Annotated in this window: 59 protein-coding genes and 2 other annotated features (2 of these 61 cut by a window edge); of the genes, 9 read left to right on the top strand and 50 right to left on the bottom strand. The window is 41.1% G+C overall.

Going from position 1 to position 57,671, the window contains the following annotated elements; genetic code table 11:
• The 3 genes from pheT to ABFG93_RS17785 all read right to left on the bottom strand — a co-directional run.
• Positions 1 to 2,229 carry the 5' portion of a phenylalanine--tRNA ligase subunit beta gene (gene pheT / locus ABFG93_RS17795; RefSeq protein ID WP_347549355.1) on the bottom strand. Its footprint begins 183 nt before the window's first position, so 2,229 of the gene's 2,412 nt are visible here — the first part of the coding sequence; its start codon is at positions 2,227 to 2,229; its stop codon lies beyond the left edge, outside the window.
• Positions 2,230 to 2,256: 27 nt separating this feature from the next.
• A complete protein-coding gene (gene pheS / locus ABFG93_RS17790) occupies positions 2,257 to 3,291 on the bottom strand; it encodes a phenylalanine--tRNA ligase subunit alpha (RefSeq protein ID WP_347549354.1) in 1,035 nt (344 codons plus the stop codon).
• 49 nt (positions 3,292 to 3,340) lie between these two features.
• Positions 3,341 to 3,561 (bottom strand) — a binding site (T-box leader).
• A 54-nt stretch (positions 3,562 to 3,615) separates the two neighbouring features.
• Positions 3,616 to 4,365: a TrmH family RNA methyltransferase gene (locus ABFG93_RS17785; protein WP_347549353.1), complete on the bottom strand. Its 750-nt coding sequence runs from the start codon at positions 4,363 to 4,365 to the stop codon at positions 3,616 to 3,618.
• Positions 4,366 to 4,506: 141 nt separating this feature from the next.
• On the opposite strand from ABFG93_RS17785, the gene sspI reads away from it, so the two are divergent.
• Positions 4,507 to 4,713 (top strand): small acid-soluble spore protein SspI, encoded by a 207-nt coding sequence (gene sspI, locus ABFG93_RS17780; RefSeq protein ID WP_347549352.1) that lies wholly within the window; start codon positions 4,507 to 4,509, stop codon positions 4,711 to 4,713.
• Positions 4,714 to 4,753: 40 nt separating this feature from the next.
• On the opposite strand, the gene ABFG93_RS17775 is transcribed toward sspI, so the two are convergent.
• Both ABFG93_RS17775 and ABFG93_RS17770 read right to left on the bottom strand, forming a co-directional pair.
• Entirely contained in the window at positions 4,754 to 5,839 is a 1,086-nt protein-coding gene (locus ABFG93_RS17775; RefSeq protein WP_347549351.1) for a M42 family metallopeptidase, read from the bottom strand.
• Positions 5,840 to 5,910: 71 nt separating this feature from the next.
• A complete protein-coding gene (locus ABFG93_RS17770; protein ID WP_431522018.1) occupies positions 5,911 to 6,399 on the bottom strand; it encodes a dUTP diphosphatase in 489 nt (162 codons plus the stop codon).
• Between the two features lie 116 nt (positions 6,400 to 6,515).
• Here ABFG93_RS17770 and ABFG93_RS17765 point away from each other — a divergent pair, with 116 nt between their 5' ends.
• Positions 6,516 to 6,911, top strand: a complete 396-nt coding sequence (locus ABFG93_RS17765; protein WP_347549349.1) for a sigma-w pathway protein ysdB — start codon at positions 6,516 to 6,518, stop codon at positions 6,909 to 6,911.
• A gap of 112 nt (positions 6,912 to 7,023) precedes the next feature.
• Here ABFG93_RS17765 and ABFG93_RS17760 read toward each other — a convergent pair whose 3' ends face one another.
• Positions 7,024 to 7,596 (bottom strand): TVP38/TMEM64 family protein, encoded by a 573-nt coding sequence (locus ABFG93_RS17760; protein ID WP_347549348.1) that lies wholly within the window; start codon positions 7,594 to 7,596, stop codon positions 7,024 to 7,026.
• Between the two features lie 139 nt (positions 7,597 to 7,735).
• Here ABFG93_RS17760 and ABFG93_RS17755 point away from each other — a divergent pair, with 139 nt between their 5' ends.
• Positions 7,736 to 9,058, top strand: coding sequence for a cytochrome ubiquinol oxidase subunit I (locus ABFG93_RS17755; RefSeq protein ID WP_347549347.1), 1,323 nt, complete (start codon positions 7,736 to 7,738; stop codon positions 9,056 to 9,058).
• A gap of 21 nt (positions 9,059 to 9,079) precedes the next feature.
• Positions 9,080 to 10,111 carry a cytochrome d ubiquinol oxidase subunit II gene (locus ABFG93_RS17750; protein WP_431522017.1) on the top strand — a complete coding sequence of 344 codons (1,032 nt, stop codon included), beginning with the start codon at positions 9,080 to 9,082 and terminating at the stop codon, positions 10,109 to 10,111.
• Here ABFG93_RS17750 and ABFG93_RS17745 read toward each other — a convergent pair.
• The 25 genes from ABFG93_RS17745 to ABFG93_RS17625 all read right to left on the bottom strand — a co-directional run bounded on the left by ABFG93_RS17745 (position 10,106) and on the right by ABFG93_RS17625 (position 34,699).
• Positions 10,106 to 10,390, bottom strand: coding sequence for a DUF1294 domain-containing protein (locus ABFG93_RS17745; RefSeq protein ID WP_347549345.1), 285 nt, complete (start codon positions 10,388 to 10,390; stop codon positions 10,106 to 10,108). The genes ABFG93_RS17750 and ABFG93_RS17745 overlap by 6 nt on opposite strands.
• Positions 10,391 to 10,445: 55 nt before the next feature.
• Positions 10,446 to 10,802: a 50S ribosomal protein L20 gene (gene rplT, locus ABFG93_RS17740; protein WP_347549344.1), complete on the bottom strand. Its 357-nt coding sequence runs from the start codon at positions 10,800 to 10,802 to the stop codon at positions 10,446 to 10,448.
• Positions 10,803 to 10,847: 45 nt separating this feature from the next.
• Positions 10,848 to 11,048, bottom strand: a complete 201-nt coding sequence (gene rpmI / locus ABFG93_RS17735; protein WP_347549343.1) for a 50S ribosomal protein L35 — start codon at positions 11,046 to 11,048, stop codon at positions 10,848 to 10,850.
• Positions 11,049 to 11,070: 22 nt separating this feature from the next.
• Positions 11,071 to 11,574 (bottom strand): translation initiation factor IF-3, encoded by a 504-nt coding sequence (gene infC, locus ABFG93_RS17730; RefSeq protein WP_347549342.1) that lies wholly within the window; start codon positions 11,572 to 11,574, stop codon positions 11,071 to 11,073.
• A 90-nt stretch (positions 11,575 to 11,664) separates the two neighbouring features.
• Positions 11,665 to 11,784, bottom strand: a sequence feature (ribosomal protein L20 leader region).
• 177 nt (positions 11,785 to 11,961) lie between these two features.
• Positions 11,962 to 13,899: a threonine--tRNA ligase gene (thrS, locus tag ABFG93_RS17725; RefSeq protein ID WP_347549341.1), complete on the bottom strand. Its 1,938-nt coding sequence runs from the start codon at positions 13,897 to 13,899 to the stop codon at positions 11,962 to 11,964.
• Positions 13,900 to 14,212: 313 nt separating this feature from the next.
• A complete protein-coding gene (gene ytxC / locus ABFG93_RS17720) occupies positions 14,213 to 15,055 on the bottom strand; it encodes a sporulation protein YtxC (RefSeq protein WP_347549340.1) in 843 nt (280 codons plus the stop codon).
• Positions 15,056 to 15,195: 140 nt separating this feature from the next.
• Positions 15,196 to 16,128, bottom strand: a complete 933-nt coding sequence (gene dnaI / locus ABFG93_RS17715; protein ID WP_347549339.1) for a primosomal protein DnaI — start codon at positions 16,126 to 16,128, stop codon at positions 15,196 to 15,198.
• Positions 16,129 to 16,153: 25 nt separating this feature from the next.
• On the bottom strand, positions 16,154 to 17,518 hold the full coding sequence (locus tag ABFG93_RS17710; RefSeq protein ID WP_347549338.1) for a replication initiation and membrane attachment family protein: 1,365 nt from the start codon (positions 17,516 to 17,518) through the stop codon (positions 16,154 to 16,156).
• A 140-nt stretch (positions 17,519 to 17,658) separates the two neighbouring features.
• Entirely contained in the window at positions 17,659 to 18,117 is a 459-nt protein-coding gene (gene nrdR / locus ABFG93_RS17705; protein WP_347549337.1) for a transcriptional regulator NrdR, read from the bottom strand.
• A gap of 74 nt (positions 18,118 to 18,191) precedes the next feature.
• Positions 18,192 to 18,581, bottom strand: coding sequence for a hypothetical protein (locus tag ABFG93_RS17700; protein WP_347549336.1), 390 nt, complete (start codon positions 18,579 to 18,581; stop codon positions 18,192 to 18,194).
• A 168-nt stretch (positions 18,582 to 18,749) separates the two neighbouring features.
• Positions 18,750 to 19,985: a group II intron reverse transcriptase/maturase gene (gene ltrA / locus ABFG93_RS17695; RefSeq protein ID WP_347548065.1), complete on the bottom strand. Its 1,236-nt coding sequence runs from the start codon at positions 19,983 to 19,985 to the stop codon at positions 18,750 to 18,752.
• Positions 19,952 to 20,143, bottom strand: coding sequence for a hypothetical protein (locus ABFG93_RS17690; RefSeq protein ID WP_347548066.1), 192 nt, complete (start codon positions 20,141 to 20,143; stop codon positions 19,952 to 19,954). Before ABFG93_RS17690 ends, ltrA begins: the two co-directional genes overlap by 34 nt.
• A gap of 433 nt (positions 20,144 to 20,576) precedes the next feature.
• Positions 20,577 to 20,966: an adenosylmethionine decarboxylase gene (gene speD, locus ABFG93_RS17685; protein WP_347549335.1), complete on the bottom strand. Its 390-nt coding sequence runs from the start codon at positions 20,964 to 20,966 to the stop codon at positions 20,577 to 20,579.
• Between the two features lie 255 nt (positions 20,967 to 21,221).
• Positions 21,222 to 22,250, bottom strand: a complete 1,029-nt coding sequence (locus ABFG93_RS17680; RefSeq protein WP_347549334.1) for a glyceraldehyde-3-phosphate dehydrogenase — start codon at positions 22,248 to 22,250, stop codon at positions 21,222 to 21,224.
• A gap of 219 nt (positions 22,251 to 22,469) precedes the next feature.
• Complete coding sequence (coaE, locus tag ABFG93_RS17675) at positions 22,470 to 23,063, bottom strand: dephospho-CoA kinase (RefSeq protein ID WP_431522016.1); 594 nt, start codon at positions 23,061 to 23,063, stop codon at positions 22,470 to 22,472.
• A gap of 18 nt (positions 23,064 to 23,081) precedes the next feature.
• Complete coding sequence (gene ytaF / locus ABFG93_RS17670) at positions 23,082 to 23,714, bottom strand: sporulation membrane protein YtaF (RefSeq protein WP_347549333.1); 633 nt, start codon at positions 23,712 to 23,714, stop codon at positions 23,082 to 23,084.
• Between the two features lie 65 nt (positions 23,715 to 23,779).
• On the bottom strand, positions 23,780 to 24,610 hold the full coding sequence (gene mutM, locus ABFG93_RS17665) for a DNA-formamidopyrimidine glycosylase (protein WP_347549332.1): 831 nt from the start codon (positions 24,608 to 24,610) through the stop codon (positions 23,780 to 23,782).
• Positions 24,611 to 24,629: 19 nt separating this feature from the next.
• Positions 24,630 to 27,257: a DNA polymerase I gene (gene polA / locus ABFG93_RS17660; protein WP_347549331.1), complete on the bottom strand. Its 2,628-nt coding sequence runs from the start codon at positions 27,255 to 27,257 to the stop codon at positions 24,630 to 24,632.
• 329 nt (positions 27,258 to 27,586) lie between these two features.
• A complete protein-coding gene (gene pnpS / locus ABFG93_RS17655) occupies positions 27,587 to 29,005 on the bottom strand; it encodes a two-component system histidine kinase PnpS (protein WP_347549330.1) in 1,419 nt (472 codons plus the stop codon).
• Positions 29,005 to 29,721 (bottom strand): response regulator transcription factor, encoded by a 717-nt coding sequence (locus ABFG93_RS17650; RefSeq protein ID WP_347549329.1) that lies wholly within the window; start codon positions 29,719 to 29,721, stop codon positions 29,005 to 29,007. Before ABFG93_RS17650 ends, pnpS begins: the two co-directional genes overlap by 1 nt.
• A 242-nt stretch (positions 29,722 to 29,963) precedes the next feature.
• Positions 29,964 to 30,443, bottom strand: coding sequence for a MaoC family dehydratase (locus ABFG93_RS17645; protein ID WP_347549328.1), 480 nt, complete (start codon positions 30,441 to 30,443; stop codon positions 29,964 to 29,966).
• 83 nt (positions 30,444 to 30,526) lie between these two features.
• A complete protein-coding gene (mdh, locus tag ABFG93_RS17640; protein WP_347549327.1) occupies positions 30,527 to 31,465 on the bottom strand; it encodes a malate dehydrogenase in 939 nt (312 codons plus the stop codon).
• 48 nt (positions 31,466 to 31,513) lie between these two features.
• The gene (gene icd, locus ABFG93_RS17635; protein WP_347549326.1) at positions 31,514 to 32,785 is read right to left on the bottom strand and encodes an NADP-dependent isocitrate dehydrogenase; all 1,272 of its coding nucleotides are present in this window, start codon (positions 32,783 to 32,785) and stop codon (positions 31,514 to 31,516) included.
• Positions 32,786 to 32,859: 74 nt separating this feature from the next.
• On the bottom strand, positions 32,860 to 33,975 hold the full coding sequence (gene citZ / locus ABFG93_RS17630; RefSeq protein ID WP_347549325.1) for a citrate synthase: 1,116 nt from the start codon (positions 33,973 to 33,975) through the stop codon (positions 32,860 to 32,862).
• Positions 33,976 to 34,231: 256 nt separating this feature from the next.
• On the bottom strand, positions 34,232 to 34,699 hold the full coding sequence (locus ABFG93_RS17625; RefSeq protein WP_431522015.1) for a DUF441 domain-containing protein: 468 nt from the start codon (positions 34,697 to 34,699) through the stop codon (positions 34,232 to 34,234).
• A 142-nt stretch (positions 34,700 to 34,841) separates the two neighbouring features.
• Here ABFG93_RS17625 and ytvI point away from each other — a divergent pair, with 142 nt between their 5' ends.
• Positions 34,842 to 35,951 (top strand): sporulation integral membrane protein YtvI, encoded by a 1,110-nt coding sequence (ytvI, locus tag ABFG93_RS17620; RefSeq protein WP_347549324.1) that lies wholly within the window; start codon positions 34,842 to 34,844, stop codon positions 35,949 to 35,951.
• 68 nt (positions 35,952 to 36,019) lie between these two features.
• On the opposite strand, the gene ABFG93_RS17615 is transcribed toward ytvI, so the two are convergent.
• The 8 genes from ABFG93_RS17615 to ABFG93_RS17580 all read right to left on the bottom strand — a co-directional run bounded on the left by ABFG93_RS17615 (position 36,020) and on the right by ABFG93_RS17580 (position 46,924).
• The gene (locus tag ABFG93_RS17615) at positions 36,020 to 36,412 is read right to left on the bottom strand and encodes an FxsA family protein (protein WP_347549323.1); all 393 of its coding nucleotides are present in this window, start codon (positions 36,410 to 36,412) and stop codon (positions 36,020 to 36,022) included.
• Between the two features lie 151 nt (positions 36,413 to 36,563).
• Entirely contained in the window at positions 36,564 to 38,318 is a 1,755-nt protein-coding gene (pyk, locus tag ABFG93_RS17610; RefSeq protein WP_347549322.1) for a pyruvate kinase, read from the bottom strand.
• Between the two features lie 123 nt (positions 38,319 to 38,441).
• Entirely contained in the window at positions 38,442 to 39,401 is a 960-nt protein-coding gene (gene pfkA / locus ABFG93_RS17605) for a 6-phosphofructokinase (RefSeq protein WP_347549321.1), read from the bottom strand.
• A 114-nt stretch (positions 39,402 to 39,515) separates the two neighbouring features.
• Entirely contained in the window at positions 39,516 to 40,493 is a 978-nt protein-coding gene (gene accA / locus ABFG93_RS17600) for an acetyl-CoA carboxylase carboxyl transferase subunit alpha (protein WP_347549320.1), read from the bottom strand.
• On the bottom strand, positions 40,493 to 41,350 hold the full coding sequence (gene accD / locus ABFG93_RS17595) for an acetyl-CoA carboxylase, carboxyltransferase subunit beta (RefSeq protein ID WP_347549319.1): 858 nt from the start codon (positions 41,348 to 41,350) through the stop codon (positions 40,493 to 40,495). The genes accA and accD overlap by 1 nt, the downstream gene beginning before the upstream one ends.
• A 36-nt stretch (positions 41,351 to 41,386) precedes the next feature.
• Positions 41,387 to 42,046, bottom strand: coding sequence for a FadR/GntR family transcriptional regulator (locus tag ABFG93_RS17590; RefSeq protein ID WP_347549318.1), 660 nt, complete (start codon positions 42,044 to 42,046; stop codon positions 41,387 to 41,389).
• A 147-nt stretch (positions 42,047 to 42,193) separates the two neighbouring features.
• Complete coding sequence (locus ABFG93_RS17585) at positions 42,194 to 43,432, bottom strand: NAD(P)-dependent malic enzyme (protein WP_431522099.1); 1,239 nt, start codon at positions 43,430 to 43,432, stop codon at positions 42,194 to 42,196.
• A 129-nt stretch (positions 43,433 to 43,561) separates the two neighbouring features.
• Positions 43,562 to 46,924: a DNA polymerase III subunit alpha gene (locus ABFG93_RS17580; RefSeq protein ID WP_347549316.1), complete on the bottom strand. Its 3,363-nt coding sequence runs from the start codon at positions 46,922 to 46,924 to the stop codon at positions 43,562 to 43,564.
• A gap of 142 nt (positions 46,925 to 47,066) precedes the next feature.
• Here ABFG93_RS17580 and ABFG93_RS17575 point away from each other — a divergent pair, with 142 nt between their 5' ends.
• From ABFG93_RS17575 to ABFG93_RS17565, 3 genes are all read left to right on the top strand, one after another.
• Entirely contained in the window at positions 47,067 to 47,402 is a 336-nt protein-coding gene (locus ABFG93_RS17575) for a YtrH family sporulation protein (RefSeq protein ID WP_347549315.1), read from the top strand.
• The gene (gene ytrI / locus ABFG93_RS17570) at positions 47,399 to 47,905 is read left to right on the top strand and encodes a sporulation membrane protein YtrI (RefSeq protein ID WP_347549314.1); all 507 of its coding nucleotides are present in this window, start codon (positions 47,399 to 47,401) and stop codon (positions 47,903 to 47,905) included. Before ABFG93_RS17575 ends, ytrI begins: the two co-directional genes overlap by 4 nt.
• A gap of 192 nt (positions 47,906 to 48,097) precedes the next feature.
• Positions 48,098 to 48,289 (top strand): hypothetical protein, encoded by a 192-nt coding sequence (locus ABFG93_RS17565; RefSeq protein ID WP_347549313.1) that lies wholly within the window; start codon positions 48,098 to 48,100, stop codon positions 48,287 to 48,289.
• Between the two features lie 92 nt (positions 48,290 to 48,381).
• Here the strand turns inward: ABFG93_RS17565 and ABFG93_RS17560 are convergent, their stop codons facing one another.
• Positions 48,382 to 49,317, bottom strand: coding sequence for a DHH family phosphoesterase (locus tag ABFG93_RS17560; protein ID WP_347549312.1), 936 nt, complete (start codon positions 49,315 to 49,317; stop codon positions 48,382 to 48,384).
• A 107-nt stretch (positions 49,318 to 49,424) separates the two neighbouring features.
• Between ABFG93_RS17560 and ABFG93_RS17555 the strand changes: the two genes are divergently transcribed.
• Entirely contained in the window at positions 49,425 to 49,730 is a 306-nt protein-coding gene (locus ABFG93_RS17555; protein WP_347549311.1) for a YtpI family protein, read from the top strand.
• A 42-nt stretch (positions 49,731 to 49,772) separates the two neighbouring features.
• Here ABFG93_RS17555 and ABFG93_RS17550 read toward each other — a convergent pair whose 3' ends face one another.
• The 10 genes from ABFG93_RS17550 to ald all read right to left on the bottom strand — a co-directional run.
• A complete protein-coding gene (locus tag ABFG93_RS17550) occupies positions 49,773 to 51,083 on the bottom strand; it encodes a DRTGG domain-containing protein (protein WP_347549310.1) in 1,311 nt (436 codons plus the stop codon).
• Positions 51,084 to 51,190: 107 nt separating this feature from the next.
• Entirely contained in the window at positions 51,191 to 51,445 is a 255-nt protein-coding gene (locus ABFG93_RS17545) for a hypothetical protein (RefSeq protein ID WP_347549309.1), read from the bottom strand.
• A gap of 138 nt (positions 51,446 to 51,583) precedes the next feature.
• The gene (locus ABFG93_RS17540) at positions 51,584 to 52,264 is read right to left on the bottom strand and encodes a metal-dependent hydrolase (protein WP_347549308.1); all 681 of its coding nucleotides are present in this window, start codon (positions 52,262 to 52,264) and stop codon (positions 51,584 to 51,586) included.
• Between the two features lie 120 nt (positions 52,265 to 52,384).
• Positions 52,385 to 53,929: a polyamine aminopropyltransferase gene (locus ABFG93_RS17535; protein WP_347549307.1), complete on the bottom strand. Its 1,545-nt coding sequence runs from the start codon at positions 53,927 to 53,929 to the stop codon at positions 52,385 to 52,387.
• 29 nt (positions 53,930 to 53,958) lie between these two features.
• Positions 53,959 to 54,354 carry a DUF350 domain-containing protein gene (locus ABFG93_RS17530; RefSeq protein ID WP_347549306.1) on the bottom strand — a complete coding sequence of 132 codons (396 nt, stop codon included), beginning with the start codon at positions 54,352 to 54,354 and terminating at the stop codon, positions 53,959 to 53,961.
• Positions 54,355 to 54,372: 18 nt separating this feature from the next.
• Positions 54,373 to 54,936: a DUF4247 domain-containing protein gene (locus tag ABFG93_RS17525; RefSeq protein WP_347549305.1), complete on the bottom strand. Its 564-nt coding sequence runs from the start codon at positions 54,934 to 54,936 to the stop codon at positions 54,373 to 54,375.
• Between the two features lie 27 nt (positions 54,937 to 54,963).
• A complete protein-coding gene (locus ABFG93_RS17520; RefSeq protein WP_347549304.1) occupies positions 54,964 to 55,629 on the bottom strand; it encodes a PspA/IM30 family protein in 666 nt (221 codons plus the stop codon).
• Between the two features lie 14 nt (positions 55,630 to 55,643).
• On the bottom strand, positions 55,644 to 56,150 hold the full coding sequence (locus ABFG93_RS17515; RefSeq protein WP_347549303.1) for a DUF4178 domain-containing protein: 507 nt from the start codon (positions 56,148 to 56,150) through the stop codon (positions 55,644 to 55,646).
• Between the two features lie 73 nt (positions 56,151 to 56,223).
• A complete protein-coding gene (locus ABFG93_RS17510) occupies positions 56,224 to 56,694 on the bottom strand; it encodes a DUF3939 domain-containing protein (protein WP_347549302.1) in 471 nt (156 codons plus the stop codon).
• Positions 56,695 to 56,857: 163 nt separating this feature from the next.
• On the bottom strand, positions 56,858 to 57,671 hold the 3' portion of the coding sequence (ald, locus tag ABFG93_RS17505) for an alanine dehydrogenase (protein WP_347549300.1). The gene runs 305 nt beyond the window's last position; only the last 814 of its 1,119 coding nucleotides appear in the window; the start codon falls outside the window, past its right edge; the stop codon is at positions 56,858 to 56,860.

The raw sequence follows: 57,671 nt of genomic DNA, 5'->3' as shown, positions 1-57,671 counted from the left end.
AAGCTTCGCTCCACCTGCATCTTTCAGAACACGTTTCACTTCTCCAGCTTCAAGTGACTCTTCTACGACGAGAGCAACGTCACGCGTCACAGAAGGGAACCGAGGGAGCTTTTTATATTGAAGATGAGCAACATCTGCTTTCAACAATTTCTCTAGATTAATTTCAAAGACGTACGTTTCACTTAGATCAAGTTCCTTTTCGACTTCAGGGTGCAGTTGGCCGATATAACCAAATAACTCCTGATCAAGGTAAACGGCTGCGGTTCTGCCAGGGTGAAGCTTAGGCTCTTCGGTACGGGCGAAGGTCAGACGATCTTCGACGCTAAACTCTACTGCAAGCTCTTCTAGAATACCTTTTACGACGAAGAAATCAGCCGGTTTCTTTTCCTTCTGCCAGAGATGCTCCTGCCAGAGGCCGGATACGACACCAGCAAGATGTTCCTGCTCTTCAGGAAGTTCTGAGCCATTAGGCAAGAAAACTGAAGCCGTTTCATAGAAAGCAAGGTTCTCAAGCTGGCGGTTTCGGTTATACTGTGCCACCTCAAGAAGATGTGGTACCAGGCTCGTTCTTAGTTCACTTCGATCTTCACTCATAGGCATTGCAAGACGAATCGCTTCAGCTGACTCGTCAGAAAAGAACATACGCTTAGATGGAGAAGTAAGTGAATAGGTAACTGTTTGATATAGGCCTGCTCCTTCTAGCGTGCGACGAACGCGGCGACGTTTCAACTGATAGTCGGAAAGCTGTCCAGGCGTACTTTCTGTAATCGGTAGTGTAGCAGGGACATTGTCATAGCCATATAGGCGGCCTACTTCTTCAATCAGATCTTCTGAAATCATAATGTCAGGACGACGAGGCGGAACCTGAACTGTAAATGTCCCACCAAAATTCTGATAAGAGAAGTGCAAGCGTTCAAAAATCGCAGCAACTTCTGTTTCAGAAATTTCTGTACCTAGCACTTGATTAATTCTTGTTACTTCAATGCTTACGTCTTTTGCTTCTACTGTTCGATCTCCCTGCTCAGCAATTCCTTTTAAAACTGTACCACCAGCAATTTCCTGTATAAGCTGTGCCGCACGTTCACTGGCGCTAACCACGCGATTTCGGTCAATTCCTTTTTCGAAACGTGCACTTGAATCACTACGCAGACCGAGATCCTTCGATGCTTTACGTACAAGCTTTCCATTAAAATAAGCAGCCTCAAGCAGAATTGTCGTAGTATCCTGTTGCACTTCAGAATCTGCTCCACCCATAACACCCGCAACAGCAACTGGTTTAGAACCATTCGTAATCACAAGGTGCTCACTTGAAAGTGTACGCTCTGTATCATCTAGCGTTACGATCTTCTCACCGTCTTCAGCGCGGCGAACAACAACCTCTTTCGATCCAAAACGGTCATAGTCAAAAGCGTGTAATGGCTGGCCGTATTCGAGTAGGACGTAGTTTGTAATGTCTACAACGTTGTTTATCGGGCGAATTCCTGCAGACACCAGTCTATTCACAAGCCACTGTGGAGATGATTGAATGGTAACGTCTTTAATAACAGTTGCCCCGTAATATGGATTATCTTCTTCATTTTCTACACGAACCGTCACATAGCTATCTGTATTTTCCTCTGAACGGACAAGTTCAGGAGATGGAAGTGCGATCGAACGATTTAGCACAGCTCCAACTTCATAAGCGACCCCGATCATGTTCATCGCATCTGCACGGTTAGGAGTTAAACCGAGTTCAAGAACTTCATCATTAAGATTAAGATAATCAAGTGCATCTTCCCCAGGGGTTACGGCATCACTAAATACGAAAATACCATCTGCAAATTCTTTCTGCACAAGCTTACTTTCGATACCAAGCTCCTGTAACGAGCAGATCATACCATGGGAAGCTTCACCACGAAGTTTCGCTTTCTTAATTTTGAAGTTTCCAGGAAGGACTGCTCCAACCTTCGCAACTGCCACGTACTGTCCCTGTGCGATGTTAGGGGCTCCACAGATAATCTGGACGGGTTCTTCTTCACCAATATCGACGCTACAAATATTAAGCTTATCTGCATCAGGGTGTTGGTTACATTCGTGTACATAGCCAACGACCACGCCACTAATTCCTTTATTTAGCTTTTCAACTGTTTCTACCTCAATACCGCCCTTTGTGATCAGGTCAGCAAGCTCATCAGCCGAATAACTATCTAGATCGACATACTGTTGAAGCCAGTTCATTGGTACAAGCATACTTTCTCCTCCTTACAATCAAATCGTTTATAGTGAATTAAATTGTTTTATGAATCGGCTGTCATTTGTATAGAAGTGGCGAATGTCGTCAATGCCGTATTTCAGCATAGCAATTCGTTCAGGGCCCATACCAAATGCAAAGCCTGTTACTTTTTCAGGATCGAATCCGGACATACGAAGCACGTTCGGATGCACCATTCCGCCACCTAGGATTTCAATCCAGCCGGTTCCTTTACATACAGAACAGCCGTTTCCACCGCAGTTAAAGCATGAAATATCCATTTCAACAGATGGCTCAGTAAAAGGGAAGAAGCTAGGGCGCAGACGAATTTCACGTTCTTCACCGAACATTTTCTTTGCAAATGATTGCAGCACGCCTTTCAAGTCACTCATACGAACATTTTCTCCGACCATTAAGCCTTCAATTTGCATAAACTGGTGCGAGTGTGTCGCATCATCTGTGTCGCGGCGATATACCTTACCTGGCACGATGATCTTAACCGGGCCTTCGCCATTTAATTTTTCCATCGTTCTTGCCTGCATCGGAGACGTATGTGTGCGAAGCAGCGTTTCATCTGTAATATAGAAGGAATCCTGCATATCACGAGCTGGATGATCCTTCGGAAGGTTCAAGGCTTCGAAATTGTAGTAATCCGTTTCCACTTCAGGTCCTTCCGCAATTGAAAAGCCCATTCCAAGAAAAAGATCTTCGATTTCTTCTATGACCCTTGTTAGTGGGTGATGATTTCCCCTCTTAACCGGACGGCCTGGAAGAGAGATATCAATCGTTTCTTTCTTTAGCCTTTCTTCTACTGCAGCTTTTTCTAAACCAGCCGTTTTTTCATCAATTTGCTCTGAAATTGCTGAACGAATTTCATTTACGAGCTGCCCCATCTTCGGACGCTCTTCAGGCGATAATTTACCCATTCCTTTAGAAATTTCAGTAATTGGCCCTTTTTTCCCTAAGTATGCAACCCGAATGTCCTGAACTTCTTTTATGGAAGAAGCTTGCTGAATCTGTACTAGTGCTTCTTCTTTCAACGTTTGCAATCGCTCCTGCATCGTTTCAACCTCCAAACTTTTTTGTGCAATAAAAAAATCCTCGCTCCCCATAAGGGGCGAAGATTTGATTTCGCGGTACCACCCTAATTCACTAATAGAAGAATTCCATCAGCCTTAAGCAAAGAATAACGGTTTGTAACCGATCCGCTTTTATAGGAAGCGGCAACTCCAGAGCGAATTCAGCGGCGTCCCTATAGAAATGCTTCCAGTCACGGCATTTCCTCCCTGCAAAGGCAGTGGCAACTTACTACTCTCTATCATTGTTTTTATCATATATAAGTTGATTCTAATTATAGAAAAAAATCGATCAATCTGCAAGCCCGATTATGAAGGCAGTAGACCGTACATGAGTATTCCTGCAGCAACGGCTACATTTAATGATTCAGCTTTACCGAAAATCGGGATGTATACATTCACATCGACTAAATTTTGAAGCTCTTCTGAAACACCGTTAGCCTCGTTCCCGAGAATAATGGCGAAGTGTGCGTGGCGTTCAAGTTCTTGATATGGGGTACCACCACTTACTTCTGTTGCATAAATGTACATGCCCGCTTCTTTTAACCTTTTCACTTCTTCGAATAAATTCGCTTTCTTCACAGGTAAATGAAAAATGGATCCCTGTGTGGAACGAAGTACTTTACTATTGTATGGATCAACGGTTCCGTGACCTAATAAGATCCCATCATATCCAGCACTATCGGCCGTACGAATAATCGTCCCCAGGTTCCCCGGGTCCTGAATCGCATCAAGCAATAGAAGTTTGCCATTCTGAGGAAAGACAGGCTCTTCCACCTGACAGACAGCCATAATTCCCTGCGGCGTTTCTGTATCTGTTAGTTCCTGCATAATTTTCTCAGTAACAGTATAGACAACAGGTCTTTCTTTAAACGGATAATCAGATAAGTCGGTACCTTCTGATTGAATCACTTCTAATATTGGGGTTTTTGCTTTTGCTGCCTCTTCAACAATATGAGGACCCTCAATTAAATAAGCGCCTGCCTTTTCTCTTCCTTTTCGTGTTTGAAGCTTTTTCCAGTCTTTCACTTTTTGATTCTTTATGGATTCTATAATCATTATGGTCTCCTTCAGTTTTCAATGTTTTCATTATAAAGGGTCCCACGGCAAGATTCCAACAAAACTCATGAAATTTAAACGATTCGCTCATACTAATGATGCTTGTTCTAACAAGCGAATCAGAAAGGCGAGGTGGAAAGCATGGACCTTAACTTACGGAAAGCGATTCTCGCAAACATTAATGGCAACAATGAGGAGCAGATTGAAGCTACGATCCTCGATGCTATGCAGAGCGGTGAAGAGAAAATGCTCCCAGGACTCGGTGTTCTTTTCGAAATTCTCTGGAAAGAAGCACCAGAAAATGAACGCGAGCAAATGCTCTCTTACATGGCGCAAGGCGTAAATTAACAAGCAAAATCCGGTGGCAGAAGCCACCGGATTTTGTGTTTTAATTAAAGATAATTTCTTTTACTGTATTAGCGTCAAGTTTCTTTATCACTTCTACAATTAAGTTAACCGCGTTTTCAAAGTCATCACGATGCAGGATAGCTGCATGTGTATGAATGTAACGTGTTGCTATTGTAATCGATAGTGCAGGTACACCGTTTGCTGTAAGGTGAATTTTACCTGAATCAGTACCACCACCTGCAATTGCATCAAACTGATAAGGAATGTTCTTCTCGTCAGCTGTATCTGTTACAAGATCACGTAGCCCTTTATGACCTACCATTGAAGCATCATACATGATGATTTGTGGACCTTTACCCATTTTCGATTGAGCATCTTTATCACTCACTCCAGGAGTATCACCAGCAATACCAACATCAACGGCAAAACCGATATCTGGCTTAATCATGTTTGCAGCCGTCGTAGCGCCACGAAGGCCAACTTCTTCTTGAACAGTACCAACGCCGTATACAGTGTTCGGATGATCCTCACCTTTCAACTTGCGAAGAACTTCAATCGCAATTGCACAGCCAATACGGTTATCCCAGGCTTTTGCCATAAGCATTTTCTCATTGTTCATAACTGTAAAATCACAAACTGGAACAACGGAATCGCCTGGTTTAACGCCCCACTCCAACGCTTCTTCTCTACTTGAAGCACCGATATCAATGAACATATCCTTCTTGTCCACTGATTTCTTACGCTGTTCTGCTGGAAGAATATGTGGAGGCTTTGATCCAATTACACCCATAATGTTGCCTTTCCGTGTCATCACGTTAACACGTTGCGCAAGCATTACCTGCTCCCACCATCCGCCAACAGTTTGGAACCAGAGGAATCCTTTATCGTCTATACGTGTAATCATAAAACCGATTTCATCGAGGTGGCCAGCTACCATAATTTTAGGGCCTTCTGCTTTACCTTTTTTAACTGCAATTAAGCTTCCAAGGTTGTCATACATCAACTCGTCAGAAAGAGGTTCGATGTGCTTTTTCATAACCTCACGAGGTTCACGTTCGTTGCCCGGTACACCATTAGCATCAGTTAATTCTTTAAGCATTTGCAATGTTTCATCAAGCTTCACCATATGTATTGCCTCCTTGATATGTATTCAATTTTATTATAACGGTTCCCGAATTTTTTCACAATTGAGAGCGCTTAATATCCCTGGTCCTGCCTATTATGATTCACTTCGTTTTTCTTCAAATAAGCTTCATAAATATCGTCTATATTTAATCCGATTTGCTTCCCAAGTAGGAGATAATGGTTAAGTAAATGGAGATAGGCCTCTTCATTTCTTATTTCAGCAACGTGATCAATGGCTTGATAGACGTGATGAAAACACTCTACTGTTGATAATTCATCCGCAACTTCAGATGGAACTTTCCTAGGAGTGATGCCGATTTCTAGTCCAAGTGATAGAATAAAGTGAATGCCATCAACATATTCCTCGAGAATCGTTTCGATTGGAGAAGGAGCTTTTTTGCTCCAGTATTTGAAACATCTTGTCTCATTTGCTAGTTCACCAACTTCTACTTTAAGTGCGAGAAGTTTATTTTGAAATAAATCCAAGCCTTCAAGCCCGTGTTCGTTTACAATGCGATCATCCAGTTGTTTTTGGAGCGCAAATAATTGGTTGAAATCCAACGTCATCTCCCTTTCTAAATTGACCAGCTAGTCTTAAAATTGTCATTTAAAATGAAACCTTTCTTTATCATAAACGTATAGAGAATAGAAGCATAGTGAAAATGAGGTGCTGACTAATGATTATTATTCTTTTTCGTCTTGTCATTCTTGCTGCCATGGTATTGATTGCTTATTCTGTTATTCGTTTTTTTATCGATCCGAAACGCAAGCTCGAAAAAGCCTATGACCATAAAAAGTACTATTTCCTTGATGACTCCTCCAATGTTCGAAAGAACTTTCTTGTTACTTATAAGGGTGCTCTATTTGAGGGCGAGAAATATCTTGGAACGACAGAAAATTCATTTGACATTGTTACGATCTCGGTTGGAGTTAAAAATGCATCAGAGCTTTATATGCTCGAAAAAGAAGATTTCTATTTCCTAGAAAAAGAAATGGACCTCCGTTATCCAAGTGCAAAAATCGAATGGAAAAGTCCCGTTAAAGAATTTTTACGTCACCGTGAAAACTCCTAAAGTGAAACTTCCATCAGTATGTTTGGCTTCCCCCTCTGATGGTTATTCGAACCAATCTGCCCTTAAGTATGGAATAGATAATAAACTCCCCCTGGCCCCCAGGGGGAGTTTATTATCTTACAGGTTGGAAAAAATCCTCCCACTTCATAATCCATTCTCTTCTCCGTAATAAATAGAAAAGAACCACAAGACCACAAAGCAATAAGACGATAAGCACTGGATCAAAACCTTTGATAGCTGTTCCAAAGAATGAATACATCAAGGCGAGCGGTAAGTTAGAAATGATTGATGACTTCAAGTAATCCTGAAAGTCTTTTGAGACTTCAATTAAGCAGAGTGAAATGAAATGGAAATGCACGAAAGGGACTAATCGCAAAATCGCTATTTGTCCCACTGACATCGGCATCCGTTTTCTCATCCATTTCTCCTTCATTCGGGTAATTTTCTTAAAAAATACCGGTGCTCGCTTTACGAATACATAGAAAACTGTGCTTACTACCGTAATCCCGATCACTGAATAAATGGTACCATAAATCGCTCCAAACATGACTCCTCCCGCTATGCAAACCACACTCACCGGAACAAAGACAAACTGCCGTATAAAATGAAGAACAATAAAATAGAACGGGGCGTAGATTCCACTGTTCGACACAACCTCGACAAACGGCAGGACGAGCTCATCCATGATGTTCCCCCCTTCTCCTAACGTGTATGACAGAAGACGAGCTGTTATGTCAAAACGCGCACCGGAGCAGAATATTTTCTGGTAAAAGGTGGACAATAAGTGGGGATTTAATAAGAACGGTAATAGGAGGAAACTTATTATGGATGAGCTGGTTCTTGCCCGCTCCCTGTTCGGTATGACGATGGGCGTTCATATTATCTACGCAACCCTTGGCGTAGGAGTGCCTCTAATGGTTCTTGTCGCTGAATTAATGTATCAAAAGACGAAAGACAGGGATTATGCTGTAATGGCGACAAGATGGACGAAAGGGTTTGCTGTACTACTTGGTGTCGCTATCCCCACTGGAACAATTGCTGGCGTTCAACTATCTCTTTTGTGGCCTGGGTTTATGGAGGTAGTTGGCAAAGTCATTGCCCTTCCTTTTCAAATTGAAATTTACGCTTTTTTCCTTGAAGCTCTCTTTATGTCCATTTATGTATATGCCGCTGATAGACTTTCCCCAATCATGCGTATTGTTAGTGTAACGCTTGTTGCAGTTGGCGCAAGTGCATCAGCTATTCTTATTACAAATGTTCATGCTTTTGAAGGGACACCTGCTGGTTTTGAAATCGTCGATGGCGAGTTTGTCAATGTTGATCCATGGGCTGCATTCTTTAACCCATCGTTCTTAGTGACAGCAGGTCACGTTACGGTTTCCGCCTTAATGACGGGAGCATTTGTGATTGCATCTATTGCCGCTTACAACATGCTCCGGAGAAGTAAGGTTAAAAGAGAATACCACTTTCATCAAAAGGCATTAATGATGGGGCTTGTCATTGGTGGGATCTTCTCCATTCTAACCGCTTTAAATGGCCATGAATCAGCTCAACTGCTGCATGTTTATCAACCAGAGAAACTCGCAGCAGCAGAAGGGTTGTTTGAAACGCAAACATTCGCACCACTCGCAATCGGAGGATACACAGATAAGGAGGAGCGTGAAGTAAAATGGGCAATTGAAGTGCCATGGGCACTCAGTTACCTCGCTGACGATTCTTTTGATACGAGAGTAATTGGATTGGAGGAATATCCTGAGGATGAGTGGCCACCGTTATTCGTTCATACCCTCTTCAATGCTATGGTCGGAATAGGCTCTCTCTTAATACTGCTTTCTGTAGTTGGGTTTGTCTGGCATCGACTCTTAAAACGAAAGGGATTTCCTCGATGGCTCATGTGGTTATTCATTATAGCTGGACCACTTGCAATCATGGCGATTGAGTTCGGATGGATTTTCGCATGTACAGGAAGACAGCCATGGGTTATTTACCACATGTTGAAAACAGAAGACGTTGTCACAACTTCAGGTAACATCGGGCTTCTATTTATCCTATTTTTAATTGTCTATGTTATTTTGATGATTTCAACCGTTCTCGTTCTTCGCTACTACTTTAATCGAAATCCAGTTTCAGAGGAACTTGACCAATAGACTAACTACGAGGTGAAGGAAATGACAGAAGCACTCTATGCTATTACATTAATATGGGGAATTGTGTTTATCTACGCAGTTATGGCTACCATCGACTTTGGAGCAGGATTCTGGTCGATGATCTATTTAAATAAAAACAATACAAAAGCAACAAGTATCGCAAACAGGTACCTCTCTCCTTCATGGGAAGTAACGAACGTGTTTATTGTAGCCATTGTTGTTGCTCTTTTCAGTTTCTTTCCTGGTGCGACGTTTACACTGGGGACCGTTCTACTCATTCCTGGCAGCCTGATTATTCTCCTACTGGCACTCCGAAGTGCTTTTCTCGTCTTTTCACATTCCGCATCTGAGAATTATAAACGAATTCTCACGATCATTTCTGGGATTACTGGTTTTTTAATACCAGCGCTTCTGATCTGTGTTCTCCCCATTACACAGGGGGGCTTTGTAGAATTTGTGGATGGAAAGGAACAGCTTTTACTTGGTGAGCTTTTCACCAGTCCTAGTGTTTATGCTTTTATGGCTTTTGCCGTTTCAAGCACGCTCTTTCTTTCCTCCCTTTTACTTGCTGATTATTCAAATGTAGCAGGAGACCAGGAAGCCTATACAATCTATCGCAGAGACGCTATCATGGTCGGACCTGTCTCACTTGTCATGGCTGGATTACTCGTTCTGACAATGCGGAATGAAGCGCTCTGGCTATATGAGAATCTTATGAACTATGTTCCCTGGCTAATAGGATCGGTAGCTACTTTCTTAATTGGGTATGTAGCACTATGGATCCCAAGGAAACGAGGAGCTGGGATCCCAAGACTCGCTATGATTAGCGTTGTCATTCAATATTTACTCGCAAGCTACGCTTATGGTTCAGCACATCTACCTTATATCGTATATCCCGAGGTAACGATTGAAACAGGGTTCACAAATCCTGCGACATTCAGAGCGCTTATCATTACCTATATTGTTGCCTTTTTCATTTTAACTCCTGGATTCATTTACTTCTGGCGGCTGTTCTTGAAGGACAAGCGCTATTTAAAACAAAACGAGTCATGAGCGATTTAAAATGTAAAATCCCCCTGCGAACAGAACGAGTTGGATCGTTACAAGCACAGGAATGCCTATTACAAATTGCCTGTGCTTTGTTTTATGTCTAAAATGCTTCATGCCTGCATATCCGCCAATGGATCCTCCTATAATAAACAACGTCCACAGATTTCTCTCTGCAATTCGATTTCCACGCTTTCTAGCTCTTCGTTTATCCCAACCCATTGCAGCATAACTCCAGATGTTAAGGAGAGCGATGTAAACAAAGAAAAGATAATAAATACTCATTTTTCATCTCCCTATCAAAAAAAGCCACTCTCAACCAGTGAGAATGGCTTCATACTTATTTCAAGTTTTCTTTAGCTTTAGATGCTAGTTCAGCGAACGCTTTTTCGTCGTTGATTGCAAGCTCTGCAAGCATTTTACGGTTGATGTCGATTCCAGCTGTTTTAAGACCGAACATCAAACGGCTGTAAGAAAGTCCGTTCATACGAGCTGCCGCGTTGATACGAGTAATCCAAAGCTTACGGAAGTCGCGTTTTTTCTGGCGACGGTCACGATAAGCATACATAAGTGATTTCATAACTTGCTGGTTAGCAACTTTGAAAAGCAAATGCTTAGATCCGTAATATCCTTTTGCGAGTTTTAACGTTCTTTTACGTCTACGACGTGTTACGTAGCCACCTTTTACTCTTGGCATACTAAACCCCTCCTAATTTCTGTGTCAAAATAGTATAAATGCCGATTACTTCTTGTTGTAGATTAGAGTCTTAATGCGCTTGAAGTCACCTGCGGAAACAAGAGAAGCTTTGCGAAGCTTACGCTTCTGCTTTTGAGACTTGTTACCAAACATATGGCTAGTGTAAGCACGGCTACGCTTAAGTTTACCTGATCCAGTTTTCTTAAAACGCTTTGAAGCTCCACTGTGAGATTTCATTTTTGGCATGAGTGAGTTCCTCCTTCAAGAATTACTTTTCTGCGATAGGTGCCAAGATTAGGAACATGCTGCGTCCTTCCATTTTTGGTTTGGACTCAACAGTTGCAATATCTTTACAATCTTCTGCCAGGTGCTCAAGCACCTTTTTACCGATGTCAGAGTGTGTGATCATACGACCGCGGAAACGGATCGATGCCTTCACTTTGTCGCCTTTTTCAAGAAACTTACGTGCATTACGAAGCTTCGTATTGAAATCATGCTCTTCAATATTCGGGCTCAAACGAACTTCTTTAACGGTAATAATCTTTTGTTTCTTACGCGCTTCTTTGTCTTTCTTCTGCTGCTCATAACGGAACTTTCCGTAGTCCATAATGCGACATACCGGCGGCTTCGCGTTTGGAGCGACCATAACAAGATCAAGATTTGCGTTTCGAGCCATATCTAATGCCTCATTTTTTGATTTCACACCAATTTGGTTTCCGTCTGCACCAACAAGACGTACTTCCCGGGCACGAATGCCCTCATTGACGTTCATATCTCTACTAATAATCAGCCACCTCCATGGTTATTGTTCGATGATGATCATCTAAACATGTTGTCCTTAATTGAATTATATTCGGTTCAAAGCATAAAAAAAGCGTCGGCGCATACGACACCCACACATTACACAATTATAAACAGTGTACCTGCAAACTACCAGTAACGGCGTCAATCAGGTGAGAAGCGGGCGCTTCTGCTTGCTTTGTTTCCGATATTTAATTACCTAAGAAAGTATACCATGCTGACCAAATTTATGTCAAGGTGATAAGATTCCTTCGAAGTGCACTTGATTATCATAACGAATCTTTCGCTTTGTGACAAGTGTTTTTTCATATTTCTTTTACATCATTAATAAAAAGCCGGCCTTCAAGCCGGCTTTCCATTAGTTCTTTTCTTTAATTTCTTGTTCGATTCTTGAAGTAAATTCACTGAGCGATACAGTCTCTGAATTCTGCTGGCTGTATCGACGAACGTTAACAGCTTCGCCTTCTACTTCTTTGTCACCTACCACAAGCATATAAGGGATTTTTTGCATTTGAGCTTCACGGATTTTGTACCCGATTTTTTCGTTACGCTCATCAACTTCTACACGAATTCCTGCACGTTGAAGTTTTTTCTGAACTTCCTTTGCATAATCCAGGTGAACTTCAGAAACCGGTATGATTTCAGCTTGTACTGGAGAAAGCCATGTAGGGAACGCACCTTTGTATTCTTCAATTAAGAAAGCAACAAATCGTTCCATTGTTGATACAACACCACGGTGAATAACAACCGGGCGGTGATGGTTGCCATCCTCCCCAATGTAAGAAAGATCGAATCGCTCTGGAAGAAGGAAATCCAATTGAACAGTGGAGAGCGTTTCCTCTTTACCAAGTGCTGTTTTCACCTGAACATCCAGTTTAGGACCGTAGAACGCCGCTTCACCTTCTGCTTCAACGTACTCAACGTTAAGATCGTCCATCGCTTCTTTAAGCATCCTCTGAGCTTTTTCCCACATCTCGTCATTGTCGATATATTTCTTCTTATCTGCCGGGTCGCGATACGAAAGACGGAAGGAGTAATCATCGATACTAAAGTCTTTATAAACTTCCTGGATGAGCTCAACAACTTCAATAAATTCTTGCTTGATTTGATCCGGCCGACAGAAGATATGCGCATCATTTAACGTCATCGAGCGTACCCGTTGAAGTCCTGCTAGTGCTCCTGACATTTCATATCGATGCATTGTTCCAAGCTCTGCAACACGATATGGAAGGCTACGATAGCTTTTCAGATCATTTTTGTAAATCATCATATGGTGCGGGCAGTTCATTGGACGAAGAACTAATTCTTCTGTTTCATCCATTTTCATTGGAGGATACATATCTTCTTGATAGTGCTCCCAGTGTCCGCTAGTTTTGTACAATTCAACGTTTGCAAGGTGAGGAGTATATACATGGTTGTAACCAAGACGCTCTTCGAGATCGACGATGTAGCGTTCAATCGTACGGCGTATCGTTGCCCCTCTTGGTAACCAGATTGGAAGACCCTGTCCTACCTCTTGAGAAATTGTAAAGAGTTTTAGCTCCTTACCGAGTTTACGATGATCGCGTTCCTTAGCTTCTTCAAGTAAGTGAAGATATTCTTCTACCTGAGATTGCTTTGGAAAGGCAGTTCCGTATATACGCTGAAGCATTTGATTCTCGCTATCACCGCGCCAGTATGCTCCCGCAATCGAGAGAAGCTTGAAGGCTTTAATCTTGCTAGTTGAAGGTATATGCGGTCCACGGCAAAGGTCGAAGAATTCACCCTGTTCATAAATTGTCACTTGCTCATCAGCAGGAATCGCTTCAAGCAGTTCTAACTTAAGCTCGTCTCCGATCTCCTCAAACATCTTCTGTGCTTCATCACGACTTACAACGTTACGCTTCACTTCAAGGTTTTCATTTACGATTTTCTTCATTTCCTTCTCAATCCTCGGAAGGTCTTCAGGTGTAATCGAAACCGGGCAATCGATATCATAATAGAAACCACTATCGATTACTGGACCAACACCAAGCTTTACATCGCTATATAATCGCTTGATAGCCTGCGCCATCAAGTGTGCTGTACTATGCCGAAGGACTTCAAGTCCATCTTCGCTTTCAGGTGTTACGATCTCAATTGAAGCATCCTTTTCGATTTCACGTCGCAAATCAATTAAGGCTCCATTCACTTTACCAGCGAGCGCCTTCTTCTTAAGACCCGGGCTAATTGAACTTGCGATTTCTTCTGTAGTCGTTCCCTTTTCAAATTCCTTTACAGAACCGTCGGGGAAAGTCATTTTTACCATTTCAGCCATGCTTCTTCACTCCTTTTTTGCATATAAAAAACACCCGTCCCAAAAAGGGACGAGTGTTAATCTCGTGGTTCCACCCTGCTTCCCGCTTTGAGAAATCCTAAGCGGCTCAGACTGCTGTAACGTAGCAGAAACGCCACCCTATTTCCAGAGCAGAGTTCAAAGGTGGTAAGACTGCTTATCACGCTGGGAAGATCGCACCATTCCTTCCCTCTCTTAAAGCTGACAAAGCATCTCATGTCCTTATCGTAACGATAACGTATATGCGTGTATGTAGGTATTATAAATAGTGGCTTTCTTAAAATCAAGCCTATTTTTAATGATTTCCCGAAAAATGTATTTTAGACATACGATGCGAAAAAAAATGAAGACGCTCTTCAAAAACATTCCGAATCGTTTGAGCAAGACCCTCTTCCGAATGATCCGTGTATAAATAAATTTCCTCAGGAGCGAGAATTAATAGTGGTAACAAAATATCAGGATCGATGTCATCCACCCTAAGACCGTCTGGTAACTCACCTGACAGTTGTTCCATTTGAAGAGGTAAATCCCTTCCCTGACTGTCGTACAGACGATAATCACCATCAAATACAAGAACAACACGCTTCTCGATTGGTTCCCTCTTTTTAAGGAAAAAACGTAACGCATCAACGAAGTTCTGATATTCCTGTTCAAGTTTATACTCATCAATCGCCTCACCAACTAAAGCATTAAGCAGACTTCGATACGGACGCATGCGGAATCTAATAAACGAATCAAACGAAATGGTTCCTCCCTGTTCAATACAGGCATACGCAGCTTCTAGAACTAATTTCTCGCGATTGGTAAATCGCATCGCACCCGGTACATCTTCTCTGTCACCCTCACCAATACTACGAGCGATGGCAGATATTTCAGCAATCTCATCATCATCTTGAAAGAAATAAGTTGACCTTAACAGCTGATCCATCCATTGATTTTCATAAATCGTTGTCACACATAGGGCCAGGCACTTAGAAATGTTAAAGCACGTTTTCGTATCGTATGGTTCAATCGCCACCGAAACCATCAATCCGCCTTGATCAACGATTAGCTGCTTTTTACTATCCAGTACCTTCTGTAACTGTTCCTGTACAAATTGAAAGTCGCTTGTGCTATTGAACGTTATCGATATCAACACTTCCCCCTCCTGTCCACCTTCTCATTAGCAACTATATGGTCATTTGCCAAAATTGATGAATAGAAGATTCAAAGGAGCTTTCACTAGAGGAGTTTTCCCTTCAGATAAAGATAAAAAAAGCCCTCCAATACGGGAGGACTTTACACTCTGCGATTTTTCCCTTCAAGAAAGACAGGGGTAGTAAAATGCTTAATTCTTTCCATAATTCGTTTTGCTTTCGTTTCTTCAATTCCGCTTTTGTGAGAATAAGCAAGATGCTCCTCAAGCAGTGTGTAATCAAGGTTAGATGAGTAAAGCGTCGGCAGTCCTTCAGTCATTCGATACTGAAGAAGCGCTCCGAGAATATCATCACGAACCCAGCTCGAAATACTCTCAGCACCTATATCGTCAAGAATTAACAGAGGGGTTTCCTTCAAATAATCGAGCTTTGCATCAATGGACTGATCCTGGATGGCACTTTTCATCTGACGGAAAAAATCCGGTGTGTAAATAAACTGCGAACGGACGCCTTTATCTTTTGCAAGCTGGTTTGCGATGGCCCCAAGAATAAACGTCTTTCCAACACCAAATCCACCATGGATATAGAGGCCTTTTGTGGTTTCTCCAGGAACGAATTGTTCTACGTATTGAATGGCCGTTCCAATCGCTTCTACCCGCACAGGATCCTGATCATCCAAATCAGCAAAGGTGGCCTGAAGTATTTCCTTTGGAATGTAATAGCTCTGAATCATTTGATTCCGCTTTTTATTCTCATCTTCTTCCACTCTTGTCGGACAGCGATTGTAACGGATATCAATAACAGATCGATTCATAAAGAGCTCAGGTTCATAGCCGTCCATCATGTTAATACAATCAGAGAGACCAGGACATCCTTCGCATCGCTTGGCCTGTGTCGTGTATTCGTACAACCTGGCAAGACTTCGATCGATAACTTTATCATCCACCTCTTCATGCGCTTCACAAAAAGCCTGGATATCCGCATCAGCCATTATCGCTTTTTTCATTTCCTGGTACTGCTCTTGAAACTTTCTATTAGCAGGCATTTTGTTAAATGATTCCTGAATGGATTCCATTCCATTTCACCCCGCTTTCATCAACTTATTTTTTGTATTTGCTCAGCATCTTCTTGAGCTGGTCCTGTTTTTCTGAACGCTCTTCTTTTGACATATCAGGTTCTTTCTGATCGGAAATCCATTCAGGCACTTTATCTTTCCTTGCTGCTCTTGTTGGATTTCCCTGGTTCCCTTGTTTGCCTGTTTTCTTCTTAGAAGGCTGCTCGAGTTCTTTTATCGCAAGATTCATGGCTTCTCTTACAGTTTTCACCTTTGATCTTGCCCAATGACTCGCAAACTTTTCCACATAGTTTTTGGAAAGCTTCTTGTCCTGTGTTTCAAGTATAAAATCAAGAAGAACATTCATCACACCTGGCGTTAGTTTTTGCTCATCCATGATCCGCTCGACCATTTTCATATCTGCCTCAGATGGTTTCCCGCCCTCTGCAGCACGTTGAAGGATGTCATACGGTGTCATCTGTTCATACCTCTGAGCAGCTTTTTCTTCTTCTGTTGTCGGTTCTTTCGTATGAAATTCCTGAAGAGATGCTGGCTGCCTTCTATATTGAAGTGCAGGGACTTTCCCTCGATTTTCAAGGGCAAACCAACTGCTAACCTCTTTTCGAAGCAGGTCATTTGAGAGCTCCTCATGATGAATGGCAGCCTGTTCAACAATTCGTCCCATTTCATATGGCTCAATTTTATACACAAAAGCAAGTCGTTCAATGGTTTTCTTGACGGAATTTGTTAACATTCGATCTGATACAATCATATCAGAGATATGCTGATTCATCACGTCAAAGTCAAATTGAGACGAAGTAAAAACAAGTCCTTTATTTTCATTCCGCTTCTCAATATTCTCACCAGCACGAAGGTCTTCTTCACTATTCAGTGAAGCCATCTCTGAAGGATGAAGGGAATCATAGACTTCATTAAACGATGCGGTAATGTCACTGTACTCAGTCAGATCTGATTTTTCAACTGTAAAGTACTGCTTCAAGTCATTGTATCGGTTACGACCGAGTCGATTGAATAAATAGATATTAAGGACACCATCATTAAAGAAGAGTTCAGGCGTCAGTGGGGGTTGAAGCTCATACGTAAAGTGCCTTGGATCGTCTCCGTTTTTTAATAACGTTTTGAGCAAACCAATTCCTTCTAGCTTTCGCCGTTCTTCTAGTACCTTCTTTAAGTCCCATCTCATCATAATCAATAAATTATGATGGGTCATGCTTGTTGCAATATTCTCCCGTTGCTCATGAGCGCTCCATAGCGTCATATAAAGGCTGTAAGCTTCAGCACCTATCAGGGGCTGATACAATAGTGTAAGGACTTGCCTATCATATTCATGCAGTAGTCCTGCCGCCTCAACCTGAAGCGTATCAACAGGAAGCAGTTCTTTCCAATGCATATGCTTCACCTTTGTACTCTCTAATAAATTTTTACCACTTTGACTCATCATTAACCTATCTTTTTCTTGGACGTCACGCTTTCTCAAAGTTACCCTTTCTTGAAGTACAAAAAAAGAGCTTATAGTAAGCTCCTAATCTGTTACTCCGCTCTGTTAATTAGTTCTTTCAACTCCCGTATAAACACATTTATATCCTTGAATTGACGATAAACGGAAGCAAAACGAACATAAGCTACTTCATCGACTTTTGCCAGATGATCCATCACGAGTTCACCAACAACATCACTACTGATTTCTGATGCACCCTGATTACGGAGATCCCGTTCGATTTCATTGACAATCGTTTCAAGAGTCTCAAGCGGTACAGGTCTTTTTTCACAGGCTTTTATTAAACCCCTAAGAATCTTATCCCTGCTAAACTCTTCTCTGGTTCCCTCTTTTTTCACTACAATGAGAGGTATTTCTTCAACTGTTTCAAATGTCGTAAAACGATACGTACAGGACTCACATTCCCGGCGCCTGCGGATGGATCGGCTTTCGTGAACCGGTCTGGAATCAAGCACTCTTGTACCATTATGATTGCAGTTGGGACAGCGCATTAGATCATCTCCACTAAACGAACAAGATTTCTACTTTCTATTTTATCATAGAATATGTGACGACACACACATCTCTAAAATTGTTCAGAAATGCCCGTACCAATTAATGTTAATTTCTTTTTTAGATCGTCGTAAACAGTTTCTATTACCTTCTTGCTGAATCCAAAATCAACCGGAAGCGGCGTCTCAGTTGAAACCGAGAAATCGACGGCCGTTTTGTATGCTCGAACGTTAACCACAGTTACAACGATAAGTGCCTTTTTGGCACCCTTCACTTGATAAACGAACTCTCCACGTTCAGGAGAATTTGTAACAATTTCACCTTTATAATGTTTCTGAAGTACGGCTTTCGCTTCAGTAAACGCCTGTTCTTTTGACGCTTTAAAATAATGAGTTTTAAGCCTATCGTTAGAATGCCTTTCTGCTGTTTCAGAACGGTTGCTAAAAAATTCTTTAATTCCCACCCTGTTCCTCCTCTATTTTTTTTAAGAATAGCAATAAATGAACGATAAATCAATTACGTTATCATATATCAAAGACATGAGAAGGTAATCGAGTAGGAGGGGGTGACTAACCCCCGACCTCTCACACCACCGTACGTACGGATCCGTATACGGCGGTTTCATGAAAATCTAACGTGCTTCTAACGATTTTAATCCTAACTGACGCCAATACTTGTCATTGAAGGTACGATGGAGGATCGGGCTACTGGCAATTCGCCAGTAGCCTTTTCTTGTGTTGCTCCATTCAAAAGCTTTCGCTTTTGTAACACCTAATGAAAGGAGTTCTTTCCTTCTTGTTTTAGGTGTTTTCCATTCCTTCCACCGGATCATTCGTAATCTCCTTCTCAACCATGCCATTAATTCTCTAAAAGTTGATGTCGTTTCAGCGAGCTGGAAATAGTTTCGCCACCCTACAATGAATTTGTTTAATTTCTTGATTCGATCGGACATCGCTAAACTCCACTTTCGTGATGTTAAGCGTCGAAGTTCCTGTTTTGCTCGTTGGATTGATTGTTTCGCGACCCTGATTTTCGAGTCTCGGTGGAGCGTGAAACTAAACCCAAGGAACGTTCGTTTCCACGGGCGGTCAATCGCACTCTTTTCCTTATTAACTTTTAGTTTTAATTTCTTCTTGATAAACTGGCTGATATTTCGAAGGATTCGTTCGGCTGCTCTTCTTGAGCCTACGTAAATCTGACAATCGTCGGCGTATCGAACGAAACGAATACCTCTTGACTCCAATTCCTTATCCAGTTCATTTAACACGATATTTGATAGAAGTGGACTTAAAGGACTTCCTTGCGGTGTCCCTGCTTGGTTCGTCTGTGTTAGGCCGTTCTCCATAACCCCAGCTTGTAGGTATCTCCGAATGATTCGAAGGATGCGACCGTCCTTAACCCGACAACTCAATGTGCGCATTAGTCGGTCGTGGTGAACGCGATCAAAGAATTTCTCCAGATCGATATCCACCACCCACCGGTATCCGTCATTGACATATTCTTGGGCTTTTCGGACCGCATCGTGTGCTCGTTTTCCTGGTCGGAACCCGTAGCTTGAGTTGGAAAACGACGGATCGTAGATCCGTTGAAGATAAAGGTTGATAGCTTGTTGGATGAAGCGATCCATGGCGGTTGGAATGCCTAGCTTTCGTTTGCCTCCGTTCGGTTTCGGGATTTCGACACGACGGACGGGTGACGGTTGATAGGTTCCATCCAGAAGTTGGGCTTCAATCTCATTCCAGGACTCCGAGATCTGGGATTTCAGTTCAGACGTGGGAATGTGATCAACGCCGTGACTCCCTTTGTTTCGGACCACTCGTCGATAGGCTTCGTTTAAATTGTTCCGATGAAGTATCTTTTCCAACATGCTTTCTTCCTCCACGTGACAGGTTTCTTTCCTTGTGTGGCACCAATTCTCCACGCTCCATATGCCCTCAGAGACTTCACTCCTACCTCATATGTTGAGCTGAAATGTTCTGTGTCATCGAACGATGCGTACTTCGGTAGAACCTGTTCTCTATTCATGATTCGGTCCTTCCCGTACCATCTCGAGTTTGGAACGGTACTATGACCTCGGCTGACTTCTGATGGTTCAGTGACTTCTCTTGAAGACAGTTACCATAGGTGTATGGCGTGACCGTCAGACCTCCCCGGGTAAGTGCACAAACTTCCTCTCCATTTACCCGCCTCATTTACTGCCATTTCCTTTGGTCATTTGGACTTCGATGTGTGTTGCCATCTCGTCCAAAAATGACAGCCTTGTATGAGATTCGTGTTCCTCGGGTCGGAGATTTGCCTCTGGCTTCCTTCAGATTCCGAGTCGCCTCGGACACCCTTGCCTTTGGCTAACGGCTACAATGACCTTTGCCGTTCGGGACTTGAACCCTATAGCGTATGCACATGCCGGGCACACAACAAAAAAGGAGTGCAGGCGCACTCCTTTAGACTATTGTTATGATTATGAAGTAAACGCTGACTGCTCTTCTCTAACTTTAGGTTTAACAGGGCCCATACCACGTGGAAGTTCAATATTCTCACGAGTGTCTGCCATAAGCGCATCCGCAATATAGTTAGCCGCAACGTTCGGGTCAAGATCACCGCATGTATAAACATCGATGCTTGCATAACCATGCTCAGGAAAGCTGTGAATAGTTAGATGCGATTCAGAAATAATAACGACACCACTAACTCCCTGTGGTGCGAATTTATGAAAAGCAACTTCTCGAACCTCTGCACCAGATTTTAAAGCAGCTTCTACAAACGTTTCTTCAATAAATTTCATGTTGTTAAGTTTTTCAATGTCACAGCCCCATAGTTCAGCAATGACGTGTCGTCCCATTGTATCCATAGCAAAATTCCCCCTTTAAATTTACTCATGCATATATCAGCATGCGGTATTGAAAATCCACCACGGGGGAAAGTTAGTCCGATGAGGTCCTAACCCTTTAAGTAGTTTCCAATGCCAAATTGCTATAAAAGAAGTTCACGAAAAATAGTATAAAGCTTTTAATATGGTTTTGCAACAAAAAATTGTCCAATATCAAATTTCTAATAAAGATGAAAAAAGCAGGAACCCGTGGGCTCCTGCTTTTTATCATCTTTATTAAACGCTAACCTTCAGCCTCCCGGGAATTCTCTCACCCACATACTTTGCCATATCAACCACACGGCAAGAATATCCCCACTCATTGTCATACCATGCAAGCACTTTAACTTTCTTGTTCTCTACTACCATCGTTGAAAGCCCGTCAATAATCGACGAATGGTCATTTCCATTATAATCAATGGAGACAAGCGGCTCATCAGAATAGGCAAGAATTCCGCGTAACGGTCCTTCAGAAGCTGCTTTCAAAGCATCATTTACCTGTTCAACCGTCACTTCTTTCTTTAAATCAACTACAAGGTCAACAAGCGACACATTCGGTGTCGGTACTCGAAGTGACATGCCGTTCAATTTACCTTCAAGATGAGGCAACACTTTTGAAATGGCTTTCGCTGCCCCAGTAGAAGTCGGGATAATAGACTGACCACAGGCCCGCGCTCTTCTTAAATCTTTATGTGGATTATCGATATTTTTCTGATCATTTGTATATGCATGCACTGTTGTCATCATACCTGATACAATACCAAAGGCTTTATCAAGCACCTGCACGACAGGCGCCAAACAATTCGTTGTACAGGATGCATTTGACAAAACGTGATGTTTTTCGCTATTGTATTCGCTTTCATTAATACCCATGACAATTGTAAGATCCTCATTTTTCCCCGGTGCCGTAATGATCACTTTTTTAGCACCTGCGTCTAAATGGTATCCGGCTTCTTCACGAGAACGGAATTTCCCAGTCGCTTCAATAACGACATCAATTCCCATCTCCTTCCACGGGAGGTTCTTTGGATCACGGTTGTTTAGGACAATTATTTTTTTATTATTTATCTTAATTCCATTTTCACAAGGCGTAACGTCCCCATCAAATGTACCATGAATGCTATCATATTTAATTAAATGGCTGAGCGTTTCCGGCGGATAGCTAGCGTTAATTGCTACAACTTCCAAGTTTTCTTCCATCATTGCCTTTCTAAATACCATACGCCCAATTCTTCCAAAGCCATTAATCGCTACTCTTGAGTTCATCCAGCGTTCCTCCTACCATATATGTGTTATACTGATTTCCTTTATCACAAAATTAGTATAACATATTATATGCAAATGAAAAGATATATTTACACTATTCATGAATAATCATGGTAAACAGGATGAATGCCCCTATAAAGTGAAACTTCCATCAGAGGGTTTTGCTACCCCTTATAGTGAAATAAATGAAAAGAAACACGCCTATTAGACGTGTTTCTTCTAAATTACTTTCCAGTTCTTGAGAAGTGAGTTAAGCTGTTCTTCGGTTCGTTCCCTCGTACCGGTATTATCAATAACGGCATCAGCCAAAGCTTTTTTTTCTTCAATCGACATTTGAGATTGGATGCGCTTAGAAGCTTCCTGCTCTGAACTTCCATCTCGATTCATTAATCTTTTCAGCTGTGTTTCCCCGTCTACATATGCAAGTAACGTTTTCTCAACCATGTGAGTTAGTTTACTTTCAAATAACAGAGGTATATCGAGCACAACATGAGGATAACCCTGTTTTTTATAAGAAGTGACTTCATCTAACATTCGCTTACGAATGGTTGGATGAAGGATACTATTTAGCAGAACGCGTTTTTCTTCATTTTCAAATACAACTGACCCCAACCTTTTACGATCAAGTCCACCGTCTTCTGCTTCCATTTCTGATCCGAATAAACGAAATATCTCCTTAAGCGTAGACTCACCAGGTTCAACCACCTGTCTTGCAATCACATCTGCATCAACAATTGGTATATTGTATTTTCTTATCATATCCGCAATCGTACTTTTTCCGCTAGCTATTCCACCGGTTAGCCCAATATCCAAGGTACCCCTCCTTTGCAGCTACATTCTCATAAATCCTAGAATAATTAATAAACAACCTGGTAAATAAGCTAATTTATCCATCCATTTAATATTAGAAGCTATGTTTCCAAACTTGAGTCCAATCAAGACAAAGAACGAACTCATACAGGCAATCAATAGTGACGTTCCAATTGGTGGATAACCGATCATAGAGGCACCAACACCTGCCCCAAATGCATCAAGAGAAAGGGCCGCCCCTAACATAATCGCTTCGATGCCAGTTATGGTACCAGAATCATCAAAATCAGCCGTTGTAGGCTTTCTCAAAATACTAATGACGACCCCGATTGATCGAATTTCAAAATGGAGGAGAGTACGATCTGAAATTATTTTCTCTCCTTCTTTGTTATTCCGAATCATTTGATACAATACCCAGCCACCTAGAGCAATAAGAATAGCTCCTCCGATTCTCTGAGCCACTATATCTGATATCCAGAGTTGGAGCATGGATCCAAGTCCCATTGCGATTAACATGGAGACCGCCGAGCAAATAGATAAAATAAGAATTGACTTAAAAGGAATTCTCATCCTTCGTAATCCATACGTTAAGCCGACCCCAAAACCATCGATACTTACAGCAAATGCTAAGAAAAAAAGAGAAACCCAGTGCATTGGCGAACTCCTTTCATACTAAAATCTTAAATAGTATATGAAAGGAGCCCATCCAACGCTACGCCTTAAAAACTCACCTGACAAGTTGGACAAAAAGTTGTCCCTCGTCCACCAACAACCTTTTTCTCAAGCAGGGTGCTGCATGCTTTACACGCAAGACCGGATCGTCCGTATACAAAAAGATTGTCCTGGTAAGTACCGACTTTCCCCTGGCTATTCACATAGGAACGGATTGTGCTCCCGCCTTTATCAACAGCCTGCTTTAGTGTGTTTATAATCTCAGTGTGTAAGAGCTGAAGTTCTTGGTCGTCCAGTGTTGAAGCTAAACGTTCAGGATGGATAAACGCCTTGAACAACGCTTCATCAACATAAATATTCCCAAGCCCCACAACAAGCGTCTGATCAAGCAGGACAGTTTTTACTTTTCTGCTTGTCTTTTGAAATCCTTTTCTCAAAACATCTACAGTAAAAGCTGAAGAAAAAGGTTCTTGACCGAGCTTTGCAAGAGGTAATACATCTTCTTCTGTTCCAATAGGAAAAAGATGCATTGTACCAAATTTGCGCACGTCATGATAACGAAGCTCAGTACCGTCATCAAAAGTAAAGAAAACGTGTGTATGATGATCCGATTCATCTTCTGTTTGAGCTACACGATATTTCCCTTCCATACGCAAGTGGGAAACAATTACGTCTTCTTCCAGTATAAGTTTCAAAAATTTTCCTCTTCGTTCCACACTTTTAAACGATTGTCCAATAACTTTCATTCTGAATTCTTCTATATCGTCTGGTCTCTTAATGATTTTGGGCCATTTTACAATGACATCCGTAATTTTCTTTCCAACAATTAATTTCTGGAGCGTTCGTTTGACTGTTTCAACTTCTGGTAACTCAGGCATACTCTCTCTCCTTTAATGCCTACTTCGCATCATACCAGGTGGAGCCATATTCATAATCAACCTTTAATGGTACATCAAGTTTGATCGCTGCTTCCATCACTTCAGGCACAATACGTTTTAACGTTTCGATTTCTTCTTCAGGCGCTTCAAAAATAAGTTCATCGTGTACTTGAAGCAGCATTCTTGTCTTCAGGTTATCTTCTTTAAGTCTTGTATCCATTTGGACCATAGCTAGCTTAATGATATCTGCCGCTGTTCCCTGAATTGGTGTATTCATCGCCGTACGTTCTGCAAAACTACGCTGATTAAAGTTTCTTGAATTAATTTCAGGCAGATATCGTCTCCGTTGCAATAACGTTGAGACAAACCCATCTTCTTTTGCCTGTGTAACGACATCCTCCATGTACCTTTTTACACCAGGGAAACTTTCAAGATAGCGATCAATAAACTCTCCCGCTTCTTTTCTTGAAATGCCTATGCTTTGAGAAAGGCCGTAATCACTTATCCCGTAGACAATTCCAAAGTTAACAGCTTTCGCGTGTCTTCTCATATCTGACGTTACATCCCCTTTGGAAACCCCAAACACATTCATTCCCGTTTTCGTATGAATGTCTTCACCATTTTGGAATGCTTCACTCAAGTTTTCATCCTGTGCAATATGAGCAAGTACACGTAATTCGATTTGAGAATAATCGGCCGCAAACATGACCCACTTTTCTGAAGAAGGTATAAACGCACGACGTATTCTTCGACCTTCTTCAAGACGAATTGGGATGTTTTGCAAGTTAGGATCTGTTGAACTAAGTCTGCCGGTTTGCGTAAGGGCCTGGTTAAATCTCGTATGGATTTTACCTGTATCAGAATAAATAACTTTAAGAAGACCTTCAATGTAAGTGGAATTCAACTTTCCAAGTTGGCGGTATAGAAGAATTTCCGGGATTACCTCATGCTTACTCTCAAGCTTTTCTAGCACATCAGCAGAAGTTGAGTATCCAGTCTTCGTTTTTTTCACAACTGGTAATTGAAGTTTATCAAATAGAACTTCTCCAAGCTGCTTAGGAGAGTTAATGTTAAATTCTGCTTCAGCTAGCTCAAAAATACGAGCTTCAATGGTACTTAGCTTCTTATTTAACTCCTCCCCCATCTTCTCGAGGTATCGTGTGTCTACAGAAACGCCTTTTGTTTCCATTTCTCCAAGAACAAGAGTGAGTGGCATTTCAAGATCCTGGAACAGCTCGAACTGCTTATTATTTCGAAGCTGTTCTTCAAGCGTTTCTTTTAACTGATACACAGCATAAGACTTTCTTACAAGATGATCAGAGAGCTCCAGCTCCTCAGGCAGCTTACGCTTTGCACCTTTGCCATAAACGGCTTCATCTGATGAAACGATTGAAAATCCTTCACGTCTGGATATAGCAGATAAATCATGCGTAGACTCTGATGGATTGAGCAAATAAGATGCTATGACTAAATCAAAAGTAATCCCTTTTAGCGCAATTCCCTTCCATCCCAGGGCCACAACAGCTCGCTTCGCATCAAAGACCCACTTTTTCTTGCTTGAGTCTTCAAGGAACGTTTTAAATGACTCAGAGGACATCGCAAGTTCAGTTGGGATGTAAAAATTACCTTTTTCATTCACTAACGAAAATCCTTGAATTTCCGCATTATGATAATTCTCTTCCATTACTTCTACAATAAGAGCGGATGGACTGACGAGATGATGTTCTTCAATTTCTTCAAGGGTATCGAACTTTAATTCATCAATCTCCTCTACTTCGTTACTTTCACCACCAATACGAGTTAGAAGCTGCTTAAACCCAAGCTCTTTGAATATTGCGGAGACAGGTTCAACATTATACCCACTGTAGGCAAGGTCTTTTATCTCAAGATCGAGCGGTGTTTCTTTATAAATTGTAACGAGTTCTTTGCTCATCATTGCCTTGTCATGGTTCTCTTCAAGCTTTTCCTTCAGCTTTTTACCCGATACGTCATCAAGCGATTCATACACCGCTTCTACCGTTCCAAATTGCTTCAGAAGTTTTAAAGCAGTCTTCTCACCAACTCCGGGAACACCGGGGATGTTATCGGAATTATCCCCCATCAGCGCTTTCATATCGATGATTTGATCAGGAGTAAGCCCATACTTCTCGTTTAGGAACGCAGGATCGTATGTATCAATATCTGTTATCCCTTTTCTCGTTAGCGCAACGTGTACTTGATCGGAAACGAGCTGAAGTAAGTCTTTGTCCCCTGAGAAGATCTTTACGTCCCAATCTTCTTTACTTGCTACCTGAGACACTGTCCCAATAATATCATCAGCTTCATAGTTTTTGATTTCGTATCGTTTAATCTTAAAAGCATCAAGAACTTCACGAATAACTGGAAATTGCTCACTTAGTTCAGATGGCGTTTTTTGGCGACCACCTTTGTATTCTGTATACGTATTATGTCGAAATGTCGTTTTACCTGCATCAAAAGCAACGAGCATATGCGTTGGCGATTCGTTTTCGATGATTTTTAAAAGCATTGTTGTAAAACCAAGCACAGCGTTTGTGTAAACACCTTTATCATTGTTTAGCAGCGGTAATGCAAAGAATGCACGATATGCGATGCTGTTACCGTCAATTAATACCAGTTTGTTTTTCATAAAGATCCTCCCGTTCAATTCAAATAAGCGTTCTACACTATAAAAAAACGCCTGCTCCTTCCATTTTACCACGATGGCAAAAAGAAAGAAAAACAAGCGTTTTTAAGCGGTCTTCATTACTAGCATTCTAGACACGAGCAATCTGTACATTTCTGTCCTACCATAAAAAAAGGAGACGAGATATACTCGTCTCAAAATATGCTCTCGTCATGATGAAGGGGTCAATTGTTACTTTACAGAAATAATATAAAGTGAATATAAACAGAATGTAAAGATAACGTAAAGATTAAACGTGCGGATCGCAAAGGCTTTTATACTTTCTTAGAAAATTAAAATAAGCGATTTTTTAGCAGGGTGATTTTAAAGGTTGTACCCTGACCCACTTCACTTTCTACTTCTATTTTTCCATTATGGGCCTCCACAAGGTGCTTTACTATAGCAAGACCGAGTCCGGTCCCCCCTGAATTCCTGCTTCTAGCTTTATCCACTCGATAGAAACGTTCAAAAATCCGAGGTAATTCTTCCTTTTTTATTCCAATTCCATTATCTGAAATAACAAAGGCAACCGCTCCACTTTTTTCTTTGACCGATATAGCAACTTTTCCTTTTTCAGGTGTATATGTAAGGCTATTTGCGATCAAATTCAGAAAAACCTGTTTTAATCGATTACTATCACCTTTTACCTTGAGATCCCCATCATAATCAACCGTTACCTCTATGCTCTTTTTTTCTGCTTTACTCTGAGTCAAAAGGATACAATCCGCAATAAGTTCTTTTAACTCAACATCCTGCCAGTTTAAAGAGAAATGCTTTTGTTCCATTTTGGATAAATCCAAAAGATCTTGAATCAAGCTTTGTAGACGATCACTCTCATCAAGAATTATATTTAGAAACCGCGTGCGGAATGCTTGATTTTCCATTGCACCATCTAACAGCGTCTCAGCAAAACCCTTTAGCGAAGTCACAGGAGTTTTTAATTCGTGTGAAACATTGGCAACGAAATCCTTTCGCATTTGCTCGAGTTTTTTGAGTTCAGTAATATCGTGAAACACAAGAACGACACCTTTTAATTTATTATCCTGATCCAATATAGGCGCACCAGAAACGTCGAAGTGACGCATTTCTATACCTACCTGTAGTTCAACCTGTTTTCGAACCGTTTGTTCGGTGAGAAGCGTCTCTTCGACGAGACGCACTATTTCTTGATATGGAAGAGCCTCATAATAAAGAACATCTAGATAATCATCTGAATCAACTTGAAACGTTTCTTTATAAAAACGATTAACCAGATTGATGTACCCCTTGGGATCAATTAAAACCAATCCACTATCCATGTTTTCAATCAATGTCATCAATCGATTTTGCTGCATTTCGTAAGAAGCTGTCATGTTTTGTAAATTCCTTGCCAGAATATTTAATGCATGACTCAATTGCCCAGTTTCATCGAGCTTATACTCATAAGTCCTTGCCCTAAAATTTCCAGAAGCTAGCTCATTCGCCACTTTAAGAGCTCCTTCAAGTGGCTTTGTTAACTGATTTGAAATACGTAGGTTGATAAAAATAATAAGTAAAAAAGCTGTTGCAAATGAGAAAATTAAGATGAGCCACATATTAGATAAAGCTTCTGGATTCGCTCCCTCAAATAAGATCCCTTCAAATAAATTGCCCAGAAACACAACCATTATAATGAATACAAAGAAGAGAATAACGAACTGAGCGTTTAAAAAACGCGAACGAAACCGTTTCATTAGATTGACGGCTCCTCTAACTTATAACCGAGTCCTCGTATTGTTTTAATGTATTCAGGTTTGCGCGTATTCTGTTCAATTTTCTCTCGAAGATGACTCACATGGACATCCACAATTCTCGTGTCTCCAACAAAATCATAATTCCACACAGCACTTAGAAGCTGTTCTCTCGTAAGAACACGCCCTTTGTGACGAATAAGGTAGACAAGAAGTTCAAATTCTTTAGGCGTAACTTCCATAATCTGGCCCTGGAAGAAAGACTCATAATTATTAGGATAAACCTCTAACTCACCAACCTGAATCTTTTCTGATTCTTCCATTTGAAATGCTGATTTCGATTCTTCGAGCTGCTTCACCCTCCTAAGAATAGCCTTCACACGAGCGACAACTTCTCTTGGACTAAACGGTTTAGTCATGTAGTCATCGGCACCAAGCTCAAGACCAAGTACCTTATCAAATTCATCGTCCTTAGCAGTAAGCATTAGGACAGGTGTATGAATGTGACGCTGTCTCAGTTCTTTACACACTTCAAGGCCGTCCATTTCAGGCAGCATCAGATCCAGGATGATGCAATTAGGCTTTTCTGCCACTACAATTTCCAGCGCTTCTGCCCCATTCTCAGCGGTTACGACCTCGTAACCTGCCTGTTCAAGATTAAATTGAAGTAATGTCAAAATTGATATTTCATCGTCGACAACTAGAACTTTTTGAGCCATTGTAAAATCCCCCTAACGAATTTCCCCATTCATCAATGCCGATACCGAACGCCAGGCATGTTTTTTATATGTTTACCTGATTACCATCATCATACTATTTTTTTTGTGAAGGCAAAAGAGGAACTTATTCAAAAAGAGTTTTGGAAGCGGTTACCTGCCAAATACATATTTTGTTCCAGGAAAGGAAGGAGGAAATGAGCTAAAAACTCAAAAAAAAAAAAAAAAAGAGCCCTATAAGCTCTTTAGAAATTATCAAAAGACGTAGTCTTCGTCAACGACTTAACAGGATATGGTGGACTTACTGTAAACTGCCCTTCTAATATAGCATCTCCCTTTTCGTTTGTACCATTAACGTTAATCACAACCTCGTGATTTTCTCTCAAAACGTCAACTACCTCAAATTGAAAATGAAGCGTTTCATAATGATGAACCGGATTAGCATAAGTAACGTTATGTTTCTTTATACTGCTTCCCGGTCCAGGTAAATATTTCGATATGGCACCTGTTACAATCGCAAGAAGCATAATTTGTGGAACAATTGGCTTTTTAAATGGTGTCATTGCCGCATAGTCGTGCTGGATAAAAAGAGGATTATTATCGTTGGAAAGCCCCAGATACAAAAGAAGATCCCGATCCTCTATTTTCTCTGTCACTTCCAATTTTTCTCCAGCAGTTATTTCTTCAATCATTCGGCCGATTTTTCTTTTTTTACCTAAAAGCATAGCTACTCCCCCTTTTCTCATTAAAGAAAGCGCTTTCTATGTTTTTGTAAAAAGAGATCCGGTGTAAACCGGATCTACTTAACTTAACTTAATACAGTCAATACTTTACGTACTGAATCAGCTGATTTGTCTAGTTCTTTCTTTTCATCATCTGTTAGATCCAACTCGATAATGTCTTCAATTCCACTGCCACCAAGAATCGTCGGAACTCCAAGGTACAATCCATCATAGCCATACTCGCCTTCTAAGTAGGCAATTGTTGGAAGAACACGACGCTGATCTTTAAGAATCGCTTCAGCCATTTCTACTAGAGAAGCAGCAGGTGCATAGTAGGCACTACCATTTCCTAAAAGACTAACAATTTCTCCTCCACCCTTACGTGTACGTTCAACAATTTCACCCAGACGCTCTTCAGATATCAAGCTTTGAAGTGGAATGCCGCCTGCAAATGAATAGCGTACAAGTGGTACCATGTCGTCACCGTGACCGCCTAGAACAAAGCCAGTAATATCTTTAACGGATAGGTTTAGTTCCTCAGCAATGAACGAACGGAAACGTGCAGAATCAAGAATTCCTGATTGACCGATCACACGGTTTTTAGAAAGACCAGATTCTTTATAAACAGTGTAGGTCATTGCATCAACCGGATTAGTTAATACAACAATAATCGTTTCAGGAGAATATTTCACAATCTCCTGCGTGACGCTTTTCATGATCTTGGCGTTAGTATTTACAAGATCATCACGACTCATTCCGGGTTTTCTAGCTATCCCTGCAGTAATGACGACGATATCAGAACCAGCAGTATCCTCATAGTTAGAGGTACCTGTAATTTTAGAATCGAAACCTTGCACTGGACTTGCTTCAAACATATCAAGCGCCTTTCCTTTAGTAGGACCTTCTTGATTTGGAATGTCAACAAGTACGACATCAGCTAGTTCTTTTTGAGCAAGTAGAAAAGCTGTTGTTGCACCAGTAAATCCTGCACCGATTACAGAAACCTTTTTACGTTTCATTGTCATTTGGAAGCCACTCCTTTTAATCCAGTTAATCTGGTGTCCTATTTAATATTAATCCATGTTGTTTATTAGTTCGTCACCAAACTCAGAAGTTTTCACTTCGGTTGCACCGTCCATCAGACGGGCGAAATCATAAGTTACGACCTTATTGGCAATGGTTTTCTCCATTGAATCAAGGACAAGCTTTGCAGCCTCATTCCAGCCAATATGCTCAAGCATTAGAACTCCAGAAAGAATAACAGATGAAGGGTTTACTTTGTCGAGACCAGCATATTTCGGAGCAGTACCGTGAGTTGCTTCGAATATAGCATGTCCAGTTTCATAGTTGATGTTCGCACCTGGAGCAATCCCAATTCCGCCTACCTGTGCTGCAAGAGCATCAGAAACGTAGTCACCATTTAAGTTCATGGTTGCGACAACATCAAACTCTGCAGGACGAGTAAGAATCTGCTGTAAGAAGATATCAGCAATCGCATCTTTTACGATAAGCTTTCCTTCACCTTCTGCTTTTGATTGTGCATCATTCGCAGCATCTTTTCCTTTTTCTTCAACGATACGGTCGTATTCTGACCATGTAAATACTTTATCACCAAATTCTTGCTCAGCAACTTCATAGCCCCAATTTTTAAATGCGCCTTCTGTAAATTTCATAATGTTTCCTTTATGAACAAGCGTAACATTTTTGCGACCTTCATCCAGTGCATACTGAATAGCTGCACGAACAAGACGTTTTGTCCCCTCTTCAGAAACAGGTTTTATCCCAATTCCAGATGTTTCCGGGAAGCGAATATTTTTTGCACCCATTTCATTTTGAAGGAAAGAAATGATTTTCTTAACTTCATCTGTTCCTTTTTGGAATTCGATCCCTGCATAGATATCTTCAGTGTTCTCACGGAAAATAACCATATCAGTATCTTCAGGACGCTTTACTGGTGAAGGAACGCCTTTAAAATAACGCACTGGGCGCAGGCATGTAAACAAATCCAATTCTTGACGAAGTGCCACGTTAAGAGAACGAATACCTCCTCCAACAGGAGTAGTAAGCGGACCCTTAATCGCAATTATGTATTCACGGATCGCATCAAGAGTATCAGCAGGTAGCCATTCACCTGTCTTATCAAATGCTTTCTGACCAGCATATACTTCCTTCCAAACGATCTTTTTCTTTCCGCCGTATGCTTTATCTACTGCACCTTCAAGAACTTTAGATGCTGCTGCCCAAATATCAGGACCAGTGCCATCTCCTTCAATAAATGGAATAATTGCATGATCTGGAACGTTTAGTACACCATTATTTACAGTAATCTTCTCTCCATTTGCCATTCTGTATTCCTCCTACTTAAGTTAAAATTTCATTATAAGAAGGGAAGAAAGAAAACCTCTTCCCAAATCTCTTTTTATCGGTCTTCGACTTTCACATAAGTCTGATCTGTCGCTCCTACGTAATCTGCACGAGGACGAATGAGTCGGTTATTGCTGTATTGTTCAAGAATATGTGCAATCCAACCTGAAACACGACTTACTGCAAACAGTGGAGTAAACAGGTCGTGATCAATACCGAGACTGTGATAAACCGAAGCGGAATAGAAGTCAACATTTGGTGGAAGTCCCTTTTCGCTCGTCACGATTTCTTCCATTTTCGTAGACATCTCGTACCATTTTGTTTCACCAGTTAACTCAGTTAGCTTTCTTGACATTTCTCTTAAATGCTTCGCCCGGGGATCGCCTGTTTTGTAGACCCTGTGTCCGAAGCCCATAATCTTTTCTTTATTCTCAAAAGCGTTTTGTAAATAGGATTCAACATTGTCAACGCGATCAATTTCACTTAGCATCGCCATAACGCGCTCATTCGCACCACCGTGAAGCGGCCCTTTAAGAGCTCCAATCGCAGCCGTTACACCTGAATACATATCAGAAAGAGTAGCTACACAAACACGAGCAGTAAACGTAGATGCGTTCAGCTCATGGTCAGCATGAAGTACGAGTGCTTTATTGACTGCAGTTACAGCTACATCTTCTGGTAATTCGCCTGTTAGCGTATACAAAAAGTTTGCTGCGAAACTAAGATCTTTCTTTGGTTTAATCGGATCTTTTCCTTCACGAACACGGGAAAAGGCTGTTACGACAGTAGGGATTTTCGCTTGAAGCCGAATTGCCTTGCGGTAATTTGCTTCTTCGCTCATATCGTCAGCTTCCTCATCATACAGTGCAAGTGTAGAGACAGCTGTACGAAGAGCAGCCATTGGATGCACCTTATCACTTGGATAAGCTTTCATCTGCTCAACAATTTCTTCAGGAATTGTCGCATTTTCTGCAAGTTCTGCAGTAAACTGCTCAAGTTCTGTCTTATTTGGGAGTTTATCATTCCATAATAAATAAATCACTTCTTCAAAACTTGCATTTTCAGCGAGGTCATCGATATTGTAGCCTCTGTATGTTAAGACATCGTTCACAATGGAACTAATCGATGATGTTGTTGCAACTACGCCTTCTAATCCGCGTGTAGTCGTCATACGTTCCCCTCTCCTTTTCCATGTTATTGGTTCGCATATTTTCTAAAAATTCTGCTTTGATAACGCTTTTAAAACACCCTGAAAAAATAGGAACCTATGTATAAAGATGGTGTATCAGTTCCCATTATAAACAATTATCTGATATTTGTGAACGAATATGCATGATTTCGTCCTTTCCTTTTTTTTCTGAAATGTCATAAATAGCTTATGAGCATCGAAAAAAATAGGAGAGTAAAGGTTCTGACTGAACGGATGTTCAGGTGAAAAGTTCGACAATTTTCATAGCCATATACGCAATGCCTGCCCCAATAAGGGGACCAACAGCAATCCCCTGGAAAACTGCCACAGCAAAGATTGTGCCGAATACAAGAGCAGTTGTGATATGAGGATCATTCTGTAGCAAAATGATGCCTTTCGATGCAATAATTGCTACAAAAATGCCTGACGCCATGGCAATCCATGCATACGAAGACTTTATCGCTTCAGTTAGTTGTTTAAACCCAATTTCGCCGGTAGCAATCGGAATAAGAACTGCGATCGTAATGATCGTTACTCCCCAGGAAATCCCCTTTGCCTGAACGACCGGAAAGATTTTCTCATCTAATCCAAATATCTTCACAACTAATAACGCAGCAACCGCAATAATGAGCGAGCTGTTTTTCGCAAGAAGTGCAATACCTAACAGGATAAGCAAGAATATGGATGACTGCGAAATAATACTCATACATTTCCCTCTTTCACATTAACAGAACACTATTAGCATAACAAACTTTAGATAAATAAGCACGAAATTGACAGAACGCAATTGCTTGTATGGAATTGCGGAGTGTAAAATAAAGGGAAGACTACTTGAAAGGAGGCTCTCAATGAACTGGAAATATGTACATAGAATGCTTCGCTTTCTGCTTGTTATTGCGATCATTATTCTAGCTATCATTTCATTTTACTATGTATGGCATCTGGCCTATCCTTTTGTGATCGCATTGTTCCTTGCTTTTCTCATAAACCCACTAGTTGACCTTTTAGAAAGAAGAGGCAAAGTACCGCGAGCGTTTTCAGTGGCATTGTCAATTCTGTTCTTAATGGGAGTACTTGCTGCTTTAATCGCTCTTCTCGTTAATGAGATTGTCCAGGGAGTTGTCTACATCGCAAATGTACTACCTGGTAACTTTCAGGAAATCGTTACGTTTATTGAAGACCTTTTTGTTACTCATGTTATGCCACTTTACAATCAACTTGAAGACCTTTTTAAAGACCTAAATGAAGACCAACAAACTACCATTCTTGATAACATCCAGTCCATCGGTACGACTGTCACTACAACTGTCACTAATATTTTACAAGCAGTTGTAGAGGGAATTCGTTCAACAATTGTCAGCTTGCCAACGATCCTGACTGTTCTCATTTTTTCAATGCTAGCTACTTTTTTCATCAGCAAAGATTGGTATAAATTTATAAATTGGTTAAAGGGTAAGGTTTCTCTTGAAGTTCAAAGAAGTATTGGCACGGTTTACAAAGACTTAAGAAAAGCGCTATTTGGATTCCTGAAAGCTCAGCTCACTCTCATTTCCATGACAGCCGTTATCGTTCTAGTAGGTTTACTCATCCTTCGAGTCGATTACGCGATAACAATCGCCATCATTATAGGACTCGTCGATCTTCTTCCATACCTTGGCACTGGTGCGATATTTGTTCCGTGGATGATTTATTCCTTTCTTACTGGCAATTATGGGCTCACCATAGGTCTTTCCATTCTATATGGGATAGTTGTGATTCAGAGACAGGTCATGGAGCCAAAAGTTCTATCCTCAAATATCGGGCTCGACCCTCTTGCAACACTGATTGCGCTATTTGTCGGGTTTCAACTGTTTGGATTTCTAGGATTAATTATTGGCCCGGTATTACTTGTCGTGCTTAAAACATTATTCCATGCTAATGTATTTAAGGATGTCTGGCGATTTATTGTTGGTAAATAGGCCACTTTTGCTTCCAAATTATTTTCGCCATAAAAAAGCTGACGGCTATTAGAGCCCTCAGCTTTTTATTATCTTCTTATAAACATAAACTGGCCATTATTCATTCTACGTTCAATGAACTTTTTCATCCACCGCTTGAAAGGTTTTCTCGTTGCTGGAATAAGTAGTAAAAACCCAACAGCATCTGTAATAAAACCAGGCGTAAGTAAAACAACGCCTCCAACAAGAATGCACAAACCATCTAATATTGCATCACCGGGCATTTGGCCGGTTTGCATCTGCCGATTCACCTTTTTAATTGCTTCAGATCCTTCTCTACGAGCAAGCCAGGCCCCAAGGATACCTGTACCAATAATTAAGAGAACGGTTGGGATTAATCCCAGCGTCTTTCCTGACAGAAGCAATAGTGCAACCTCCAGTGCCGGTACAATTATAATAAAAAGCAATAAAATACGAAACATCACGAAAGCTCCCTCAACCATAATCGGGATATTCTGTCCCGTTATCCCTATTATACGCGATTTCACTTTTTTTTCGAACTATAAAGCATAAAATGGACCCAAGGCGTTGCGTGTACGCAAAAAGACTGCCGATCGCTCGGCAGCCTTCCTTTTAAAGAATACTTGCTTTACCGTTGTAGATAATTCCGGTCGTTGCATCTAGAGTAACCTGTTGACCTTCTTTAAATAGCTCTGTTGCATTTTCAAGGCCAACTACTACCGGAAGTCCAAGACTAAGACCAACAACTGCTGCGTGGCATGTCAGGCCGCCTTCTTCCGTAATAAGTCCAGCTGCCTTTTCAAGTGCGGGAACCATATCTTTGTCAGATCCAATTGTTACAAGGATAGTATTTTCATCTGCTTTTTCAATTGCTTCTTCTGCCGATCTAGCAATTGCGATTCTTCCAGATGTAGACGTTCTTCCAATGCCCTGAGCTTTAGCGATGATGTCACCGATGACGTGAACCTTCATCAAGTTTGTTGTACCTGATTCGCCAACAGGTACACCTGCAGTAATAACAACTGTGTCACCGTGATTAACAATACCTGATTGAATTGAAGCGTCTACCGCTATTTCAAGCATTTCATCAGTTGTTTTTACTTTGTGCCCTTCTTGAGCATGTACACCCCATACAAGGGCAAGCTTACGGCAGACACTTGCCGTATTTGTAACGGCAACAATTGGGGCCTTCGGACGATATTTTGAAATCATTCGTGCAGTATGACCGCTTTCAGTAGCTGTAATAATAGCTGGAACGTTCAAGTTAAACGCTGTAAAAGCTACTGATTCACTAATCGCGTTTGTTGTATTCGTTTCTGTTTCCTTACTTCTTACAGAGAGAAGCTCACGGAAGTTTAAGGATTTTTCAGTGTAAGAAGCAATGTTGTGCATAGTTTGTACAGCTTCTACAGGATATGATCCTGCTGCTGTTTCACCAGAAAGCATAATGGCATCCGTACCATCAAGAATGGCGTTCGCAACGTCACTAGCTTCTGCCCGAGTTGGACGAGGGTTACGCTGCATGGAATCAAGCATTTGAGTAGCTGTAATAACCGGTTTTCCAAGTGCGTTACATTTCTTAATCAATTGCTTTTGCACAAGTGGTACTTCTTCAGCTGGAATTTCAACACCAAGATCACCACGTGCAACCATTAGACCGTCAGAAATTTCAAGGATAGAATCAATGTTATCTACACCTTCACGGTTCTCAATTTTCGGGATGATTTGAATGTCCGTTGCTTTGTGCTTCTCAAGAAGCTTACGAATATCAAGAACATCTGATACACGACGAACGAAGGAAGCAGCAATGAAATCTACGCCCTGTTCAATACCAAACTCAATATCCGCCGCATCCTTATCTGTAATTCCAGGTAAGTTCACGCTCACATTCGGCACGTTGACGCCCTTTTTATTTTTGAGAGTACCGTTGTTAAGTACTTCCGTATAAAGTTCATTCTTCTCAATTTGCTTTACTTCAAGTTCAATTAGGCCATCGTCAAGTAAAATTTTAGAACCTGCATGTACATCGTTCACAAGATCCGGATACGTGACAGAGATCTTCTCGTTCGTTCCAAGTACTTCTTCCATAGAAACGATTAGCTGTTGACCAGCTACGAGATCAATTCCGCCATTTTCCATGTTATTCGTACGAATTTCAGGACCCTTCGTATCAAGAAGAATAGCTACGTTCTTACCGAGCCGTTCTGATACAGATCGAATGGTCTTGATTCGGTTTCCGTGTTCCTCAAAGTCACCGTGTGAAAAATTAAGACGAGCAACGTTCATTCCAGCTTGAATTAATTTCTCCAGTGTTTGTTCGTCCTCACTTGCAGGTCCTATCGTACAGACAATTTTAGTTTTACGCATGGGTCTGTCTCCTCCTAAATGCTGATCTTCAATTAGTTTTCATCATAACATGACTGTTATTCAACATGTTATTTAGACATAACGATACACTCCTTCTTAAAGGAGTGAACCGTAATAAGTTTATTAAATGGATAGTTCTTTTGCTAGCTGACACATTTTCTGGTTGACTTCGTGTGGAAGAGCCAGTGCTTCGTTAATATCCAAATCAACAATCTGATTATGCTGGATGCCGACAGTTCTTCCTTCTGCTCCCTCAAGCAGTAATTCAACGGCTCTTGCACCAAGTCGACTTGCAAGAACGCGATCGGATGCTGTTGGTGATCCACCGCGTTGAACATGTCCAAGTACAGTTACTCGCGTCTCCATGTTCATTTCCTGTTGAATCTGCTTTCCAATTTCAACACCACTTCCAACACCCTCAGCTACAACAATAATGCTATGGCGTTTTCCGCGATCATGCCCGCGTTTTAAACGGCTAAGAATATCGGACATTTCAAACTTTTCCTCTGGAATAAGAATCGACTCTGCACCATCAGCAAGACCGGACCAGAGAGCAATATCTCCAGCGTCTCGCCCCATTACTTCAATCACATATGTACGCTCATGAGATGTTGCTGTGTCACGAATCTTATCAATTGCTTGAATGACTGTATTTAATGCCGTATCGAATCCAATAGTGAAATCTGTTCCTGGGATATCATTATCAATCGTCCCTGGAATCCCAATTGTAGGGAAGCCATGTCCAGTAAGTTTTTGAGCACCGCGATAGGAGCCGTCTCCTCCAATTACCACTAGTCCTTCAATTCCAAACTTCTTCAGATTCTCTACACCTTTAAGTTGTCCTTCAAGCGTCTTAAATTCTGGACAACGAGCAGAATAGAGCATTGTACCGCCACGATGGATAATATCAGCTACTGAGCCAATTTCCATTTTCTCTATATTTCCATTAATCAATCCGGTATAACCGTGATAGATTCCATAAACTTCGATACCATGATAAATTGCCTTACGAACGACGGCACGAATCGCCGCGTTCATTCCCGGTGAGTCTCCTCCGCTGGTTAATACACCAATACGTTTCATCCCTGATCACCTCATTAGTTCTTTGTGTTATTAAAATATCAAATACAACCGTTGAATACAATAGCCAAGCTTGTTCATAAAAAGTGCTTTCTCTCTTCAGAGAAAGCACTTTCCTTATTTTAAGCCAATGGCATCGGTTACAAACGTATATTGTCCAATATTTCTGTATTTTTCATAGCGCTGTTCAACAAGCTCATCTTTGGAAAGTTGTGTCAGTTCTTCAAGAGATTTGTTGAGCACGGACTTAATCGACTTCGCCTGAACTTCAACATCACGATGAGCACCGCCTTTTACTTCAGGGATAATCTCATCAATTACATTTAACTCCTTCAAGTCAGGAGCCGTTATTTTCATTGTGTCAGCAGCTTGTTGAGCAAGACCTGAGTCTTTCCATAGAAGTGCTGCCGCCCCTTCTGGTGAAATTACAGAATACCAGGAGTTCTCTAACATATGAACGTGATTTCCTACGCCTATAGCAAGAGCTCCTCCACTTGCCCCTTCACCAATAACTATACAAACGATCGGTACTGTTAAACCTGCCATTTCGATTAAATTCCTGGCGATTGCTTCGCTCTGACCTCTTTCTTCTGCCGCTTTACCAGGGAAGGCTCCTTTTGTGTCTAATAAAAAAATAACTGGTCGATCAAATTTCTCAGCCTGTTTCATAAGGCGAAGGGCTTTACGATAGCCTTCAGGATGAGGCATACCAAAATTCCTACGAAGATTTTCTTTCGTATCCTTTCCCCTTTGATGACCGACCACCGTTACCGGTTGTCCTTCAAAAGTAGCGATTCCTCCAACAATAGCTTCGTCATCACCAAAAAGGCGATCACCGTGAAGTTCAATAAAATCATGAAAAACGCGATCGATGTAATCAAGAGTAGTTGGGCGTTCGGGATGACGAGCAAGTTGAACTCTATTCCACGCTGTCAGCTTCCCATATATTTCTTCTTCCATACTTGAAAAGCGTTTTTGGATACGTGAAATTTCATCGGAAAGATCCACGTTTTTTTCCTCCATAAAAGAGTTTAACTCGTTAATTTTGTCTTCTAACTCTTGCAAGGGACGTTCAAAATCAAGTCGATGAACCATTATTTTCCACCACCATTCCCATGCATCATAACTACTTTACTAAGCGTACTCTTCATGTCTGCGCGATGAATGACGCGGTCAAGTTGTCCATGATGCAATAAAAATTCTGCCGTTTGAAAATCTTCAGGAAGATCTTCTCTAATCGTTTGTTCAATGATTCGTCTTCCTGCAAATCCGATCATTGCCTTAGGCTCCGCAAAATTAAAGTCACCTACAGAAGCAAAGCTAGCAGAAACACCACCAGTTGTTGGATGAGTCATAATCGAAATAAACAGGCCGCCATGATCACTGAATCGCTTTAAGGCAACGCTTGATTTCGCCATTTGCATCAGGCTTAACACACCCTCCTGCATTCTAGCTCCACCTGATGCTGTAAAAATGATAAAAGGAATCTTTTCTTTATCAGCATATTCGATGGCTCTCGTTATCTTTTCCCCAACAACAGATCCCATACTCCCCATTCGAAAGCGAGCATCCATTACTGCAATAGCAGTGCGATAACCTTCTATTAAACCTTCACCAGTTACGACCGCTTCATTCAAAGAAGATTTCTTTTGATCTTTTTCAAGTCGTTCCATGTAATCAGGGAATGAAAGTGGGTTTACAGAAATCATGTCAGCATCAAGTTCCTTAAATGAGCCATGATCCAGCGTGTTTTTCAAACGCTCATGTGCCGTCATTTGATGATGATATCCACATTTCACACATACTTTATGCGACTTCTCCAACTCTTTCGTGTAGATTATGCTTTTACACCCTGGACATTTTGTCATAATGCCTTCAGGGACATCCTGCTTTATTTTTTTAGAGGGAACTGTGGCATACTTTTTTTTCTTATTGAATAAATCTTTTAACAATATTAACCATCCCTTTCACCATTAATTTCATGCTGTTTAGTTTTCTGTGTTTTTCATTTCATACTTGTCCAGTAAATGAATGGCTTTCTCCTGATTACGAGATGTGAGTGCATCTACAAGTTCCTCATAGTATTGCGTTGGGCGGAAAGTTAGATGATGCCAGATCGTCTGATGGTAGTCTGCAAGCTCTCCCCACAGTCTCATCAACAAATAGTTGTTGGTAGAAGAGACAATGATTCTGAAAAAGGCTGTATCAAACTCGGTTGAGAAGATCTCTCTTTCAGACGTATCGTCTTTATGTTCCATCATAGATCTTAAACGTGAAAGATATTCATGAGAGATTCGTTCACATGCCACTCGCAAAATATCTTTTTCGATTAATTTTCTAGTTTCAAGCAAATCTTCTCTGGACTTTGTATCTTTCAAAATAAATGAAGCAATCACTTCAACCAGACGGTGGTCTTTAGCATTCGCAATAAACGTACCTTCTCCTCGTCTTGTTTCGATAAGCCCCAGCATTTCCATGGATCTCAAAGCCTCTCTTACAGACGATCTACCTGCATTTAAGCGCTCAGAAAGCTCCCTTTCAGAAGGGAGCTTATCACCTGTTTGTAAACCGTCATTATAAATAATCGCTTTAATTTTCTGTAAGATATTCTGGTAGACTTTCCCCTGTACGGTCACGTAAAGCAACACCCTTTCTTAAATCCTAACAACTCAGAATGTTGGAGGAAAACCGCTGATCTTTTAAGTGTAAACGTAAGCCGCTTTTTCTTATCTGTCACGTCTGAGTGACGATTCTTTAATTAAAAGAAAAAAGTGAGAAAGTCAAACTCTTCCCACTCACTCGTTATCTTCTTCAATAATAGCAAGAGAACGCGTCTTTTCTCTAACGTCTTCGGGATCAACAGTGATACGAGCAACACCCGTATCCATAGCTGCCTTCGCAACACTTGCAGCAACAGCAGGCGCTACCCGTGGGTCAAATGGGGCAGGAATCACATAGTCCGCATTTAGCTCGCTATCCGCAACAAGTTCAGCTATCGCTTGAACTGCAGCAACCTTCATATCTTCATTGATGTGCGTAGCTCTAACGTCCAGAGCCCCTCTGAAAATGCCAGGAAAGGCAAGTACATTATTAATCTGGTTTGGAAAGTCCGAGCGTCCTGTACCCATCACCTTCGCTCCTGCTTCTCTAGCATCGTCAGGCATGATTTCTGGATTCGGGTTCGCCATCGCAAAAATGGTTGGATCTACATTCATTGATTCGACCATTTCTTTCGTTAAAGCTCCTTCAACAGAAACACCAATAAAGACATCCGTGTTAACGATCACTTCTTTAAGTGATCCTTCTGCTTTATCACGGTTTGTATATTTTGCTACTTCTGCTTTAACGTCATTCATCCCGTAAGAGCGGCCTTCATAAATCGCTCCTTTAGAATCGCACATAATAATGTCCTTTACTCCAAATCGATTTAACAGCTTAATAATCGCTATACCTGCCGCCCCAGCACCATTAATAACGACTTTTATTTCACTCATTTTCTTATCCGATAATTTAAGTGCATTGACGAGACCAGCTACTGTTACAATCGCAGTACCATGTTGATCATCGTGGAAGATCGGAATATTGGTTTCTTTTTTAAGACGCTCTTCAATCACAAAGCAGTTTGGGGCTGCAATGTCTTCCAGGTTTATTCCTCCAAAAGTAGGTTCCATTAACTTAACCGTCTGAACAATTTCATCAACATCGGTTGTATTCAAGCAGATTGGAAATGCATCAACACCAGCAAAGCTTTTGAAAAGCACTGCTTTACCTTCCATGACAGGAAGTGCTGCTTCTGGCCCAATGTTTCCAAGTCCAAGAACAGCGGTGCCATCTGAAACAACTGCAACCATGTTTCCTTTCATTGTATACTCGTATACTTTACTCTTATCATCATAAATTTCTTTACATGGCTCGGCTACACCTGGTGAATAAGCAAGGCTTAAATCTGTTGCATTTCTAACGGGTACCTTTGATTTGGATTCTAGTTTCCCCTGTCTCACTCTATGAATATGTAGAGCTTCTTCTCTCGTAATGGACAATAAACCCACTCTCCTTTTTTCAGAAGCATTTAATAATATAAGCATTTTCCCTGGTACATTTGGCGGTGGTCAGACCACTCTATTTTCACCATTATAACAAATCACCAAATGCTGTAAAGATTTTCATGAAGACTTTTTCACAACATTGCTATCCCCGAGTAATTCTTTCAACTTAGAAATACAGGCGGCATCAGGGTTTACAAGCCAGTCCTGTCCAAGCCTCATTGTTTTTTCTGTTTCACTATAATAAACAACGACAGGGATATCTCCCTGAAAATCGTGCAGCACTTCCTTCACATCATTAAGCACACCAGTCTGCTTATGATGAGGCTCTATTTTTAAATACAGAGTGATCGCTCGCTTTTTGGGAGAAACATCTTCTAATTTCATCACTCTGGATAAAATAATATTCGTTTGACCATTTCGATTTTGACCGGAGCCATCGACATAGACAAATTCTCCCTTAGATAGAATACTAGATGTTTCCTCCCATACATCAGGAAAAGCAACAGCTTCGATTTCACCTGTTTCATCTCCAAGCGTGATAAATGCCATCATTTTCCCTTTCTTTGTTCTTATACTCCTCGTCTTAAGCACCTCTGCTGCCAGCCTTAAGGGATGCCGATCATGCGCGTTTAGCGCATCAGTGATTAACGTTCTAGGATAGCCTTTTAAGTTCTCTAAATAAGGATCGAGTGGGTGTGCCGTTAAATAAAATCCAATCGCTTCTTTTTCAAAAGCAAGCATTTCTTTCTCGTCAAAAGGGGGAACACTTTCATAAGCCGGTTCAAGATCACGATCCTGAAAAAATCCTTCCTGATCACTTTGTTCCGAACCATAATTCATTGCACCTTCAAGTGAAGCAAGGAGTGAGGAACGACTTGCATTAAATTCATCCATTGCTCCTGCAAAAATCAGTGATTCCATCGCGCGTTTGTTCACAATTCTAAGTGATACTCTTGCACTTAAGTCAAATAAACTGTTAAAAATATTTCCATTCCGCTTTGATACAAGTTCTTCGATGGCGTTTCGACCCACATTCTTAATTGGTAACAATCCAAAGCGTAAACCATTTTCTTCAACCGTGAACGTTTCAAAACTCCTATTAATGGATGGCGGTTGAATGATGATTCCCTTTTGTTTTGCTTCCGATAGATAAACAGCTAGCTTCTCTTGATTTCCAATAGCTGAGGTTAACAAGCTTGAGAAGAAATAACGTGAATAGTTCGCTTTTAAATAAGCAAGCTGATAGGCAATAACACTATAAGCAACAGCATGGCTTCTATTAAAGCCATAGTCAGCAAAACGGACAATGTATTCATACACTTTCAGAGCCGTCTCCTGCTCATAGCCATTCGCGAGACATCCGTTTACAAAGTGCTCCCTTTCGGACTCGAGCACATCACGCTTTTTCTTCGATACCGCTCGTCTTAAAAGATCAGCTTCCCCAAGTGAAAAGCCAGCCAGTCTAGATGCAATTTGCATGATTTGCTCTTGATACACAATAACGCCGTACGTTGATTGTAGGATCGCCTCGAGATCCGGATGAAGATATTCAATAGATCGATCACCATGTTTACCAGAAATAAATAGAGGGATGTTTTCCATTGGTCCTGGACGATAGAGCGCATTCACAGCTACAATGTCTTCAAATTCAGTCGGTTTAAGCCGCTGAAGAACCTTGCGCATGCCATCAGATTCAAGCTGAAAGACACCAGTTGTATCGGCTTTTCTTAACATTTGAAATGTTGATTCGTCATCCGGCGGAAGTTCTGAAAGATTCGGGCGATGACCCGTTTGTGATTCTATGTCATTTAAAATGCCTTCGATTAGAGTTAAGTTTCTAAGACCAAGAAAGTCCATCTTTAAAAGACCGATTTCTTCCAGATCATTCATTGGAAATTGCGTTAGGCTTATGTGATGACCACCAAGCAGTGGAACATAACTTGTCAACGGCTCGGCTGAAATCACGATTCCTGCCGCATGTGTTGAGGTATGTCGCGGCAACCCCTCAATTGTGCTTGCAATGTCAAAAACCTGCCTCCCTTCTTCTGACGAAACAAGAAGTTTTTGAAGTTCTTTCGATTCCTCTCTTGCCTGTTGTAGTGTCGTCCCTGGTCTTGAAGGAATCGCTTTTGACATTGCATCGAGTATGCTATTTTCCACTTCCAATACTCTTCCCACGTCTCTGATTGCTGCCTTAGCTGCAAGTGTACCAAATGTTACGATTTGAGCAACTCGATCATTGCCATATTTCTCGTGAACATAATCAATGACCTCGTCGCGCCTGACATCGGGAAAGTCAATATCGATATCAGGCATGGTGACGCGTTCAGGATTAAGAAAACGTTCAAATAAAAGGTTATGTTGAATGGGGTCAACATCCGTTATATTCAATAAATAAGCAACTAAAGAACCAGCTGCTGATCCTCTACCAGGTCCAGTAATCATCTGATGGTCATGTGCATACTTCATAAAGTCCCAGACTATTAGAAAGTAATCGTTAAACCCCATTTCGTTAATAACGGAGAGCTCGTAATCCAGCCGTTCCACTACAACGGAATCCGGGTTTTCGTAGCGCTTCGGAAGATTATTGTGGCAGAGTTCCTGAAGATACTGTGAAGCAGTGAGCTGATCCGGGACAGGGTAAACTGGCAAGTGAGTATGACCGAAGGAGATCTCAACGTTACAGCGCCTTGCAATTTCTGCCGTATTTCTTAAGGCGTCTTCATATCCTTTAAATCGTTCTTCCATCTCTTCCCTTGCTGTTAAATAGAACTCATGGTTCGGAAGCGCTACTTTTTCTTTTTCTTCATATCGCTGTCCAGCTTCTATACATCTGAGACAGTCATGTGCATCTCCATCGCTTTTTTCAATATAATGAACCGCATTCGAAACGGTTAGAGGAATATTCATTTTTTTTGCAAATGATGAAATCAAATAATTAAGCTGCTTCTCTTCACGAAGAGAATGATCCTGCATTTCTAGATAGAATCCTGAGGTGAAAGCTTTCTTATACTCGATTGTTTTTTGAATAGCAGCCGTTTCTTCACCGTGTAGCAGCTGCTGACCAATTGTACTTTCAATCGTTCCTGATAAAGCAATTAATCCACCTGTTAACTCGAATAACTTTGATTTTTCTATGTAAGGCTGTTTACCAGCATGCTGCATATGCGTACTGATTTTCAGTAAATTTTCGTAGCCCTGAAGATTTTCGGCAAGCAAAACAAGGTTATCGTAGTGATCCGCCTTTTGATGCATCGCTAATTCAGCGCTTCCAACCCGTATATCTAATCCTATAATGGGTTTGATTCCTTCTGCTTTACAAGCTTTGTAAAATGGAATCGTTCCGTACATCGTGCCCTTATCGGTCAGGGCGAGAGAGTGATATTCCAGCTGTTTTGCAGATTTAACAAGCGATTGAACTCGACTTGGACTATCGAGAAGGCTATATTCGCTATAAACACGAAGATGAACAAAATCCATAAGTAATCCCACTTTCACTTTACTATTACTTTCTATTATAGATACTTGTCGCTTCTCAAACAAACATTATCAAGCATAACTGACTCTCCTTTTCGCATAGGCTTTACTAGAAGTGGACAATCATAGGAAAGAAGGAATTCCAATGGAGAGAGTAACACTCGTAACACTAATTATTGCATTTTTCGTAGCATTTGGTGTAATCGTCGGTGGCTCATTAATTGGTGGCATCGGTGCTTTCCTCTCCGGTGAACCGCCATTACACTGGATTTTCGTTGTTGCACAACGCCTTAAAATCTGGGCAATTGCAGCGGCTATTGGAGGAACGTTTGATACCATAAATAACATGGAAAGAAGTTTTCTGAGCGGTTCTCCCGATGAAATCATGCGGCAGTTCCTGTGGATTTTCTGTGCCCTCGGAGGCGCGCAGGCCGGAATGGAAGTGATTAACTGGTTCACACAGGAACGATCTTCTTTATGAGAGTGCCTCCTATCTACTCAAGAAAAGGCTGGCAAAGATTTCTTGCTGGTCTTTCTGTTGGTGTTGTGTTCGGATGGCTATTTTTTCTCATGTTATTTGGAATCATGTATGAAAAGCAGATAACAACGATGAAAGAGCAAAAGATTGAAATTTACGACCTTAAAATACAGAATCAGACTTTACTCGACGATCAGAAAAATTACGATAATAAAGACCTTGAGAAAACCTTACTTATTAAAAATATCCAGGTTACATTTGAAAAAGATAAGGATCTACCATTAAATTCATTAACCCGTCATGAGCTTAAAAAGGATATCCAGGCTGAATTAAACGATCTCCTGAACAAAGATTTAGGATCTGTGTCAAGGACAAGGAGCTTTATCATTCATTCTCTTGAAAACAAAACATTGATCATTGATGACATCAAATATGGATTTGAAGTAAAGCAATTCGTGCTCTGGACTTCTGTAGAAGTCGTATTAACGGTGCAGTTAATTCAGTAGTGAAGGTTTTACTATTTTATGAATATTTATTAGACAAGTCGCAATTTTTATTCATCTGGTATATGATAAGAGTACATAAAGTGAAACTTCCCTCTCAGGAGTAGTTGTCCCACACCCTAATCGTTTAACATACGTTTTCAGGTGTGGGTTTTACTTGCCTCTTAAGAGGAATGAATTTTCGGAGGTGGCGCAATGGTTATCGATCGCAAACAGCTTGCTCGAACAAAAGTTGCCGATTTACAAAATGGACGTTCCGCATATGCGGAATCTCAAGAGATGACTACTCTCATCAAGAAGGAATTACAGTCACTTAACATCGATGTTCACGAGGACGTGACGAACTTTGGCTCCTGGTTCATTCCAAAATCTCAGGATCAAGTGTAATTAGAAAAGACCGACCATCTCGTTTACAACGAAGATTGCCGGTCTTTTTTTTTTGAAAGATGAGCTTTCAGGAGGTTTGCGAGTCAGGTTCCTTATTCAGTGCATGCTTTTTCAAGATCAACAAGAACGGCATCCGCTTCTTCCCACGTATAAACCGTCGCACCGGCTGCCATTGGGTGCCCGCCGCCATTATACTTTGCAGCAATCGTATTGACAACGGGGCCTTTCGAACGAAGGCGCACGCGAATTTGATCCTCTTCTTCAATGAAAAATACCCAGGCTTTTAAGCCGGTCACATTTGAAAAAGTATTTACGAGTTGTGAGGCTTCACTTGCTGAGACTCCATAGGAAGCCACAATATCTTTCGTAATTTTCATCCATCCAGCACCGTTCTGTGAAGCTTCAAAATGCTGGAGCACATATCCATTAAGTCGAGCGATGTGCTGCTCCGTTTTATACAATTCGTTATACAAAGCGCCCGTGTCTACTTCAAACTTCATAAGTTCTCCTGCATATGAAAATGTTCGTTGCGTCGTATTGGAAAACATAAATCTTCCTGTATCCCCAACAATTCCAGCATACAAAAGAAAAGCCCCTTGATGAGAAAGGTTGTAACCCCGAGCTTTTGCCGTTAGATACAGGTCAACAATCATTTCACTAACTGAACTGGACGCAGTATCAACCCAGAGTAGATCACCATAAGGATCCTCATTAGGGTGGTGGTCGATCTTTATCAGGAGTTTCCCATTTCTATAACGATTATCGCTGATACGTGGCTGATTTGCCGTGTCACAAACGATAACTAGTGCATTTTCGTACATATCATCGGATATGTCATCCATTTTATTCAAAAACATAAGGGATGGCTCTTCCTCACCAACTGTCAACACCTTTTTACTAGGAAAGGATGTTCTAATTAGTTCAGCCAGCCCTCCCTGTGATCCAAGCGCATCCGGATCCGGTCGGACATGACGGTGTATAATAATCGTTTCGTAGGCTTCAATTGCATCTAAAATTTGTTCTTTCATCGGGATCTCCTTTCGACCGCTTATACAATTGGCACACTTCAGACATAGATTTTCATCCATATCTTCTATACAATAGAAATGAACCTTTAATCTGGAGGAAAGCAGCCATGCCTATCTTTGTTATTTTAATTGTATTTTCTATTGTCTTCTACTTATTTTACCGTGTGAAATCGTTTCGAACGAATGGTGTTGCTACAAAACAATGGCTTAACTCTAAAGCAAGCATTGCGCTTGGTTTATTCTTAATCTTCTTTGCCATTAACACTTTCACAGTTTATATCACAACAGTAACCTACATAGTTGGTGCAGCATTTATTTTACTTGGTGTAGCCAATGTTGTTGTCGGATACAAGAAATATCGCCATTATCTGCCTTTTGCTATTGAGGAAGCGAATGAAATGAATCAGCTTTAGCAACAGAACCTCCATGAACTTTTTCATGGAGGTCCTTATAGTTTAGCGATCGATTAGCTGCGCCATCATCAGCGCTTTCCCAACGACTGATCCTTCATGATGAATTTCTATATCCACCTTCCCAAATTTGCGGGACACTTCTAACACTTTCGGAATGATCACTATCTTATGATCAATTTGGACCGGCTTAATAAAATAAAGCGTGATATTCTCAACAACCAGATCGCCTTTTTTATATTTCTTTAAGACCCTGCTCCCGGCTTCTGTTACTAACGTTGTAAAAACACCATAAGATAACGTTCCTAGAAGGCTAGTCATTTGAGGAGTCACTTCACAACTGTAGCGACTCTCAGACCCTGTTGATATATCTTTAATTTGGCTTGTAATCAAATCATCGAACGTCTCACCAATTTGTGGTTGCTGCTGGATCATTTGCAGAGCTTTCAAAACGTCCTGCCTGCTGATAATTCCAATCAAACGCTGATAATGATCGAGGACTGGTAACATTTCGATTCCTTCCCAAATCATCGTGTGAGCAGCAGAAGCAACCGACGTCTGTTCATTAACGGTTAAAGGATGCTTTGTCATCACCTTAGAAATTGACGTCTCATGTTGTTCTCCCAGAATGTCCTTAGATGTGACAATCCCCTGTACCTTCATATTAGGATCTACAACAGGATAGCGGCTGTGCAGTGTAGACTCATTTAATTCATGCCAGCGTCCGACATTTTCAGTTGTGACGAGGAAGCTCGTCTTAGTAAGAGGCGTTAAAATATCACTTACAAGAGCGATTTCTTTCTTAATCAATCGATCGTAAATGGCTCGGTTGATCATTGTAGCTACAGTGAAGGAATCATAAGAAGTTGAAATAATAGGAAGATCATACGCATCCGCCATTTTCTTTACATCATCTTGCGCATCAAATCCTCCTGTTATGAGAACTGCAGCCCCTGCTTCGAGAGCAATCTTGTGAACATTATCTCGATTCCCTACAATTAATAAACTTCCCGGATCAACATAACGCATCATCGCTTCAAGCTTCATTGCGCCGATAACAAATTTATGGAGGGTTTTATGTAGGCCGTTCCGTCCTCCAAGCACTTGTCCATCGACAATGTTAACGACTTCCGCATAAGTTAGCTTCTCAATATTTTCTTTTTCTTTCTTCGTAATACGAATCGTTCCTACTCTTTCAATAGTACTGACTGTTCCTTTGTTTTCAGCATCCTTAATCGCTCTGTATGCTGTTCCTTCACTCACCTTCAATTCCCTTGCAATTTGGCGCACAGAGATCTTGCTTCCGACCTCTAGTGTCTCAATGTATGCTAGAATTTGCTCATGCTTTGTTGTCAATTTCTTTCACCATACTTTCTACATGCACATCTGTATCAGTAGCTAAACTAATTCTGTTATAGTGGTGTTTGAATTGACTTCATTATACATAACTCATCTACCTAACTTCAACGGCTATATTGTTTTTTTCGTAATTCTTTGGAAGAATGCTCAATTGATTGTGCTTTTTCTTCACGAGATCCAAAAAATAATCCTGCCAGATTGCCGCCAAGTGCCATGATGGCAAAGACGAGCCATAGCGAAAAGAAGGCTCCTTCAAGTGTAAGATCAATTTGGAACATTGGCATTGCGTCATACATTAGAAACAGGATACATAATACCGATAGAAATAGACGCTGTCTCACAAAATCCCTCCCAATCATCTTTACCCCACCTCTTGAGCGGTAGTAAATCCCCTCTACTGGTAGTATAGCTTTAGTAAAAGGTATGTCGGTAAGGACGGTTTTAACACGTTATTCAAACGAAAAACCGATGCAATGCATCGGTTCTTTTTTGTGCTGCTATAGCCCAATTGATTCTCCCGGATTAAGTACCTTTCCTTTTTTTCCTTCAAGACTTTCAACAAATGAATGTGGATTTTGTTCAATTAAAGGAAAAGTATTGTAATGAATAGGTACTGTTAGATCAGCATTAATCCACTTGGCTGCAATTGCTGCATCCTCTGGTCCCATCGTAAAATTATCACCTATTGGTAGAAAAGCTAGATCAATTTGACGATTTGATAATAATTTCATATCAGAGTACAATCCTGTATCTCCTGCGTGATAGACTGTTTTACCATCTGAAGTGAAAAGAATTCCTGCAGGCATACCAGTATAGATAATTTGCTGGTTTTCTTCTTCTGTATAACTTGAACCATGAAATGCCTGGGTGAGCTTGACAGTTCCGAATTCAAATTCGTGAGCGCCGCCAATTGCCATCGGATGAGCGTTCACGCCCTTAAAGCCAAGGTATGTAGCAAGTTCAAACGGAGCTACAACAAGAGCATCATTCCGTTTTGCAATCTCAACTGTGTCACCAACATGGTCATTATGTCCATGTGTTAAAAGAATAACATCGCATGTGACCTGGTCAGCATTAAGATCACACTGACCGTTACCTGAAATAAATGGATCAATTAAAATTTTGGCTTTGTCAGTTACCACTTCAACTACAGAATGTCCATGAAACGTTACTTTCATTTCTATCGCTCCTTTAGCTGCTTGAGATTTCTCCCACTCTTTAGGGGCATTAACACCCCTATTTCTAAATGGAATTTTTGAGTTTATGTATAGTTTATTCCCTCTGTCGTACGAACTAAACTAATAATACAACCATGCTTTTTCATATTTCTCAATTAAATGCGGTCGTATCAATGTATTGGGCTCAAGCATTACTTCCTCCCCATTTTTAACAATATACTCATCTTCATCTTTTCCAAAAGCCGTGAGGGCAGGAATCATATTTGATGATAAGTATTCTGTTTGAACCGCAAATTCTAAGTCCTGTTGATTAACAGGGTTTCTCGTTCCCAATACAAAACCCCAGTTTCCAAAACTCGGAATATCAACATGATAATTTGCGGTCGTTAAGCCCGTTTCTTCAATTGTTCTTGAAATGGTCCAGTAGGCTTCCGTAGCGAAAACTGGACTAGTAGCCTGTACCATCAGTGCACCATCACGTTTAAGATGGTTTCGCAGCATTGAATAGAATTCCCATGTGTAGAGCTTATTTAACGATTCGTTATTTGGATCTGGTAGATCTGCGATGATTACGTCAAACAACGTTCTAGTGTCTTCCATATACCGAAATGCGTCTTTATGAATGGCTTCAACCCGTTCGTCTTCAAATGCGTGCTCATTTAATTCAGTTAACATGTGATTTGTACTCGCGAGTTCAACTATCCTCGGATCAAGATCAACTACCGTAATAGACGTAATCGTGTCGTATTTAAGGATCTCTCTCACAGCTAGACCATCTCCTCCTCCGAGAATAAGAATATTCTTCGGATCAGCTGAAGCTGCCATCGGAATGTGGACGAGTGGTTCATGGTACCGGTGTTCATCACTTGAACTGAACTGAAGCTGACCATTTAAAAACAAACGAAGATCTCCCTGTTCCTTTGTTAAAACGATTTTCTGATATGGGGTCTCTTCAGAATGGATAATCGGATCTTTGTATAGTCGCTGTTCAAATGAAAAAGCAATCTCCTCGCCAAAAATGGTACCAGCAATCATCAAAACAAAAATGAATAAAGCTACACCCATGTACGCTGCTCGATGAATGATCTCTTTTCTAAAAGAATAAATCATCCAGAAAGCTACACTGATGTTAACGAGCGCAACCAAAAAGGCGGATTTTACCAGTCCAAACTCCGGTCTTAAATAGAACGCAAATAAAAGACCACCAACAAGACCACCTGCATAATCTGAAAAAAGAACGCGCGCTGTACTTTTATTCATTTCAACCCCAATCTCATTCGCTTTGCGAATAAGAATGGGTAATTCAAGTCCCGTTAGACCACCGATCACAAGAATAATAGAATAGAGAACAACAGCAGTTGCCTCTTCACCTGCAACTGCTGTTATTCCAAATACAGTAAAGCTCGATAATCCACCAATAAAGCCAATAAGAAGTTCAATCGCAATAAATCTGGTGATCAGACTTTTAACCACTCTCTCACTTAAAGAGGCACCAATCCCCATTCCTGTTAAGAAAAGTGAAATTGTTAACGTATATTGTTTTACGCCGTCTCCTAGTATGTAAGAGCCCAGCGCGCCGAACAATACTTCAAATATAATACCGCAAATAGATACAATCCCTGAAGCCCAGTACAGCTGACTACTCTTACTTAATTTGTTCCCCATACCATTTCACCTACAGCTGTTAATTTCAATTACGTGATGGACGCTCCAACAACAAACCCAAGACCTATAGATACACACATCGACAAAATTCCTACAGCAACCATCCCATCGTGGAGCTTTTGTTCGACTGAGAATCGTCTTGTAAGAAAGTCGAAGATGTAATACGCAATAAGCTGAAGGAAAACGCCATATGCGCCCCAGATAATGGTTTCAAGAACATCTGCACTATGATAGATTGAGAACGCTAAAATTAAACAAATCCCAATTATTTTTCCTCCAATTGATAGCGCGACTGCTGTGTTCCCTTTTTCAATTTGCTCCCAGTCTTTATATTTAGTTGTAACTAATTCAAATAGAATAAGTCCGACCGCAACGACCACGATAGCCGCAATAAAGTAAGTAAGTGTTAATAAAAATGGCCCCATGTTTATACTCTCCTTTAATTATTTTCCGGTTCCCGGTCCGCCACCCCGACTGCTTGATCCTCGAAACGAGGGGATGGTTGAAGGACCCTTATATGTCCCACCAGTTGCACGATAACCTCCATAGCAATTACCGCTGTTACTCTTACAACGCTCTTTCTGCTTTTTTCCCCAATCATCAACATCAAGAATTTCGTCAAGTATGTAATAAGCTAATAAACCGTCAAAAAAATCTGGTTGATAATTGTCTCTTACAAATCCAACTGTTGCTACTTCCACAAGAGTACTCGATTCATCTTCTCCTTTTAACAACGTCACAATGTAATCATCGTATACTAGAATTTGTTTTCCATCTTTTACTTCACTGACTTCATTCGGCTTTATTTGTTCCTTAAGATACGAAGCAACAGCTGGAATATCCTCACCAGCCTGATAGACTCTCGAAAAGTCTCCTTCGTCTACGCTGCTCTCTACTACATCTTCAAGCTGATAGCGGTCCTCCACGATTTCTTGAATGTCCTTCGTGATTCCGCAAGCTGATAAGAGCAGAACGAAGGCGATCAGCAATCCAGTTAGCCATTTCATCCTTCCACCCCATTGAAGGGGAAAGTGCTATTCTTTCCCCATTTTTTTCTTAAGCTCTGCTAGCTCATCATCGATTCCATCGTTCTTATCAAGCGCGTCAAGTTCATCATCAAGTGAACGAGATTTCATATCCTCACTGGTTTCAGCTTCTGCTTCGTATTGGAGGACTTTTTCCTCCATTCGATCAAAGCCACGTCTGGACTCATCGCCACCAATTCCTGACATGGCACGGTTTATCTTCGTTTTTGTTTTTGCTGATTCTGCTCGCGCTTTTAGGCCATCCTTCTTCAATTGCATTTGACGATATTCTTCTTTCATTTCATCAAGCTTAGAGCGCAGAGAATCAGCATCCGTTTTCGCTCGATCGTAAGACTCTTTTAACGTCTGCGCCTTTGCTTCATGATCTTTCTTATCCTGAAGTGCCCTGCGTGCGAGATCATCATTATCAGATTCCAGGGCTTTGACAGCCTGATCCTGACGTTTCGTAACCATTGCGTTTGCATCATCCAATTTTTTCTTAAGCATTTTCTCATTCGATATTTGCTTCGCAACTGCGGTTTCAGCCTCACGAATATCTGCTTCCATGTCTTTCATAAATTGCTCCAGCATTTTGACCGGATCTTCAGCTTTATCCAGTGCAGCATTTAACTCAGATGACATAATGGTTTTGACGCGCTTAAACATGTTAAACATGAACACTCATCCTTTCATTTACTACCCGCGAGTATTTTGATTTCGTAATCTTCAATTTCGTATCCTTTGCTAACTTCAACTTCCGCACCCCAAATTTCGACTGAGAGAAATTCGGTATCTTCATCATTGGAAAATTCGTAGTATGCCACTTCCTGTCCATTCAGGTTGCTTCCTCGTCCAGTCCCTGTCACTTTTGCTACACCATTTTCCTCTCTGTAATAAACGACGCCATCAACTGTTAGCTTTTCAGGTATAGGCTGTGAGAGCTTTTCTTTGACTGTTCTATAGATGGCGAGTTCTAGTTCATCATCCATTTCGACGCTAAGCCAGATAGAAGAACCGCCTGATTGAAGTTGATAAGCATACCACTTATATCCTCCATTTTGATAGGTCAATGTCCCAATCACTTGATAATCTTCAAGGTCATACGTAATAATATCTCCAACTTGAATGTTAAACATCGTTCTCTCTTCAATGTTCTGGTCTTCCTTTTTTCCAAACAACTTTGATAAAAAGCCCAAGCTCGCACCTCCTCTCTCTTTATTACGAATTCAGTCTGTAAAAGTTTCACTTTATCCCACCCTTAAGGAGACTTTATCTTACAGGTTTGCGGTGTGAAACCATTTGTTCCTGCTCTGTTAAGTAGAAGTCAAGTGGAGGCCTCTCATGCAAAAGTGCCTTCTTTTCAAGCTTATAAAAACTGATCTTACGATAAGGGTCACCTTCGATAACAGGTGTTTCTTTCTCCGAACGCACATAAGAATCCACGGCCCTTTGCATTGAATCAATCCAGAATGGGATGTGCCTCTCATGCTTTTCAAAAAGCTCGAACGTTTCTTTCGACATAAAATAGGGTTCTGAAGGAATGCCACCAAGATAGGGAGCAAGGAGGGTGGTGTCAATCTGATTATCGTCCTGCACAAGCACTTTCAGAGATATGCCTTCCCTTTTTTTCTCTGCAAATGCACTAACTGCTTTTCTAACCTCATGAATTGTAGCATCAATGATCGTTGTTGAATGATCTATTTTCTTTTCCTTTGCTTTTTTATTCCAGAATGCCTTCATGATTTCACCTCCCTTTCTTTTTGTTCGAGTATGATTGACAACATTCCTCTCTCTTTAGAGGAATTTTAATTTCTTTAAATGTCCAAATTGTTCATCTTATGAATAAGGTTAACCACATTATAAAAAAATAAAGCAGCTATTATTAGCTGCTTTATCACCATTCTTATTTGTTCAGCATTATACGAGCACTCTTATATTCAAGTTCGTGTGCCTGTGCAACCGCTTCATATGTGACAAATCCATCCATCGTATTGATTCCTTTTAACAATGGCTCATTTTCAAGACACGCTTTTTCATAACCTTTGTTTGCAAGCTGAACTGCATATGGAACAGTTACATTAGTTAAAGCAATCGTTGAAGTACGCGGAACGGCACCAGGCATGTTCGCAACTGCATAATGTACAACGCCATGCTTCGTATAAGTTGGATTATCATGAGTTGTAATTCGATCTGTCGTTTCGAAAATCCCCCCCTGGTCAATCGCTACATCAACGATTACAGCTCCAGGTTTCATCTCCTTAATCATTTCTTCCGTAACAAGCTTCGGCGCTTTTGCACCTGGGATAAGAACAGCCCCGATCACTAGATCAGATTCCTTCACAGCCTCTGCAATGTTTAGCGGATTTGACATCATCGTATTAATCTCAGTACCAAAAATATCGTCAAGCTGACGCATACGTTCAGGACTCAAGTCCATAATCGTAACATCCGCTCCAAGTCCCATCGCAATTTTGGCAGCGTTTGTACCTACCACACCACCACCAATTACGGTTACTTTCCCGCGCTTCACGCCAGGAACACCGCCAAGAAGGATACCAAGGCCCCCTTTAGGCTTTTCAAGGAATTGCGCCCCAATTTGAGCTGACATCCGTCCTGCTACTTCACTCATAGGTGTTAGTAGGGGCAGGGATTGATTTGGGAGCTGGACCGTCTCATACGCAATGCCGATGACTTTCTTCTCAACAAGAGCACGTGTT

This window comes from Pseudalkalibacillus hwajinpoensis, assembly GCF_039851965.1.
Taxonomy (GTDB): domain Bacteria; phylum Bacillota; class Bacilli; order Bacillales; family Guptibacillaceae; genus Guptibacillus; species Guptibacillus hwajinpoensis_E.
This window is presented reverse-complemented; position numbering and strand designations above follow the sequence as displayed.

What these genes read in the sequence shown, in the direction of transcription:
- pheS (WP_347549354.1), bottom strand. Translation starts at nt 3,291, where the DNA reads ATGCAGGAGCGATTGCAAACGTTGAAAGAAGAAGCACTAGTACAGATT.
- ABFG93_RS17785 (WP_347549353.1), bottom strand. Translation starts at nt 4,365, where the DNA reads ATGATTATAGAATCCATAAAGAATCAAAAAGTGAAAGACTGGAAAAAG.
- sspI (WP_347549352.1), top strand. Translation starts at nt 4,507, where the DNA reads ATGGACCTTAACTTACGGAAAGCGATTCTCGCAAACATTAATGGCAAC.
- ABFG93_RS17775 (WP_347549351.1), bottom strand. Translation starts at nt 5,839, where the DNA reads ATGGTGAAGCTTGATGAAACATTGCAAATGCTTAAAGAATTAACTGAT.
- ABFG93_RS17765 (WP_347549349.1), top strand. Translation starts at nt 6,516, where the DNA reads ATGATTATTATTCTTTTTCGTCTTGTCATTCTTGCTGCCATGGTATTG.
- ABFG93_RS17760 (WP_347549348.1), bottom strand. Translation starts at nt 7,596, where the DNA reads ATGGATGAGCTCGTCCTGCCGTTTGTCGAGGTTGTGTCGAACAGTGGA.
- ABFG93_RS17755 (WP_347549347.1), top strand. Translation starts at nt 7,736, where the DNA reads ATGGATGAGCTGGTTCTTGCCCGCTCCCTGTTCGGTATGACGATGGGC.
- ABFG93_RS17750 (WP_431522017.1), top strand. Translation starts at nt 9,080, where the DNA reads ATGACAGAAGCACTCTATGCTATTACATTAATATGGGGAATTGTGTTT.
- ABFG93_RS17745 (WP_347549345.1), bottom strand. Translation starts at nt 10,390, where the DNA reads ATGAGTATTTATTATCTTTTCTTTGTTTACATCGCTCTCCTTAACATC.
- rplT (WP_347549344.1), bottom strand. Translation starts at nt 10,802, where the DNA reads ATGCCAAGAGTAAAAGGTGGCTACGTAACACGTCGTAGACGTAAAAGA.
- rpmI (WP_347549343.1), bottom strand. Translation starts at nt 11,048, where the DNA reads ATGCCAAAAATGAAATCTCACAGTGGAGCTTCAAAGCGTTTTAAGAAA.
- infC (WP_347549342.1), bottom strand. Translation starts at nt 11,574, where the DNA reads ATGAACGTCAATGAGGGCATTCGTGCCCGGGAAGTACGTCTTGTTGGT.
- thrS (WP_347549341.1), bottom strand. Translation starts at nt 13,899, where the DNA reads ATGGCTGAAATGGTAAAAATGACTTTCCCCGACGGTTCTGTAAAGGAA.
- dnaI (WP_347549339.1), bottom strand. Translation starts at nt 16,128, where the DNA reads ATGGAATCCATTCAGGAATCATTTAACAAAATGCCTGCTAATAGAAAG.
- ABFG93_RS17710 (WP_347549338.1), bottom strand. Translation starts at nt 17,518, where the DNA reads ATGCATTGGAAAGAACTGCTTCCTGTTGATACGCTTCAGGTTGAGGCG.
- nrdR (WP_347549337.1), bottom strand. Translation starts at nt 18,117, where the DNA reads ATGCGCTGTCCCAACTGCAATCATAATGGTACAAGAGTGCTTGATTCC.
- ltrA (WP_347548065.1), bottom strand. Translation starts at nt 19,985, where the DNA reads ATGTTGGAAAAGATACTTCATCGGAACAATTTAAACGAAGCCTATCGA.
- ABFG93_RS17690 (WP_347548066.1), bottom strand. Translation starts at nt 20,143, where the DNA reads ATGAATAGAGAACAGGTTCTACCGAAGTACGCATCGTTCGATGACACA.
- speD (WP_347549335.1), bottom strand. Translation starts at nt 20,966, where the DNA reads ATGGATACAATGGGACGACACGTCATTGCTGAACTATGGGGCTGTGAC.
- ABFG93_RS17680 (WP_347549334.1), bottom strand. Translation starts at nt 22,250, where the DNA reads ATGAACTCAAGAGTAGCGATTAATGGCTTTGGAAGAATTGGGCGTATG.
- ytaF (WP_347549333.1), bottom strand. Translation starts at nt 23,714, where the DNA reads ATGCACTGGGTTTCTCTTTTTTTCTTAGCATTTGCTGTAAGTATCGAT.
- mutM (WP_347549332.1), bottom strand. Translation starts at nt 24,610, where the DNA reads ATGCCTGAGTTACCAGAAGTTGAAACAGTCAAACGAACGCTCCAGAAA.
- polA (WP_347549331.1), bottom strand. Translation starts at nt 27,257, where the DNA reads ATGAAAAACAAACTGGTATTAATTGACGGTAACAGCATCGCATATCGT.
- pnpS (WP_347549330.1), bottom strand. Translation starts at nt 29,005, where the DNA reads ATGAAACGGTTTCGTTCGCGTTTTTTAAACGCTCAGTTCGTTATTCTC.
- ABFG93_RS17650 (WP_347549329.1), bottom strand. Translation starts at nt 29,721, where the DNA reads ATGGCTCAAAAAGTTCTAGTTGTCGACGATGAAATATCAATTTTGACA.
- ABFG93_RS17645 (WP_347549328.1), bottom strand. Translation starts at nt 30,443, where the DNA reads ATGCTTTTAGGTAAAAAAAGAAAAATCGGCCGAATGATTGAAGAAATA.
- mdh (WP_347549327.1), bottom strand. Translation starts at nt 31,465, where the DNA reads ATGACAATGAAACGTAAAAAGGTTTCTGTAATCGGTGCAGGATTTACT.
- icd (WP_347549326.1), bottom strand. Translation starts at nt 32,785, where the DNA reads ATGGCAAATGGAGAGAAGATTACTGTAAATAATGGTGTACTAAACGTT.
- citZ (WP_347549325.1), bottom strand. Translation starts at nt 33,975, where the DNA reads ATGACGACTACACGCGGATTAGAAGGCGTAGTTGCAACAACATCATCG.
- ABFG93_RS17625 (WP_431522015.1), bottom strand. Translation starts at nt 34,699, where the DNA reads ATGAGTATTATTTCGCAGTCATCCATATTCTTGCTTATCCTGTTAGGT.
- ytvI (WP_347549324.1), top strand. Translation starts at nt 34,842, where the DNA reads ATGAACTGGAAATATGTACATAGAATGCTTCGCTTTCTGCTTGTTATT.
- ABFG93_RS17615 (WP_347549323.1), bottom strand. Translation starts at nt 36,412, where the DNA reads ATGTTTCGTATTTTATTGCTTTTTATTATAATTGTACCGGCACTGGAG.
- pyk (WP_347549322.1), bottom strand. Translation starts at nt 38,318, where the DNA reads ATGCGTAAAACTAAAATTGTCTGTACGATAGGACCTGCAAGTGAGGAC.
- pfkA (WP_347549321.1), bottom strand. Translation starts at nt 39,401, where the DNA reads ATGAAACGTATTGGTGTATTAACCAGCGGAGGAGACTCACCGGGAATG.
- accA (WP_347549320.1), bottom strand. Translation starts at nt 40,493, where the DNA reads ATGGTTCATCGACTTGATTTTGAACGTCCCTTGCAAGAGTTAGAAGAC.
- ABFG93_RS17580 (WP_347549316.1), bottom strand. Translation starts at nt 46,924, where the DNA reads ATGGATTTTGTTCATCTTCGTGTTTATAGCGAATATAGCCTTCTCGAT.
- ABFG93_RS17575 (WP_347549315.1), top strand. Translation starts at nt 47,067, where the DNA reads ATGGAGAGAGTAACACTCGTAACACTAATTATTGCATTTTTCGTAGCA.
- ytrI (WP_347549314.1), top strand. Translation starts at nt 47,399, where the DNA reads ATGAGAGTGCCTCCTATCTACTCAAGAAAAGGCTGGCAAAGATTTCTT.
- ABFG93_RS17565 (WP_347549313.1), top strand. Translation starts at nt 48,098, where the DNA reads ATGGTTATCGATCGCAAACAGCTTGCTCGAACAAAAGTTGCCGATTTA.
- ABFG93_RS17560 (WP_347549312.1), bottom strand. Translation starts at nt 49,317, where the DNA reads ATGAAAGAACAAATTTTAGATGCAATTGAAGCCTACGAAACGATTATT.
- ABFG93_RS17555 (WP_347549311.1), top strand. Translation starts at nt 49,425, where the DNA reads ATGCCTATCTTTGTTATTTTAATTGTATTTTCTATTGTCTTCTACTTA.
- ABFG93_RS17545 (WP_347549309.1), bottom strand. Translation starts at nt 51,445, where the DNA reads ATGATTGGGAGGGATTTTGTGAGACAGCGTCTATTTCTATCGGTATTA.
- ABFG93_RS17540 (WP_347549308.1), bottom strand. Translation starts at nt 52,264, where the DNA reads ATGAAAGTAACGTTTCATGGACATTCTGTAGTTGAAGTGGTAACTGAC.
- ABFG93_RS17535 (WP_347549307.1), bottom strand. Translation starts at nt 53,929, where the DNA reads ATGGGGAACAAATTAAGTAAGAGTAGTCAGCTGTACTGGGCTTCAGGG.
- ABFG93_RS17530 (WP_347549306.1), bottom strand. Translation starts at nt 54,354, where the DNA reads ATGGGGCCATTTTTATTAACACTTACTTACTTTATTGCGGCTATCGTG.
- ABFG93_RS17525 (WP_347549305.1), bottom strand. Translation starts at nt 54,936, where the DNA reads ATGAAATGGCTAACTGGATTGCTGATCGCCTTCGTTCTGCTCTTATCA.
- ABFG93_RS17520 (WP_347549304.1), bottom strand. Translation starts at nt 55,629, where the DNA reads ATGTTTAACATGTTTAAGCGCGTCAAAACCATTATGTCATCTGAGTTA.
- ABFG93_RS17510 (WP_347549302.1), bottom strand. Translation starts at nt 56,694, where the DNA reads ATGAAGGCATTCTGGAATAAAAAAGCAAAGGAAAAGAAAATAGATCAT.